This is a genomic window from Streptomyces sp. IBSBF 3136, assembly GCF_036815105.1.
Lineage (GTDB): Bacteria > Actinomycetota > Actinomycetes > Streptomycetales > Streptomycetaceae > Streptomyces.
In genome coordinates this window covers 1-46,650 of record NZ_JAJSZC010000009.1, presented here as the reverse complement: position 1 = coordinate 46,650, position 46,650 = coordinate 1, and the positions used below count along the sequence as shown (strand labels likewise).

Here is a 46,650-nt window from a genome sequence, read left to right as displayed (position 1 = left end):
CTGTCCAGCACCACCGCGTGCGGGCTTTTCAGCTGGGCTGAAGCCGCCGGACCGCCGTCTCCCTTGTACGCCCCCGTCCCGTTGCCGGCGACGGTGCTGATCGTGCCGTCGGGCGTGACCCTGCGGATCCGGTGACTGTTGGAGTCGGAGAAGTACAGGATGCCCGTACTGTCCACCGCCACGCCGAACGGGCCGTTCAACCGGGCGGCCGTGGCGGGGCCGCCGTCGCCGCCGAACGCCGCGGCGCCCGTGCCGGCGACTGTGGTGATCGTCCCGTCGGGCGTGATCTTCCGGACCCGGTGGTTGCCGGCATCAGTGATGTAGACGACGCCCGCGGCGTCCACCACGACTTCGCGCGGCGAGTTCAACTGGGCTGCGACGCCTGGACCGTTGTCGCCGCTGAACCCGGCACGACCGGTTCCCGCGACCGTACTGATCCTGCCATCGGTCGTGATCTTCCGGACCCGGTGGCCGGCGAACTCGCAGACGTAGACAGCGCCGGCGCTGTCCATCGCCATCCCGTACGGACGGTTCAACTGAGCCAAGGATGCACGCTCTTTGTCCCCTGCCGACCCCGCGGCCCCGGTTCCCGCAACGGTCTTGATGCGGGAGGTGGTTTCATCCTCGGCTGCGTCCGCCCCATGAGGAGTACTCATCGTCATCCCTTCGTCACACCCTCAACCGCCCCTACAGGCAGTCATCACTCGACTCCAGCAAGTCACAGGGGTGTGCGGGTTGGCAAGATCACTCAAGAGTGATTGCCACTGAGCGGTGACGAGACGCCAAACCGGCTCGGCGTTCGGTGTTCCCTGCCCTGGCCCCAACTGCGCGTTCGCGGCGCGCGAGGGGCGGCGCCCGGCGCACGTGGCGCCCTGACACGCCCCAAGAGACCGGGTATCCAGTCAGGTTCCGGCCGGCCAGCCCGACCGGCCCCCGTCAGGCCACCGGATCCCGGACACGGGCCACGGCCGCGACGGCCTCGTCGAGCACCGCGAGACCCCGCTCCAACTGCCCGTCCGTCACCGTGAGCGGCGGCAGCAGCTTGACCACCTCCCCCTTGAGGCCCGCTGTCTCCAGGAGCAGCCCCGCCCGGAAGGCGGCGTCGCACACTTCCTGAGCCGCACCCGGGCGCTCGTCGAGAGGAAGACCCCAGGCCAAACCCCGTCCACGCGGGGCAGCGAGCCCATGACGCCGGGCCGTCCCAGTGAAGGAACGGTGCACTCGTTCGCCAAGCTCGGCGGTCCTGGCCGGGAGCGCGCCGTCGGACCAGAAGACCTCCAGTGCCCGGGCAGCGGTGACGAACGCCGGGTTGTAGCCCCGGAAGGTGCCGTTGTGCTCGCCGGGACGCCACACGTCGTACTCGGGACGCATCAGGGTGAGGGCCATGGGCATCCCGTAACCGCTGAGCGACTTGGACAGGCAGACGATGTCGGGCACGATTCCGGACGTCTCGAAGGAGAAGAACGGGCCGGTGCGCCCGCAGCCCATCTGGATGTCGTCGGCCACCAGCAGCGTGCCGTGCGCCAGGGTCCAAGAGGCGAGCGCCTGCAGCCACGCCGGGCGGGCGGGGTTCACACCGCCCTCGCCCTGCACGGTCTCCACCACCACGGCCGCGAGTGGCCCGTCGGCGGTCGCGGACTCCAGTGCCCGGCTCAGCCGCGTGACGGCCCTCTCGTCGTCGTCGGCCGGGTCGTCGAAAGGCACCGGCACGGTGTGCGGCAACGGGACGCCGGCCCCGGCGCGCTTGGCCGGGCTGGCGGTCACGGCGAGCGCTCCGAGCGTCATCCCGTGGAAACCGCGCTCGAAGTAGCCGACAGTACGCCGCCCGGTGACCTTGCGGGCGAGCTTGAGCGCCGCCTCGACGGCGTTGGTGCCGCCAGGTCCGGGGAACTGGACACGGTAGTCCAGACCGCGCGGGGCGAGCACTAGATCGCGCAGGCGCTCCAGGAAGGCGCCCTTGGCGGTGGTGTGCATGTCGAGTCCGTGGATGACGCCGTCGCCGGTGAGGTACTCCACCAGAGCGGCCTTCAGCTCGGGCGGGTTGTGACCGTAATTGAGGGCGCCGGCGCCTGCGAAGAAGTCCAGGTAAGTGCGGCCGTCCACGTCACGCATCTCGGCGCCGCGGGCGGTGGTGAAGACGGTGGGCCAAGCCCGGCTGTAGCTGCGGACCTCGGATTCCATGGTGGCGAAGACGCTCATCGTCGTCCCTGTCTGAGGTGGAGCGAGGGTGATGACGGGCCCCGGGATGCGACGTCGGACAGTGCAGACGACGGGAGTGGTCGACTGCTCGGGGCAGGTCAAGCGTGCCCACGACAGTGGCCGACGCGCCTGGCTGCACAGGCAGCCGAGTGAAGGGTTCGCCCTCGTCGTGCCGGAGAGCGGCTGTCCGGCTCCCGGCCGGCGCCGGACTGCCGCCTCCCACTCCTGCGTGTGAGGTGATCAGCCGTCGGGAGCAATGGATCTTGTAGGAGCGGTCACGCGCCGATAGCCATGAGCGTGTCAGGCCGCCCGCCCCGCCCGAAGGAGCAGCCAGCAGCCATGAGCACCGCCCTCACCGGAACCCCGCCCGGCGCGCCCCACCAGCCCGGCACCGATCCGTTGCTCCACCCGGACCCTGCCGTCGCCGCCGGGCACGCCGGCGCGGAGAGCCTGCTGCGTTGCTGGGCACGCGAGACCGGCGCCACCCCCGGCCCCGACGGGGTCCTGCACGTGCCAGTGCTAGGCGGTGCGGCCCGGCTCACGGCGCCCGTGCGGTACTGGTCAGCGTGCGGCTGGCACCGCTTCGGGCCGGTCACCCTGAGCGGCACAGCCGGGGCCGACGGGGCGCCCACTCCCGTGGAGGCGGTCACCCTCGCGGCCCTGGTCGGCGCGACCATCGGGCCCGGCGACGGCGGCCATCTCGCAACCTTGGTCGCCCAGGTCGCCGACTCGGTCGCCCGCACGGCCGACATCCTGGCGTACCGCCGCAGCTCGGCCGACCCGGAGCAGCGCCTGTCGTTCCTCCGCGCCGAGCAGTCCCTGCTGCTCGGCCACCCGCAGCATCCGGCGCCCAAGGGCCGCGACGGTCTCGCCCCCGCCCAGAGCGCCGTCTACTCCCCCGAGACCCACGGCGCCTTCCGCCTTCACTGGTACGCCGTCGACCGGGAGCTCCTCGCCTCCGACTCCGCCGAACCGCTCACCGCCGAGCAGATCACCGCAAGGCTGTTCGGCGACCCGGCCGCCCTGCCACCGGGCACCGCCGCCCTGCCGGTGCACCCCTGGCAGGCCGGCGAACTCGCCCTGCGCCCGGCCGTCGCGGCACTGCTGGAGGAAGGCCGCCTGCACGACCTCGGCCCGCGCGGCGAGCCGTGGCATCCGACCTCCTCGGTCCGCACCGTGCTGCGCCCCGGCACCCCTTGGATGCTCAAGCTCTCGCTCGGCCTGCGCATCACCAACTCCCGTCGGGAAAACCTGCGCAAGGAGCTGCACCGCGGACTGGAGGTGCACCGTCTGCTGGAGGCGGGCCTCGCCGCCGACTGGCGGGCCGCGCACCCCGGCTTCGACATCGTCCGCGACCCCGCCTGGATCGGCCTGGACGCCCCCGGCCTGCCCGACCCCACCGGACTGGACACGGTGGTGCGCCGCCAGCCGTTCACACCGGAGGACCGGGTGCACTGCGTCGCCGGACTCGTCGCCGAACAGCCGCTGGGCGACACTCTCGACTCCGCCCTGGCGGGAGTGGTGCGGGGCCTGGCCGCCCGCACCGCCCAGCCGCTTGCCGCCGTGGCCGCCGAGTGGTTCCAGCGCTACCTGGACGCGGTGGTGCTGCCCGTCTTGTGGTTGGACGGCCAGGGCGGCATCGCCCTGGAAGCTCACCAGCAGAACACCCTGGTCCTGCTGGACGCCGACGGCTGGCCGGTCGGCGGCCGCTACCGGGACAACCAGGGCTACTACTTCCGCGAGTCGAAGGCCGGCGAACTGTCCGCCCGGCTGCCCGGTCTCGGGCAGGTCAGCGACACCTTCGTCCCCGACCAGGTCGCCGACGAACGGTTCTGCTACTACCTCGGCATCAACCACGTCCTCGGCCTGATCGGCGCGTTCGGCTCCCAGCGCCTGGCGGACGAGGAACAACTGCTGGCCCTGCTGCGCCGTTTCCTCGCCAAACCCGCCGCTACCGCGACCGGCTCCAGCCTGCCCGCCCACCTGCTCCACGCGCCGACCCTGCGCTGCAAGGCCAACCTCCGCACCCGCCTCGAGGGCCTCGACGAACTGGTCGGCCCGGTGTCCACCCAGTCGGTGTACGTCACCCTGCCCAACCCCGTGGCTCTCCCGTGACCGCAGCAGCCCTCCCCTGCACCCTGACCACCGCCGCCGGCGAGTTCCGGCTGCGCCCCGTCCGCCCCGCCGACCTGCCACTGATCACCGGCTGGATGAACGACCCGGGCATCGCGGCCTACTGGGCGCTCGACGGGCCGGCCGAACGCACCGAGCGGCACGTGGGCGCCCAGTTGGCCGGCGACGGCAGCAGCACCCCGTGCCTGGGCCTGCTCGACGGCACTCCGATGAGCTACTGGGAGGTGTACCGCGCCGACCTCGACCCGCTCGCCCGCCATTACCGGTCAGAGCCCAACGACACCGGGATCCACCTGCTGCTGGGGCCGCCCGAGGCACGAGGGAGGGGACTCGGCAGCATCCTGCTCACCGCCCTCGCCGACCACCTGCTGAAGTACGCCCCCCGACTGGTCGGCGAGCCCGATGTCCGCAACGCCCCGTCCATCCGGGCGTTCCACGCAGCAGGCTTCCAGCGTGCGGCCGAACTCGACCTGCCCGACAAGCGGGCCGTGCTGATGACCCGCCGACCGAACTCGTCCGCCAGGGAGACCTCCACAGCATGAACCAGCTATCGACCGCACCGTACGACCTGCTCGGCGTCGGCATCGGCCCGTTCAATCTCTCGCTCGCCGCGCTGTGCGACCAAATGCCGGATCTGAACGCCCTGTTCTGCGAAGCGCGAACGGAATTCCGCTGGCACCCCGGCCTGCTGGTCGACGGCGCCAGGATGCAGGTGCCGTTCCTGGCCGACCTGGTCTCCCTGGTCGATCCGACCAACCCCTGGTCGTTCCTCAACTACCTGCGGCACCAGCAGCGGCTCTTCCCGTTCTACTTCTCCGAGCGGTTCCACCTGCCGCGCCGCGAATACGAGCACTACTGCCGCTGGACAGCCGAACGCCTGCCCAACTGCCGCTTCGGCGTCCAGGTCAGCTCGGTGCACTGGGACACCGCCGAGCAGCTGTTCCGCGTCACCGCCGGAGACCGCGAGGTCGCCGCCCACAACGTCGTCCTCGGAGTCGGCACCGAGCCATACCGGCCGACCGCGTTCGCCGCCCTGGCCGACCACCCCCGGGTCTGGCACTGCGCCCGGTACCTTGACCACCGCTCCACCCTGGACGGCGCCAGGGACATCACCGTCCTCGGCTCCGGCCAGTCCGGCGCTGAGATCTTCCTCGACCTGCTGCGCACCCGCGTCGGCGACGGCACGCGGCTGCGCTGGCTCACCCGGACCCGCGCGTTCGCCCCGATGGAGTACTCCAAGCTCGGCCTCGAGCACTTCACCCCCGACTACACCCGCTACTTCCACGGCCTCCCCGCCCCCGTGCGCGACCGCCTGGTCGGCGAACAGTGGCAGCTCTACAAGGCGGCCAGCGCCGAGACCCTCGCCGAGATCCACGACCACCTCTACCAGACCACCGTCGGGCGTCCGATCGACGCCGATCCGGTCGAGATCGTCCCCGGCACGGCGGTGACCACCGCCACCGCGAACCCTGCTGGCACCATCGAACTACGCTGCCGGCACACCGACTCCGGCACCGAAACGGTGATCCGCACCGACGCGGTGGTCATCGCCACCGGCTACCGTGCCATCCGCCCCTCAGCCCTCGACCCCATCGCCCACCTGATCGACTGGGACGAGCAGGGCCGCTACCAGGTCGACCTCCACCACCGGGTCGCCACCCTGCCCGCCCTCACCGGCGGCCTGTACGTGCAGAACGCCGAACTGCACACCCACGGCGTCGGCACCCCCGACCTCGGCCTCGGAGCCCACCGGGCCGCCGTCATCCTCAACGCGATCGCCGGCCGCACCGTCCATCCGCTACCCGCTCGCACTGCCTGGACGAGTTTCACGGCGCCCACTCCCGCCGACTCGCGACCACAGCAGATCGACGGTGCGCCCGCACGCACTCGCTGATCACGATGGGCCCCGTGACGCTGGAAGACACATCTCACGAGTGCAATTGCAAAGTAAGCGCAATCCGGAAGCGTCACAGGGACACGGTCCGCGTAAGGGGCTGACCTCATTGTGCGCGCCAACCTGACCGATCTGACGACGAGGCCGCACCGGAGTACTCCGGTGCGGCCTCGTCGTCTCACGGCTCCGCACAGACGTCCCGTCGGGAGGGGCCCGGCGGGGTCTCGCCGTATCACGGACGCCCCTATAACGCAGGGGCGAGGGAGACCGGTCTGACCAGGTTGAATACATCGCGGGCGGCGTATCGCTTGAGGCATCGGATGATCTCGCGTCGGGTCTTGCCTTCCTGGGAGCGGCGTTCGGAGTACGCCTGGGTGCGCGGGTCGTGGCGCAGGCGGGTGAAGACAATGCGGTGCAGGGCGGCGTTGGCCTGGCGGTCGCCGCCGTGGTTGAGCCGGCGCGTGCTCCGACGGCCCGAGGAATATTCGACGGGGCTGACTCCGCAAAGGGCAGCAAAGGACGCTTCGGTGTTCAGTCGCTCGGGTTTGTCTCCCATGGTGATCAGGAGAGTGACGGCGCTGTCCGGGCCGATGCCCACGGGTTCGAGCAGCTGGGGGGCGTGGCGTTCGGCGAGCCGGGTCAGGCGCTGGTTCAGCTCATCGATCTGCCCGGTGAGCTGCTCGATTGTCGGCGTACTGAGAAAAGGGCGCAGGGGCGTACAGACGAACGTGCTCAGTTGTGGGACCGGGACGACGCCCCTGCGGCCGTGGCGGCGTCCGCGGGTGACCATGGCTCGCCGGCGGTCTGCACCTGGAGCACGCGAGCGTAGGCTCTCAGGGATGCGGATCGGCGAGTTGTCCAAGCGCACGGGCGTGAGTCAGCGCTCATTGCGGTACTACGAAGAGCAGGGCCTGCTGACCAGCTCACGCTCCGATGCGGGGCAGCGTCACTATTCGGTTGCGGCGGTCCAGCGCGTGTCACTCATCCGACAGCTGCTCGACGCGGGTATGTCCAGCCGGGTGATCGCGACCGTGCTGCCGTGTGTGGACGTCCCGGATGACCTGGGCGTCGCCGAGGAGACGTTCACGGCGATGATGCGCGAGCGCGACCGGATCGACGCCGACATCGCGCACCTGATCGAGACCCGGGATGCGCTCGACGTGCTGATCAGGGCCAACAGCCGGCACCGGGCGGAGCTGTCCACGTCGCCGGAGCCGACGGCGCGGTCGACCTGATGCTGTGACCTGCATCTCAGTCGGTTGCCCCTGACATCGATGTGAGAGGTGAGGATGGCTGCGGAGCCCGGAGTCACCGGGTCGGTCACACGGGAGGCGGCAAAAGATGGGGCAGGCGTGGGGTTTTGGCAGGTATGGCGGGCCCGAGGTGCAGGAGTTCTTCGATCGTCCCGATCCCGTCCCCGGTCGCGGCGAGGTGCTGATCCGGGTCGACGTGGCCGGCGTGAATCCCCTCGACCACATGCTGCGCTCGGGTCTGGTCGACGGGCTCGACTGCGGACGTCCGTTTCCCCGTGCGCTGGGCATGGAGGCAGCCGGAACCGTTCTCGCCCTGGGCGAGGACGTCGACGGGCTCGAGGTGGGTGACGCGGTCTTCGGCTTCGCACTCACCGGCGGCGGCACCTACGCCGAGACAACTGTGCTGTCCGCGCCGAACACCGCGCGCATCCCGGAGGGTCTGTCCGCGACCGTGGCGGCAACACTGCCCGTGACCGGGACGACCGCGGTGGACGTGCTCGACCAGCTCGGCGTCCCGGCCGGTGCCACGGTCCTGGTCAACGGAGTCGGGGGCGGGGTCGGCCTCGCCGTCGCGCGGCTGGCCATCGGGCGCGAGCTGCGTGTGATCGGCACCGGGAGTACCCCCAAGCGCGAGCTCGCCGAGGCCATCGGGGTGCGGTTCATCGACTACACCGCCGGGGACGTGGTCGCCACGGCACGCGAGCTGGTTCCGGACGGCTTCGACGGGATCGTCGACCTGGTCGGAGGCACCTCGCTGCGGACGGTCGCTCCGCTGGCCCGGGATCCCCGCAACGTCATCGCCGTGGGTGATATGTCTGTGCCCGATCTCGGTGGGCGTTTCGTCGAGCGGCGCCTCGACCGCGAGAACCTGGAGCGGTCTGCCCTGCTGGCCCTCGACGGACTCCTCGCACCCGTGATTACTGCGGTCCATCCGCTCTCCGACGCCCCGGCCGCCCTCGCCACCGTCGAGACCGGTCACACCTCGGGCAAGGTTGTCATCAAGGTGGCATGAGAAGTGCCGGGCCGCCCGGCACCGTCGACCGTCCACAGCGGACTGACGAGAGCCCGTGGCCAGCGCATCACCAACTGAGCACGTTCACCTGTACGGGGTTGAGCACGTTCAGGTGTACGTCGACACTCGATGCGCTCGGCGAGCATGCGCAACGTCATGTGGGTGGCCTGGCCACCGCGTTCTCGTCTCCCCCACCATCGGGTGGGCTGAGGGACGCGCAGGTGCGGAACAGCTCGGCATTGCCCAAGCTCGACAACCGTTCCCGCAGGGCGGGGTCGGCGATGACCAGGACGGCCTTGAGCTGGTTGATCGCCTGGGTACGAGCCTTGACCGCGGAGTCCTTGGCGAGCTTGAAGATCCGGGCGCTGTGCACCGGTCCATCGCCGGACTTTGCGCGGGCCCGGGCGCGACCGCTGAGCACGGCCCGCGCGGCGGCCTGTGCGTCGATCGGGTCCGACTTCCCCAGCAGACGGCGGGCCGAGCGGTCAGGACGGTTCACCTCATATACCTCGACCTGCTACGCCAGCAGGTAACGGGACAGGCCCGCTCCGAAGGGGCCGGTGCCCTCCACACCGGCCCGACGCACCGGTCCCTGCTTACGGGCCCACACCAGCAGTTGCCGGTAGCCGGCCGCCGTCGCCGGACAGGCCTTCTTGATCGCCTGGGTGTCGTCCAGCACCATCGTCGCGCTCGGATCCCCCAACTCCCGTGCCGCGTAAGCCTGCACCTCGGCCAGCAGTCCGTCCGCGCTCCAGGACGCCTCGCCCACTCTGGATCCGGTGTGGGGCGGTATGCCCGGCTCGCCCGGCCATCCGGGGCCTGCCTCTACGTCTAACCGCGCTCTCACTCCGCCATCACCGACTGTGCGGACTCCACCGGACCGAACGGCGCTGAGCTGGCATTATGTGCCCGGAGTGGACTGGTGCGGACGCACCTGGACACCTTCTACAACCTGTGCCACGTGGTACCCAGGGAGGGGCCCAGGATCAGGACAGGTGCGTCTTCTGGCCCGTCGAAGCGGTACTGCAGGGTGTTCGGTGGTGTCTCGCTCACCCGTCAGACCCTCTCATCTCCCACGGACGCCCCTGTGACGGGGGGGGGACGCCTGATGCCGACCCCGTCGGGAGAAGCGGAACGCACAGCCGGTGGATCACCCGGTCCGCTCTCCGGGTACCGTCAGGGTATGAGTCATCCGCACCCCGAGCTGAAGCCCGCCCCGCCCCTTGCCGAAGGAGGGCTGCGGGTCATCGCCCTGGGCGGCCTGGGTGAGATCGGCCGCAACATGACCGTCTTCGAGCACGCGGGCAAGCTGCTCATCGTCGACTGCGGCGTGCTGTTCCCCGAGGAGACACAGCCCGGCGTGGACGTGATCCTGCCGGACTTCACCTCGATCCGTGACCGGCTGGACGACGTCGTGGCCGTGGTCCTCACCCACGGCCACGAGGACCACATCGGCGGCGTGCCGTACCTGCTGCGGGAGCGGTCCGACATCCCGGTCGTCGGCTCCAAGCTGACGCTGGCGTTCCTGGAGGCCAAGCTCAAGGAACACGGCATCCGGCCGCGCACGGTGCGGGTCCGGGAGGGCGACCGGCGTGGTTTCGGGCCGTTCGACTGCGAGTTCGTCGCGGTCAACCACTCCATCCCCGACAGCCTGGCGGTCGCGATCCGCACCCGGGCCGGGATGGTGCTGCACACCGGCGACTTCAAGATGGACCAGTTCCCTCTCGACGACCGCATCACCGATCTGCGTGCCTTCGCACGCCTCGGCGAGGAGGGTGTGGACCTGTTCCTCACCGACTCCACCAACGCCGAGGTGCCCGGCTTCACCACCTCCGAGCGGGAGCTGAACCCGGCGATCGAGCAGGTGATGCGCACCGCGCCGCGCCGGGTCATCGTCTCCAGCTTCGCCAGCCACGTGCACCGCATCCAGCAGGTCCTGGACGCCGCCCACCAGCACGGCCGCAAGGTCGCCTTCGTCGGCCGGTCGATGGTCCGCAACATGGGCATCGCCCGGGACCTGGGCTATCTGAAGGTCCCCTCCGGTCTGGTCGTGAGCACGAAGGAGCTGGAGAAGCTCCCGGACCACAAGGTCACTCTGGTGTGCACCGGCTCCCAGGGCGAACCGATGGCCGCGCTGTCCCGGATGGCCAACCGCGACCACATGATCCGCATCGGCAAGGGCGACACCGTCCTGCTCGCCAGCTCCCTCATCCCCGGCAACGAGAACGCCATCTACCGGGTGATCAACGGACTCACCCGGTGGGGCGCCCACGTGGTCCACAAGGGCAACGCCAAGGTGCACGTCTCCGGGCACGCCAGCGCCGGCGAACTCGTCTACTGCTACAACATCGTCAAGCCCCGCAACGTCATGCCCGTGCACGGCGAGTGGCGCCATCTGCGGGCCAACGGCGACCTCGCCATCCGTACCGGTGTCGACCCCGAGCGGGTCGTCATCGCCGAGGACGGCGTCGTCGTCGACCTGGTCGACGGGCGCGCGTCCATCACCGGCAAGGTCCCCGCAGGCAACGTCTACGTGGACGGCATGGAGGTCGGCGGCGCCACCGAAGCGTCCCTCAAGGACCGCCTCACCCTCGCCGCCGAAGGCGTGGTCACGGTGGTGGCGATCGTCGACGCGGACACCGGCGCCCTCGCCGAAGCCCCCGACTTCCTGGCCCGGGGCTTCGTCCACGACGACACCACCTTCGAGTCGGTCGTCCCCGTCATCGAGAAGACCCTGGCCGCCGCCGCCGAGGAAGGCGTCGGGGACGCGCACCAACTCGAACAGCTCCTCGCCCGCGCCGTGGCGAACTGGGCGTTCCGCACCCACCGCCGCAAGCCCCTGATCATCCCCGTCATCATCGACGCCTGAGCCACGACCGGGCGGCACGGACCCCGGTGCCGCCGCCGTCCCGGCCGCTCCCGCCAGGGTGGCGGCCGACGGCTGCGCCTGTCCGGCCGACGAGGGCCTGATCAGCGTGGACCGGACATCGCACCGCACCGCCGCCACCGTCGCGCCGGCGCACGAGGGCGTCCGTCCGATGGAGGAACCGGAGGAGGAAGAGGAAGAACAGGAGCAGCGGGTGAAGGCGGAGGGGGTAGAGGCGAACGAATGACCCGCCCTCTCCCCCTCGTCCAGAGGTAACCTGACCGCACCGAGAGCTTTTCGCGCAGCGCGACCTGCGGTGCCGTTCCCGGCGAGTGACGAAACGGGCAGTCGTCCCACGGCTCCCGGGACGGGACCGCACGATGGAACCCGGCGGAACACCGGCCGAAGGCGCGTCCTCGGCCGACGCGCACACGTACCGCATGCCCACGCCTCGCCTGACCCTCACCCCGGACGTCAGCCACGGTCCGCTGGACGGGGCCTGGTGGCCGCGCTGCGACGCTCTGGAGCTCGAACTCCCCTCGCTCGTCGGATCGTTGGAGCCGGACCCGGACACGACGGTACGGGTCACCGTGGACCCCGCCGAATGGCCCGACACCCCGCGCACCGTCATGGCGCCCGGCCGGGTGATCGCCGTGGAGTCGACCGGCCCCGGAGGCGAGACACACGTCATCTCCCTGGACTGCGGCTCCGTGGGGCGCTGGGTGCTCCTGGTCGTCCCGCCGGAGGAGCCGGCCGGAACGGCCGCCCGGCTGCTGGCCGCCGCGGCCGACCCCGAGAACCCGCTGACCGCCGCGCGCATGCTGGCCCTCGCCGAGACCGGTCGGCTCGAAGGCACGACCGGAGAGGCGTAATGAGGCACTTGGGCCCTGGGGCGCCCACGGCCGACACCGTCGTCCCGCCCTGCCTCCATCCCTCGGCGAGCCGTTGACCACGCAAGGTGGAAGACCCGCGCTCTTCGGCGAGTGCCGCATCGTCCCCGCACACCGCGAACGGGACAGGCAGACCGTGGCGCCGCCGGCCCGCGTCCTGGCCGAGGCCGGCGCGGGCCGGCCGGGACGGCCAGGACCGACCTGACGAAACGCCCGCACCGGCGCGGCGGAGCCGCCCGGTGGCCCGTGTGACCGCACCGGCGAGCCGGGCGGGCGCTCCCGCCACCGAGAGACCTCGTCCTCCGCACAGGATGACGTACCGCCCCGAACCACTCGACAGGACGCCTTCATGACGACCGACCGCCTACGGCCTCCGCCGCCGGCTCCGCCCCTCCTCCGCCTGTACCTGGCGCCCGAGAGCACGCTGCCGCGCCGTATCGACGGAGCGTGGTGGCCGCGCACCTCCGATCTGCCCGCAGAACTCCCGCAGCTCCTCTCCGGCCTGCCCCGGGGCTGGGGCCGCATCCTCGGTGTCCGGGTGAACGGCACGGTGTGGACCGGAGCGCCGGCCCGCGTGCTCATCCGCGACCAGGTCGTCCGGGTGCGCGGGACCACCACGGCGCACGCGTCGAGCACCGTCGTTCTGATGGCACCCGGGCATGGGCGCAGGGACCTGCTGGTCGTGCCGCCGGAGGCGACCGAGCGGGCCGTCGCCTCGCTCGTGTCCGCCGCCGGTCTGACGGCGGCACCGGGCAGCTCCGCGTCCTGAGCGCGGCGCGCGGGCGGCGGGAGACCTGTCACGGCGCCGCACACCTCTGCGGGCCGGACGACGCCGTGTGTATGAACCGGGAAATACGCCGGAAGCCGGACGAGCACGGCGCGAATATCTGGTCCCGCCACTACAGAAATACACCCCGGCGCGGGAGCATGATTTCCGACGCCCCCCACACCGCGTCACGTTCTCCATCCAGCCTGTGTTAACGTGATACCAGTTGCAGTTTTGGTTACCAGAGATTTTTTCTTTGCAGAGCTTTCCGGATCTTTCCGGAGGGGTGATCATCGCGGCGACTCGGCTTCGCAGAGTGCGGAGACCGGCACTGCCCCCCAAGGGAGATTCAATATGGCATCTGGCACCGTGAAGTGGTTCAACGCGGAAAAGGGCTTCGGCTTCATCGAGCAGGAGGGCGGCGGCGCTGACGTGTTCGCCCACTACTCGAACATCATCAGCAACGGTGGCTTCCGCGAGCTTCAGGAAGGCCAGAAGGTCAGCTTCGACGTCACTCAGGGCCAGAAGGGCCCGCAGGCCGAGAACATCGTTCCCGCCTGACGCTGACGCGTATCTGACGCGAGCCGACGGTTCGCGCGCATCATGTGGCTGAGGCCCGTGCTCTAGGGGTACGGGCCCCAGTCATTTTTCCGTTTTCCCTTCCAGCGCCACGAGGCAGTCCCGGCTCTGCTTTTTGTTCGGCTCATTCTTGCGAATCCTCGTGCGGCCGTCGCCGCTGGACGGAATTCCTCGATACGCCGCATCGAGGAAGGTTCTTCCATGAACCGCACCCCGCTTCATACCGGAACCGCTTCCGGCAGCCGCTTGCGTACGCAGGGGACGGCCCGCCAGGGCCACCGCCCGGGCACCGGGCGAAGGACCGGCCAGGACGTACGCTCCGCCCCGCGCCGACAGGAGTTCGCCCTGCCGGTCACCCGCACCGAGGCGCTGCCGGCGGTCTGGACCGTCGCCGAACCGGAGGTGGGCGGCATGTCGCCAGGCCGCCAGGCGGGTCCGGACGCTGGACGTGTCCCCCGTGATCGATGAACACGGCTACGCCCTGGGCGTGCTCGCTCTCACGCCCTGACCGTCGTCCGGCCGCGTCGAGCTGCCGGCTTCCCCGATGTTCTCCCGCACCCCTGTGGAGGCAGCCATGCGCTGTGTCATCGCCAGATTCCCCTTCGACCTGATCAAGAGTGAGGTCGAACAGTCCATGAGCGGCATCACGCCCGATCCCGTCACCGGCGTGTCGGTGACCATCGGCCGCCGCGTGTACCCCTTGATGCAGGTCGGGGAAGTGATCACCAAGCAGAACCGCCGGGACTTCACCACGGGCGAGATCCGCCGGGCACTGACCCGACTCGGCTTCACCTGCCAGGAAGCCCGCCCGGTAACGGCGCCCTGGGACGTGCGAGCCGACGAGGACCCGCTCGGCTGGTGAACGCTCCCGGTCGAGCCGGGGACGTCCGGGCGGCCTCGGCTTCCGCCGTGTCCCGCGGCAGCTCGTCGTACGTGTGCTGGTGGCGGATCAGCAGCGCCGGCGCGCTGCGTACCTCGGGCTCCTCCCGGACCGGTCCGTCAAGCGGCGTGACCGGGCGATCCCCCGCGTCGGACGCCGCCGGCGGTCACGGATCGTCCGGCGTGCCCAGGCCCGTCAGGGCGCCGACCGGGTCCAGGTCCGGGGTGCCCCGGGGCCACCAGTCGTCCTGACCGGGCTCGGACTCGTAGGCGTACCAGAGGCCGTCGCGGCCCAGGCGGAGCTGGACGTGGCCGCGGGGGTGGGTCAGGCGGTTGCGCCAGGGACGGAACGCCGGGAGGTCGGCGGCGAGCAGCAGCGGGCGGGCCCGGTCGAAGCGGCCGGCCGGCGGGTCCCACGGCTCGTCGAGGACGGCCAGGCCCTCCAGGCCGCCCTGCCGCCAGGCGGCCACCGCACGGGCCAGGTCGGCCGTGGTACGGCCGGTGGCCTCCGCGAGCGTCGCGTACAGGGCCCGGCTGGTGGCCGTCAGACCGGACCCGGGCCGGGCGGCGGCGAGCCGTACGGCGTCCTCCCTGAGCGTCAGTTCACCGACCGGGTCACGGCCGGTGGCGAGCAGCGCGTGCGCGCGGGCGGCGGCGTCGGTCGCCAGCTGGTCCAGCGCGAAGGGGTCGGGACCGCCGGGGGCCGCCGGGTACACCGGCGGTTGCTCGGGGTGCGGCGGAACGGGCAACGGCACGGGCAGCGGCGGCCGTCCGCGCGGCGCGAGGACGTCGGTGGCGCGTACCCCGGGCAGGCTCCTCGGCGCTCCCTCCCGGGCGGCCCGGGCCGCCCGCGCGGCACTGCGGCGGGAGAGCGCGTCGAGCAGCTCCTTCTCCCCCCGGCCGCGCAGCAGGAGCAGCACGAAGGGGTCGGCGTCGAGCAGGCGTGCCGTCTGGTAGCAGAGGGCGGCCGCGTGCTTGCAGGGATGACCGGAATCGGGGCAGCTGCAGCGCGGGGCGAGGTCGCCGGGCCCGGGCAGCAGGGGCACACCGCAGTCGGCGAGGGACTGGGGCAACTCCTTGTCCAGCAGGGCCGCGATGTGCCCGGGCCGGTCGGCGGCCGCGTCCAGGAACCGCTCCCAGTCGTGGTCCTCCAGTGTGCGCAGCCGCACCTGGACCCGGTACGGGCGCGGTCTGCTCCCCCGTACGTACGCGAGTACCGTCCCCGGGGTCACGGTGATCGCGTCGACGTTCCCCTGCTCCGCGTAACCCCGGCCACGGGCGAGTCGCCCGGGGTCCAGCGCGCCCCGCTCCAGCGCGTCGATCCAGGCGTTGCCCCACCACGTCTCGGCGAACTCCGGAGCCCCTTCGACTGCCGTCCGGGGCGCCAACGCCGGGAAGGTGCGGCGCAGTTCGGTGTCCCGGTGCGGGGTGGCCATGGTGGTGGGGATCTGTGGTGGGGCCGCGCCCGCGGGGTCGGGATCGGCGAGGTGGGAGTGACCGCGTGGGGGCGCGGGGGCGACCATGCCGGTGTCGTGCGCTGCGGTGTGGTGCGTTCCGGTGTCGGGGGTGCCGCTGCCGTCCTCGGTGCCGGCGTCCTGTGTGCCGGCCTCGTCGGGGGAGGTGTCCTGCCAGGAGGGCATGCGGAAGGCGTTCGTGAGGAACTGCCGCATCTCGCGCGCGGCCTCGACCCGGGCCGTGCGGGGCTCGTCCCCGGGACGCTCGGGACCGGACGTGGTGCGCGCCGAGGAGGTGGCCGGGCGCGCCTTGGTGCGCCCTCCGCGCGGCATGCCCGGCGCGGTCCCGGCACGCAGCGCCTGCGAGCGAGCCGCGCGCAGCGCCTGCCGGGCGGCGTCGCCGGCGGCAGGTTCCGCGCCGGCTGCCCCGGCCGCGCCCTCCGCCGCAGCCGCCCCAGCCGCTTGCACCTCCCCGGCACCCTCGACTCCCCCGGCCGGGGGCCTCTCCTGCGCAGCGGTCGCCGCTTCGTCGTCCCGTCCCGTCGAGCGTGCCGCGGCGACGGCGGCTCGCAGCGCCGCTCTCGCGACGTCGCCGGGCCGCCGCTCATCCGCCGGCCCGTCCTCGCCCGGCGCCTCGTCCGAAGCCTCGTCCGGGTCAGGCGCCGGCCGGTGCGCCCGCGTCGGCACCTCGGCCGTTTCCGGCGCCGGCGGGTGCACCGGCGCCTCGGGGACCGGGGCGCCCTGCGCGCCGGACGGCGCAGGCGTCCGCGTGTCCGGGGTGCCCGGCACACCGCCGTCCCGCTCGGCGTCCGCACGCTCCCGTGCCGCTCGCAGGGCGCGGCGGGCGGCGTCCCCTGGGCGCTGGTCCCCGGTGGTCACGAGGTCCTCCGCAGCGAGACCAGGTCGGACAGTTCGCGGTCGGTCAGTTCGGTCAGGGCCGACTCGCCGGAGCCGAGGACGGCGTCGGCCAGGGCGCGCTTGGACTCCAGCATCTCGGCGATGCGGTCCTCGACCGTGCCCTCGGTGACCAGGCGGTGGACCTGGACGGGCTGGGTCTGGCCGATGCGGTAGGCCCGGTCGGTGGCCTGTTCCTCGACGGCCGGGTTCCACCAGCGGTCGAAGTGGACGACATGGCCGGCGCGGGTGAGGTTCAGGCCGGTGCCGGCCGCCTTCAGGGACAGCACCAGGACCGGGGTCTCGCCGTTCTGGAAGCGGTCGACCATGCGCTCGCGCTCCGGCACCGGGGTGCCGCCGTGCAGGAGGTCGACGGGGACCGCGCGGGCGGACAGGTGGGCGGTGATGAGGCGGGCCATGCCGACGTACTGCGTGAAGACGAGGGCAGAGCCGTCCTCGGCGAGCAGGGTGTCCAGCAGTTCGTCGAGCAGGGCGAGCTTTCCGGAGCGGGCCGCGAGCCGGTCGGCGGGCGGATCCTCCTTCAGGTACAGCGCCGGGTGGTCGCAGATCTGCTTCAGGGCGCCGAGCAGCTTCAGGACCAGGCCCCGGCGGCCGATGCCCTCCGCCGACTCGATGGCCAGCATCGACTCGCGCACCACCGCCTCGTACAGCGCGGCCTGTTCGCGGGTGAGCGGCACCGGGTGGTCCGTCTCGGTCTTGGGCGGCAGTTCGGGGACGATGCCGGGGTCGGACTTCCTGCGCCGCAGGAGGAAGGGGCGGACCAGGCGGGCCAGGCGCTCCACCGCCTCCGCGTCCTCGCCGTTCTCCACGGCGCGCGCGTGCCGGGCGCGGAAGGATTTCAAGGGGCCGAGGAGCCCGGGGGTGGTCCAGTCGAGCAGGGCCCACAGCTCGGAGAGGTTGTTCTCCACCGGGGTGCCGGTGAGGGCCACGCGCGCGGGTGCCGGGACGGTGCGCAGCGCCTTGGCGGTCGCCGAGTAGGGGTTCTTCACGTGCTGGGCCTCGTCGGCGACGATCATCCCCCAGGGCTGTTCGGCGAGCCGGGGCGCGGTGGAGCGCATCGTGCCGTACGTGGTGAGGACGAAGCCGCCGGCCAGGCCGTCGAGGGTGCGGTCGGGTCCGTGGAAGCGGCGGACCGGGACGCCGGGCGCGAACCGGGTGATCTCGCGCTGCCAGTTGCCCAGCAGGGAGGCGGGGCACACCACCAGGGTCGGTTCGGGGCGGGCGCGCTTGAGGTGCAGGGCGATGAGCGTGACGGTCTTGCCGAGTCCCATGTCGTCGGCGAGGCAGCCGCCGAGGCCGAGGGAGGTCATCTGGTCGAGCCAGGCCAGGCCGCGCCGCTGGTAGTCGCGCAGGGTGGCGGCGAGGCCGGCGGGCGGTTCGGCCGGGTGCAGTCCGGCCGTGAGGCGGTCGCGCAGCGCGGCCAGCGCGCCGACGGGGACGGCCTCGACGCTCTCGCCGTCGATCTCGGCGGTGCCGGTGAGGGCGACGGACAGCGCGTCGACCGGGTCGAGCAGGCCCAGTTCCCGCTTGCGGGCCTTGCGGACCAGGGCGGGGTCGACCAGCACCCAGCGGTCCCGGAGCCGTACGACGGGCCGGTGGGCCTCGGCGAGCGCGTCCATCTCGGCCTCGCTGAGCGGGTCCCCGCCGAGCGCCAGCTGCCAGCGGAACTGCAGCAGGTCCTCGCTCTCGAAGAACCCGGTGCCGTCGGTCGCCGAGCCGGGCGCGGGCCGGACCACCGCGGTGGCGGCCAGGTCGCGGGCGAGGTCGCGAGGCCAGTGCACGGCGACCCCGGCGGCGGCGAGCCGGCCGGCGGCCACGCCGAGCAGCTCCCCCAGTTCCTCCTCGGACAGGGCGAGGACGTCCGGGACGTCCTGTTCGGCGAGCCGGTCCAGGGGCGGCCAGACCCGGGCCGCTCGCCGGACGGCGAGCGCGGCGTCCACGCGCGCGCGGGGGCCGAAGGCGGTGTCCGCCTCCCCCGCCCACAGGGCCGCCGCGTCGGCCACCAGGGTCGGGTCGGCGAGGCTGTGCACCTGGACGAGCGCGGCTCCCGCGGCGCGCGCGCCGTCGGCGGTTCCGGCGTCGAAGACGTCGTACGCGGAGAGGTCGAGGCGGAGCGAGATCCGTACGCCCGCGTCCATGCCGGCGGCGACCTCGGCGGCCCAGTCGTGGGCGGCGGGCAGCGGCTGGGGCTCGCGGGCGGCGAACGGGCGTCCTGAGGTCAGGTGGGCGGCCGGGGTGCGGGGCAGGGTGTCGGCGACCGCGTCCAGGAAGGAGCGGACCAGTGCCTCCGGCTCGGGCAGCCGCAGCGGGCCCGGTTCCGGCAGCGGGACGGCGTGGCCCTCGGGGGGCAGGGCCGCGGCGACCGCGCGCAGGTGGGCGATGTCGGCGGGTTCGAGCGGGCCGGCCCGCCAGGCGTCGTGACCGCTCGGGGTGAGGCCGGGCAGCAGGCGGCCGCGGGCGACGAGCCGCAGCGCGTGCAGGGCGGCGGCGCCCCAGCAGGCCGTGGCGGGGTGGGCGGCCGGGTCGCGGCGGGCCCGGACCAGCAGCGGCAGCGCCTCGGCGAGCGGCAGGGTGAGCGCGGCGACCTGGCGCCGGCGCACGCCCGTGCCGTGCCGCCGTACGACGGTGAGGTCCTCGGTGCGGCCGTCGGGCAGGGGGCCGCCGTCGGGGTCCCAGAAGGCGACACGGCCCTCGCGCGGGAGGGGCGCGGGCAGGTAGACGGACGCGAGGCGCACCGGGACCGGGTCCCCGGCCCGCGGGGTGCCGCCCGTGCGCTCGGCCACCGCCGGCGTGCCGCCGCTCATACGTCCTGCCACCTCCCGCCCCTTCGTCGGATCAGACGTCTTCGACTCTACGGGCGGGGTCTGACAACCGGCTCCGGCGGCCGGCGCGGGCCCGGTTCACCGGGCGGCGCGGGAGACGGCGCGCGCCTGCGGGACGGCGCGCGGGGGCCACGGACGCCTACGGCACGGTGCGGGAGACGACGTACACCATCGGATAGTTCGGGTCGGAGGTGTTGACGACCACGTCCTGGGTGGGCGCCGGGTTCTTCTGCTGGTGGGTGAGGCCCGCCCAGGGGCCGGGGCCGGTGAAGTTCCAGCCGGAGACCTTGCGGTCGCGGGCGCCGACGGTGATGTCGCCCTGCTTCAGCTGCTCGCGGCGCGCGCCCATGGCGCCGAGGAAGCTGTCCAGGCCCGCGGGGGTGGTGCGGAACTGCGCGTACAGGCGGCTGGTCTTCCAGTTGTTGGTCTCGTAGTAGGCGACGTAGTCGGCGGGGTGCGGGATCGCCATCCGGTACAGGCGGCGCTGCACCTTGGACGGCCAGCCCGGGGTGAGGCCGGTCGCCGAGTACTTCGCCTCCTTGTCCTTGCCGCTGTTGCGGCTCTGGTTGGCGGAGATCACCAGGTAGCCCGCGGGGACGCCGATGAGCAGTCCGATGATCAGCAGGGTCAGCGCCCTGCGCCTGGCCTTGTGGCGCGGGTTCTCGGACGGCCGGCGCGGTTCGTCCGGGGGCGCGGCCTGGTGCGGCAGCGACGCGGTCATGCGGTGTCCCCGGAGCGGCGGGCCTGGGCGTACCGCTCGTAGCGGTCGTGGCGCTCCACCCGGCGCCGCTTGGCCCGCCGGAACCGGCGGGCGACCAGCCGGGCGAGGTCGGCGGCGCCGACCATGCCGGCCTCGGGGCCGAGCTGGGCGCGGGTGATGCGGGCCTCGGGGCGGTAGCCGCGGCCGGTGAGGTGGCGTTTGAAGGCGTCCCGGGCGGGGCCGATGAGCAGGTCGTCGGCGGCGCTGACGCCGCCGCCGATCACGAAGCAGGAGGGGTCGAGGGCGGCGGCGAGGTTGGCGATGCCGACGCCGAGCCACTGGCCGATGTCCTGGAGCAGTTCCACGCACATGGCGTCGCCCTCGCGGGCCAGCTCGGTGATCATCGGGCCGGTGATGTCGCCGATGTTGCCCTTGACGTGCTCGATGATCCCGTAGGCCACCGGGGAGTCGGCGGCGGCCAGCTCCCGGGCCTCGCGGACGAGGGCGTTCCCGGAGCTGTACTGCTCCCAGCAGCCGCGGTTGCCGCACGGGCAGCGGTGGCCGCCGGGGACGACCTGCATGTGGCCGAACTCGCCGGCGACGCCGTACTTGCCGCGCTTGACCTGGCCGTCCTCCAGGATCGCGCCGCCGATGCCGGTGCCGAGGGTGATCATGACCAGGTGGTCCTCGCCGCGGCCGGCGCCGAAGCGCCACTCGGCCCAGGCCGCGGTGTTGGCGTCGTTGTCCACGAGGACGGGCACCGACAGACGGCCGGCGAGGCGGTCGCGCAGCGGCTCGTTGCGCCAGGACAGGTGGGGCGCGAAGAGGACGCGGTTGCGGTCGGCGTCGACCCAGCCGGCGGCGCCGATGCCGACCGCGTGCACGTCGTGCCGGTCGGACAGGTCAAGCACCAGTTCGGCGATGGTGTCCTCGACGACCTTGGGGCTCTTGGACTTGTCCGGGGTCTCCGTGCGGAGCTTCTCCAGGATGTTGCCGTCCGCGTCCACCACGCCGGCCATGACCTTCGTGCCGCCGATGTCGATGCCGACGGTGGGGACGCGCGGGGCGGTCAGATGGGACCGGCGCTCCCTGGTACCGACCGTGCGCAGGACGGGGGCGCGGCGCGAGCCGATGGGGGCCGTGAGGTCGCGGTAGGTGCTCATCGCGGTCGATTGTGCCGCACGCGCACGCCCGGTGCGGCGCGGGGCGGGAGGAGGGAACGCGCGAGCGAGGCCGTCCGCGGGTGCGTCGTGGCCCGTCGCGCGGTTCCCCGGGGCCCGTCAGTCGCGCCGCAGTTCATGGCGCAGCGCGTCGAGGTCGGACCCGCCCGCCATCTGCCGGGTCAGTTCGTCCAGGGTGATGCCGTCCCGTGTGTGATTGCCCACCATCGTGCCGCGGCGCAGCAGGACGAACCGGTCGCCGACCAGGTACGCGTGGTGCGGGTTGTGGGTGATCAGCACGACGCCCAGGCCCTGGTCGCGGGCCGCCGCCACGTACTTCAGCACCACGCCGGACTGCTTCACGCCGAGCGCTGCCGTCGGCTCGTCCAGGATCAGGACCTTCGCGCCGAAGTGGACCGCCCTGGCGATCGCCACGCACTGGCGTTCGCCGCCGGAGAGGGTGCCGATGGGCTGGTCGACGTCCCTGAGGTCGATGCCCATGCGGAGCAGGGCCTCGCGGGTGGTGCGGCGCATGAGGCCGGTGTCGAGGCGCTTGAAGGGGCCCGCGCCGGTGCGGGGCTCGGAGCCGAGGAAGAAGTTGCGCCAGACCGGCATCAGCGGGACGACGGCGAGGTCCTGGTAGACGGTGGCGATCCCGCGGTCCAGGGCCTCGCGCGGGGAGGACAGGCGGGTCTCCTCGCCCTCGACGCGCAGGGTGCCGCCGTCGTGCGGGTGCAGGCCGGCGATCGTCTTGATCAGGGTCGACTTGCCCGCGCCGTTGTCACCGAGGACGCAGGTGATCTCCCCGGCGTGGACCTCCAGGGAGACGTCCTGAAGGGCGCGGACGTTGCCGTAGCGCTTGCTGACGCCGTCCAGCTCGACCAGCGGGACGCGTTCGGTGGTCCCGGCGGTGGTCCGGGTGGTCCCGGCGGTGGTCCCGGTCATTTCGTCGCCTCCGCGCGCTTGCGGACCCAGGCGTTGAGCAGGGTCGCGAGGAGCAGCATCGCTCCGAGGAAGAACTTGAACCAGTCGGGGTTCCACTCGGCGAAGACGATGCCCTTGCTGGTCATGCCGAACAGCAGGGCGCCGACCGCCGAGCCGACGGCGCTGCCGTAGCCGCCGGTGATCAGGCAGCCGCCGATGACGGCCGCGATGATGTAGATCAGCTCGTTGCCGACGCCCTCGCCGGACTGGACGGCGTCGAAGGAGAACAGCAGGTGCTGGCCGGAGATCCAGGCGCCGAACGCCACGCCCGTGTAGAGGGCGATCTTGGTCCTGGCGACCGGGACGCCCACCGCGCGGGCCGCGTCCTGGTTGCCGCCCACCGCGAAGATCCAGTTGCCGGCGCGGGTGCGCAGCAGGATCCAGGAGCCGAGGGCGACGAGGCCGAACCACCACAGGACGGTGACCCGGACGTCGACGCCGCCGAGGGTGAGGGTGGAGGCGAAGACGGCGTGGGCGCTGGGGAAGCCCTCCATGTCGGCGATGGTCTTGGTGGAGACCGTGCCGTCGACGAGCTTGGTGAAGCCGAGGTTCATGCCGGTCAGCATGAGGAAGGTGCCGAGCGTGACGATGAAGCTGGGCAGCCGGGTGCGGGTGAGCACGAAGCCGTTGAAGGCGCCGATCGCCAGGGTGACCAGCAGGGACACGCCCACGCCGACCCAGGTGTTCGCCGTCATCTGGTAGCTGAACATGGAGGAGACCAGCGCCGAGGACGTCACGAGGACGCCGGCGGACAGGTCGAACTCGCCGCCGATCATCAGCAGCGCGACCGGTACGGCCATGATCCCGATGGTCGAGGAGGCGTACAGGACCGTGCTCAGGCTCGCGGCGCGCAGGAAGCCGTCGGCGGTCACGGCGAAGAAGAGGAGGACGGCGAGGGCGCCGACCACCGAGCCGAGCTCGGGCCGGGCCAGCAGCTTGCGCAGCGGCGAGGTCCGCAGAATCCTTTCGTCCGGCAGGTTCCCGTCGGTGGCCGCGCTCATCGGGTGCCCCGCTGGGTGTACTCCGCGAGGGCGGCCGCCTGGTCCTTGGTGATGATCTGCGGGCCGGTGAGGACCGGCTTGCCGCCGCCGAGGACGTCGCCGTTGTACTTGTACAGCCACAGCAGGTCGACGGCCTGGTAGCCCTGGAGGTAGGGCTGCTGGTCCACGGCGAAGCCGAGGGTGCCGTCCTTCAGCTCGGCGGCGACCTTGGCGTTGAGGTCGAAGGTGTCGACCTCCGCCCCGCTGCCCGCGTCCCCCTTGGCCTTGACGGCGGTGTCGGCGTAGGGGGCGCCGAGCGTGACGACGGCGTCGACGGACTTGTCCGCCTGGAGCTTGGCCTCGATCGCGGACTGCACGTCGGGCATGTTGGTGCCGTTGACGTACAGCTTCTGCACCGAGCCGTGGAAGGTCTTGGCGACGCCGTCGCAGCGCTGTTCGTGCCCGACGTTGCCCTGCTCGTGCAGGACGCACAGGGCCTTCTTGCGGCCGCGCCGGTTCAGCTCGTCGCCGACGGCCTCACCGGCGATGCTCTCGTCCTGGCCGATGTGGGTGAGGGCGCCGAACGCCTTGGACTCCTCGGAGCCGGAGTTCACCGTGACCACCGGGATGCCGGCCTTCTCGGCGCGGGCCACGGCCGCCTTGAGCGCGTCGGGCTTGGCGAGGGTGACGATGATCCCGTCGACCTTCTTGTCCACCGCCGCGTCCACCAGCTGCGCCTGCTGCTGCGCCTCGTCGTCGTGCGAGTAGACGAAGTTGATGTTGTCCTTGACGGCGGCCTGCTTGGCGCCACTCTGCACGATGTCCCAGAAGGTGTCGCCGTCTCCCGAGTGGGTGATCATCGCGAACGTCCAGCGGGGCGTGTTCACCGCCGCCCTCCCCTGGGCCGCCGCCGCCCGGCGGGCGTCCTCCGCCCGCTTGCCGCCGGTGCTGCTGCAGGCGGCGAGGGAGACGCTCAGCGCCCCCGCCACCGCGATGCCTACCCAGGTCCGAAACCGTGCCACGAGGCCGTGCCCCTTCTTGCTGTGCTCTTGCTCTGCTCCGACGTGCGCGAGGGGCGGGCGGGGACGCCGTCGGCATGATCCGGCGGCGACCTCACCAGCCCCAAACACTTCAGTATCGAACACGGGGAGCGCCCCTGACATGCCCGGGGCGCGGTAGGGCGTCACCTTGTCCGGACATTGAGACACATCGCCGGGATTCCCGGCCGGCTCCTCAGGGGCGTACGAGGAGCTGGAACTCGAAGGAGTAGCGGCCCGGGCGGTAGGTGTGGTCGCCCAGCTCGACCGCGCGGCCGGTGTCGTCGTACGTGGTGCGCCGCATGGTCAGCAGCGGGGCACCCTCCGCCTCCGTCAGCCGCTCCGCCTCGGTGCCGGTGGCGCCGCGGGCGCCGATGGACTGGCGGGCGCTGTGCAGGGTGATCCCGGCGGAGCGCATCAAGCGGTACAGGCCCGTGGCCTCCAGCCGGCCGGTGTCCAGGTCCATCAGGCCGAGCGGCAGGTGGTTGATCAGGTAGGCCATCGGCTCGCCGTGCGCGAGGCGCAGCCGCTCGATCCGGTGGACGTCGCCACCCTCGGCGACCCCGAGCGCGGCGGCGACCTCGGCGGACGCGGGGACGACGGTGTTGACGAGGACCTTCGTCGCGGGCCGCAGGCCGGCCGCCTCGAGGTCGTCGTAGAGGCTGCTCAGCTCCAGGGGGCGCTTGACCTGGCTGTGCACGACCTGGGTGCCCACGCCCCGGCGGCGGACGAGGAGCCCCTTGTCGACCAGGGACTGGATGGCCTGGCGGACGGTGGGCCGGGACAGGCCGAGCCGGGCGGCCAGCTCGATCTCGTTGCCCAGCAGGCTGCCGGGCGTGAGACCGCCGTGCTCGATGGCCGCTTCGAGCTGCTGGGAGAGCTGGAAGTACAGCGGTACCGGGGAACCGCGGTCCACGCGGAGGTCGAGCGACACGGTCGGGTCCACATCTGGTTTCGGCACGGGCCGAGCGTAGCCCCGTGCCCGGTTGACGGGAAGTTGCGTAGGCATATTGTCCAGTTGTTCAGACATCAGCATTGACAGGGTGCGGGGTCCGCCCTCACTTTGATTCCATGCGCATCGGGGTCATCGGTACGGGTCGCATCGGCACCATTCATGCGAACACGCTGAGTCGCCATCGTGAGGTCGGATCGCTGATCCTCACGGACGCGGATCCGGCGCGGGCCCAGGCGCTGGCGCACCGGCTGGGCGAGACGGCCGCGCCCGGGGTGGACGAGATCTTCAGGTGGGGCGTGGACGCGGTGGTGATCACCACCGCGACGGCGGCGCACGCCGAGCTGATCGGCCGGGCGGCGCGCTCGGGCCTGCCGGTCTTCTGCGAGAAGCCGATCGCCCTCGACCTGCCGGGCACGCTGCAGGCGCTCGCCGAGGTGGACGCAGCCGGAACGATTCTCCAGATGGGTTTCCAGCGGCGCTTCGACGCGGGGTACGCCGGCGCCCGGGACGCGGTGCGCTCGGGACGGCTCGGGCGGCTGCACACCGTGCGCGCGACGACCGCGGACCAGTCCCCTCCGCCGCCCGAGTGGCTGCCGCTGTCCGGCGGCCTGTTCCGGGACACGCTGATCCACGACTTCGACGCGCTGCGCTGGGTGACCGGGCGCGAGGTGGTGGACGTGTACGCGACCGGCTCGGACGCCGGGCCCGCCATGTTCCGCGAGGCCGGCGACGTGGACACCGCCGCGGTGCTGCTCACGCTGGACGACGGCACGCTCGCCACGGCGACCGCGGCCCGGCTGAACGGGGCGGGCTACGACGTCCGCATGGAGCTGGCCGGTGAGCGGGACACCGTCGTGGTGGGCCTGGACGACCGCACACCCGTCGCGTCCACCGAGCCGAGCGGGCCGCCGGCCGCCGACAAGCCCTGGACCGGCTTCCTGGAGCGGTTCGGGCCCGCCTACGAGGCGGAGCTGTGCGCCTTCGTCGAGGTGCTGCGCGGTGCCCGGCCCAACCCCTGCGACGGCCGCGAGGCCCTGCAGGCGCTGCGGATCGCCGAGGCGTGCGAGGTGTCCCGGCGTGAGCGGCGTCCGGTACGAACGGCGGAGATCGAGGGCCGGGTCCAGCCGACGGACGGCTGAACCCGGGCCGGTCACCAGCGCACCGGGAGCGTGCGCATGCCTCTCATCAGCAGGCCCGGCAGGTACTCGCCGGGAGGGCCGTCGAGAGCGAGGCCGGGGGCGCGTTCCAGCAGGGTGCCGATCGCGATCCGGCCCTCGAGCCGCGCCAGGGGCGCGCCCAGGCAGAAGTGGATGCCGTGGCCGAAGGCGAGGTGGCCGCGGGTGTCGCGGCGGATGTCGAACCGGTGCGGGTCGGGGTAGCGGCCGGCGTCGCGCTGGGCGGCGGTGAGGCCGATCATCACGTGCTCACCGGGCTCGATACGGGTGCCGGCGATCTCCAGGGGCTCGGCCGCGTACCGGAACGTGGCGCTCTGCACCGGGCCCTCGTAGCGCAGCGTCTCCTCCACGGCGCCGTCCAGCAGGCCCGTGTCGGCCCGCAGGGCGGCCAGTTGGTCGGGGTGGGTGAGCAGGGCGTGGACACCGTTGCCGATCAGGTTGACGGTGGTCTCGTGGCCGGCGATGAGCAGCAGGAAGGCCATGCCGCGCAGCTCCACCGGGGAGAGCCGGTCGCCGTCCTCGGCGGTGGTGCGCACCAGGTCGCCGAGCAGGTCGTCGCCCGGGCCGCCGGCCCGCTTGTCCTCGATCAGCTCGGTCAGGTACTCGGCGAGGCGGGTCATCGCCGTGTACTCCGCCTCCCCGCCGGAGGGGGCGACCACCTCGGTGGACATCTTGCGGAACTCCGCGCGGTCCATGTCGGGGACGCCGAGGAGTTCGCAGATGACGGTGATGGGCAGCGGGTAGGCGAGCGCGTCGATGAGGTCGGCGCGGCCGCGCGGCAGCATCTCGTCCAGCAGTTCGTCGGTGATCTGCTGGATGCGCGGGCGCAGCAGCTCCACCCGGCGGGCCGTGAACGCGCGGGTGACCAGCGAGCGCAGGCGGGTGTGCTGGGGCGGGTCGGTGGCCAGCAGGTGCTTGCCGATCAGGTTCTCGTCCAGGAAGCTCCCGCCGATCTTGCCGAAGTCCTTGGCCAGCCGGGGGTCGGCGAGCGCGGCGCGCGCCTCCTCGTACCCCACGACCAGCCAGGTCTCGTGGTCCGGGTCCGCGCCCGGCGGCCGGACCCGGTGCACGGGGCCGCGCTCGCGCAGCCGCGCGTACACCGGGTGCGGATCGCTGCGGAACGCGTCCCCGAACTCACCCAGGTCGACCACGTGTTGCCTGTCCATCGTTCCCCTTCCGGACTCCCCCGAGGCGCACCGGGCAGGTCCCGGTACCCGGACAACGCGCGGGCCGCGCGCTCAGTGCCCGTCCTCGTCGAGGAGGCCCGCGTCGTGGGCGAGCAGGGCGATCTGGACCCGGTTGTTCAGGCCGAGCCTGGCGAGGATGCGGGAGACATGTGTCTTGACGGTGGCCACGCTCATGAAGAGCTCGGCGGCGATCGAGGCGTTGGCCAACCCGCGGGCGACGGCGACGGCGACCTCCCGCTCACGGTCGTTCAGCAGGGCGAGCCGCTCCCGCGCGCGTGCCTGCCGGGGGCCCGCGGCGGTGCCGGCCGCGTGCCGCATCACCTGGCGGGTGACGGCGGGCGACAGGACCGGTTCCCCGGCGGCCACCCGGCGCACCGCGTCGACGATCTCGGCGGGCGGCGTGTCCTTCAGCACGAACCCGGCGGCGCCCGCGCGCAGGGCGTGCAGCACCTGCTCGTCGGCGTGGAAGGTGGTGAGCACCACGACCTGCGGCGCGTCCGGGCGCGCCCGCAGCCGCTCGGTGGCCGTCAGCCCGTCCACCGACGGCATCCGGATGTCCATCAGCACGACGTCCGGGCGGGTCCGTTCGACCGCGTCGTCCACCTCGCCCCCGTCGGCGGCCTCCCCGACGATCTCGATGTCCGCGGCCCCGCCCAGCATCAGCGCGAGCCCGGCGCGCACCAGGGGATCGTCGTCGACGAGCAGCAGCCTGATCGCAGTCGCAGTCATGGGGGTCACGTAATCACGGGAGCCGGGCGGCGGGTACCGCCTCAGCCGCCGTTCCACGGCAGCCACCCCCGCACCTCGAAGCCGCCGTCAGCGGTGGGCCCGTGCGCCAGCCGGCCGCCCGCCAGGGTCGCGCGCTCGGCGAGGCCGATCAGGCCCTGTCCGGAGCCGGGGACGGGCGCGGCCGGGGTCCGCGGGGCGGAGTTGACGACGGTGATGTCCAGGCCGCCGTCCGGGGCGCCGGCGACACGGACCGCCGCCTCGCTGCCGGGGGCGTGCTTGCGGGCGTTGGTGAGCGCCTCCTGGGCGATGCGGTAGGCGGTGCGTCCGACGGAGGCGGGCACGGCGGCCGGATCGGCGACGCGGTGGTCGAGGGTGACCTGCATGCCCGCCTCCCGGCACTCGGCGACGAGCGCGTCCAGCGCCGCCAGCGTCGGCTGGGGACGGCCCCCGCAGGCGTCGTCGCGCTCGCCGGTCCGCAGCACGCCGATGATCTCGCGCAGGTCCTGCAGCGCCTCGTGGGCGCTCTCCCGGATGACCCCGGCCGCCCGCGCGACCTCCTCCCGGGGTGCGTCCGGCCGGAACTCCAGGGCGCCGGCGTGCACACTCAGCAGGGTGAGCCGGTGGGCCAGTACGTCGTGCATCTCGCGGGCGATGGCCTCACGGGCGAGCCGCTGCGCCTGCCCGGCGCGCAGTCGCGCCTCGGTCTCGGCCCGCCGGGCGCGGTCGCGCAGGCTCAGCATGAGCTGCCGCTTGGAGCGGACGAACATGCCCCAGCCGATGAGGGTGAGCAAGAGCAGCGCCGTGAAGGCGACCACTGCCGGGTACGGCAGTTCGGGGTCGGGCCGCAGCCAGTAGAAGAGCGGGAGCAGGGCGAGGTCGATGCCGCCGATCCAGGCGACGTGACGGAAGGGCCGGTGCACCGCGAGGGTGAAGACGACGGCCATGCCCGCCCCGCCCGCGGTGTTGGACAGGAGCCCGACCGGGATCATCGCCACGGCGAGCCCGGCCGGCCACCGGCGGCGCAGCCACAGCGCACCGCAGGACAGGGCGCCCAGCACCAGGTCGAGCAGGACGACGGACTGCGGCAGCCCGGCCTCGTCGGGCAGGGACCGCGCGGCCGCCAGGCCGATGAGGACGGCCAGCAGGAAGCACGAGACGTCGACGGCCCAGTCGCGCGCGGTGCGCCGTGGCCGCGCGCCCGGGGACCCGGTGTCCGGGTCGAGTTCGTGCATCAGGGCGGACGGGAACAGCCATCGGCGGCCCGCGAACTCCCGGGCCGCCGGGGCGGGTTGGTCACTGCTCACGGTCGGCCAATCTACGCGCGACCGGCTCGGCCGGCCGCTCGGCGCCGTGCATCGCCGACCGAAGTCGCGGCTTCGTCGACTTTCGGTGGTCGGCCCGGACGGTTCAGCAGCCGAAGTCGATCAGGTCGAACGTGGCGTAGTGGTCGGAGGTGTAGTAGTCCTCCTGCTGCTCATCGCCGGTGACGATGCGCCGGGCACCGCGCGTGGAGGAGCCGGGGGTCTTCACCGTGTACTCGTGGTAGTAGCCGGACCGCTGGCTCGGCAGCACGCCCTCACGGTTGGAGAAGACGATGCCGTCCTGGTCGTAGGGGAAGGGGCCGCCCTGGTCGATCAGCTCCAGGGTGTCGTCGGCCTGGGACGGCAGGGCGCTGTGGCAGATGCTGCCGACGGAGGCGGCCGCGGTGGTGGCGGAGACGGTGCCGCCGACGAGGAGGGTGCAGAGCAGGGCGCCGACCGTGCCGACGCGGGTCAGGTGTGGGGGGAGATTCATGACTTCATGATGACGCGCGTAGACGTTGGCATGTCAACGACAAGGTTGAAGAGTTTCCGTTCAAGTCCCGTGAAGCTTCCGGAAGTTAACGAGCCGCTCGGCGTCCCCACGCCGTCCCCACAAGTACCAGCGCCCCGCCCGCGAACCCCACGGCGCCGAGCCGGTCCCCGCCCAGGGCGATACCGGCCGCGGCGGCCCACAGCGGCTCGGTGCCCAGCAGCAGGCCCACCCGGGACGGGGAGGTGCGGCGCACCGCCCACATCTGCACGAAGAAGGCGACCAGCGTGCACAGCACCGCGAGGAAGATCAGCCCCGCCCACTCGCGGGCGCCGAAGTCCGCCGCCGTCGCCCACGGCGCCTGCCCGGTGCCGGTCGACAGCACAGCGAAGACGGCCACCGCCGTGCCGAGCTGGACCGTGGTGAGGGGCAGCGCGCCCGCGCCCCGGACCGCGCGGAGCCGGGACATGACGAGGACGTGCAGGGTGCGGGCGAGGGCGGCGAGCAGCATCAGCAGGTCGCCGAGGGAGGGCCGGGTGAAGCCGGCGCCCTGGGTGAGCAGGACGACGCCGAGCACCGACAGGGCGGCCGCGCCGAGGAAGGGCGGGGTGGGCCGGGTGCGCTCGGCCGCCGCCTCGGCGAGCGGCGTGAAGATCATGGTGAGGCTGATGACGAGGCCCGCGTTCGTCGCCGAGGTGTGCACCACCCCGTAGGTCTCCAGCAGGAAGACGCCGCTCAGGATCAGCCCGAGCAGGGCGGCGCCGCGCCACTGGGCGCCGGTCAGGGCGCGCAGGGATCGCCACCCGGCGACGGCCAGCACGGGCAGCGCGAGCGCGAACCGGAGTACCAGGACGGCGAGCACCGTGCGGGCCGTGGTGACGTCCTTCGCCGCGAGATAGCTGGCGCCCCAGAACGCGGCGACGAGCAGGACGGGCAGGTCCGTGTGCCAGGCCCGGCGGGGCGCGACCCGGGCGGCCGGTACGGCGATCGACGACATGGGCGGCTCTCCGGGACTTCGGCACGGGTGCGCAGACGTCGGCGGCTCGCACGGGGCGCGATCACCGTACCGGCGGCGACGGTCCCTGACCAGGCCTTTTCCCCGGGCCGCCCGGGGTGCCGGGCGTCCTCGGGGAGCGTGCCCCGCCCCTCGTCGGTTCAGCCGGTGTGGGTCGAGAACAGTCCGCCGGTCGGGCCCTGCTTGTCGCCGCCCTGGGCCTTCTTCAGGGCGTTGGCCAGGCTCTCGATGGTGAGGGACTGCAGGATGACGCGGCCGTTGCCCTCCAGGGTGGCCAGGGACAGGCCCTCGCCGCCGAAGACGGCGTTCATGATCCCCTGCCGGTTGAGGCCGCCGACGCGCTGGACGCCGTACTGGATGCCCTCCTCGAAGGCGACGACGCAGCCGGTGTCCACCTCGATGCGGCCCCCGAAGTCCGCCGGGTTCAGGTCGATGAAGTTGCCCGCGCCCGCGATGATCACCGTGCCGCGGCCGGTGAACTTCTCCAGCACGAAGCCCTCGCCGCCGCTCATGCCGGTCCGCCCGCCCTGGAAGGCGATGCCGAACTCGACGCTGGACTCGGCGGCGACGAAGGCGTCCTTCTCCGCGAACCACGCGCGCGTGCCGTCCAGCTCAAGGGCGCGCATCTCGCCGGGCAGCACGCCCGCGAAGCCGACGGTGCCCTGGCCGCCCTGGGCGGTGAAGTACTGGAAGGCCAGCGACTCGCCGGCCAGCATGCGCTGGCCGACCTGCATGGCGGTGCCCATGGCCTGGCGCAGCATGCCGCCCATGCCGCCGCCCCCGCCGCCGGACTGGCCTCCGTTGCCGTTGCCCGACGGGCCGGACAGGCGCGTCTCCATGGTCACGTTCGTCGTCTTGAACAGGAATTTCCCCGCCTCGCAGTAGACGGTCTGGCCGGGGTGCAGGTTGACGATCGCCATCTGCATGGCGTTGCCGACGATTTCTTGCTGAAGAGTCACGGCGGGAGAACGCGGACGGGGGAGGGAAAGGTTCCGGTCCCGCGCTCACGTCCGCGTCCGTTCGCCGCCGGCGGACGCGCCGCGGGGGCGCGGGGATGGAGCCATGACGACGAACGGGTCTCTCGAAGGCAGGACGACGGCCCTGGTCACCGGCGATCGGGTCTCTCGAAGGCAGGACGGCCCTGGTCACCGGCGGCAGCCGGGGCATCGGCGCCGCCACGGCGCCGCGGCTCGCGCGACCGCCACCGGTCCGGCACGCGCGGGCGGACCGCGGCTTCACCACCCGCCACGGTCCGGCACGCCCGGGTCGACGGCGGCTTCACCACCCGGCACCGGTCAAGCACGCGCGCGGGGTGCACCGGTGCTGTCCGGCCGGCGCCCCGCGCGCGTGGGAGTGGGTCGAGCGGGTTCAGCCGCCCAGTTCCTGGTGGCGGGCGGCGAGCCGCTGGGCGCCGTCCTCGGTGAGGGAGCCGAACAGGCGCAGGCGGGAGATGCCGCCGTCGGGGTAGATGTCCACGCGCGCGTGGGTGCCGACGGCGGGTCGCGGCAGCACGAAGCGGTGGTTGGTGTCGGGCTGCAGGCGGGTGCGCGGGAGGGCCTCGGTCCACTCGCCGCTCTCGCCGTCGCGCACGGAGACCGAGGCCCAGCCGGCGCTGTTGCCCTTCAGGTACGCGGTGTCGATCTCGATCGCGCGGATCTCGGACCGGCCGACCAGCCGGTAGCTGATCCAGTCGTTGCCCAGGTCGCGCCTTCGGCGCGTCTCCCAGCCGTCGTCCATCTTGCGGGAGCGGCCCGGCTGGATGGTGTTGGTGGCCGGGGAGTAGAAGAGGTTGGAGGCGTCCTCGGCCTGGCCGCCGTTCTCCAGGGCGACCACGTCGAAGGTGCCGAGCGCCTCGAGCCACCGCGGGTCGGGGACGACCTCGCCGAACACGCGCAGCCGGGCGATGCCGCCGTCGGGGTGCTGGTTGAGGCGCAGGTGCGTGAAGCGCTGTTCGGCGGTGACGTCGAAGCCGTTCGCGGCGTGGCCGCCGACCGCGGTGCGCGGCACCAGCGTCGTCCACTTCACGTCGTCGCCCAGCAGCTGCTGCGGGGACGGGGAGCCCGGCACCGAGGTGGCCTCGACCGAGACCGCCTGCGGGTAGTTGCCGCGGAAGTGGGCGGTGTCGACGACGATCCCGCGGATCACCCCCGGCGCACCGAGCCGGACCAGCGCCCAGTCGTGGTCGTCGGCGGTCGGCCAGGGGTGCTCGGCGGAGACGCCGCGCCTGCGGCGGGTCTCCCAGCCGTCCATGACCTTGCCCTTGTGCCCGAAGTGTTCGGGGTCGAACTCGGCCCGCTCGGGCACCAGCAGGTTCTCCCGCTCGGCGAAGAACTCGTCGTTGGCGGCGATCACGCCGGCACCGAGCCGCCGGTCGGCCAGGTTGGCGTACCGGGTGAAGGGGAAGTCGGCGGTCCGGTAGTCCGCGTAGGGGTCGCCGCCTCCGTAGGGGTTCGCGTCGCCGGTGAAACGGGCTCGACTCGGGTCTTGCTGCGCCGTCACGGTGATCAGGGATCCTTTCGGAAGTCGCGGGTGCGGGAAGCGGGGGGTGCGGGAAAGCGGGGGAACCGAGGAGGGCGAGGGGCCTACCGGGGGCGCGTGAGGAGGGTGCCCTGCGGGGCGGTGAACTCGCCGTCGGCGACGATGCGCCGGCCGCGCAGCCAGGTGGACTTCACCACGCCGTACAGGGTCCGGCCGGCGTACGCGGTGACCCGGTTGCGGTGCTGGAGCCCTGCCGGGTCGACGGTGAAGGTCTCGTCGGGGGCGAGAACGGCGAAGTCGGCGTCGCGGCCGGGCGCGATGGCGCCCTTGCGGGCTTCGAGGCCGACCAGCGCGGCCGTGCGGGTGGACATCCAGCGGACGACGTCCTCCAGGCCGTGGCCGCGCCGGCGGGCCTCGGTCCACACGGCGGGCAGGCTGAGCTGGAGACCGGAGATGCCGCCCCAGGCGGTGGCGAAGTCGTCGGTCTTCAGGTCGGCGGTGGAGGGCGAATGGTCGGTGACGACGCAGTCGATGGTGCCGTCGGCCAGCGCCTGCCACAACACGTCCTGGTTGGCGGCCTCACGGATCGGTGGGCAGCACTTGAACTCGCTGGCGCCGTCGGGGACCTCCTCGGCGGTCAGGGTCAGGTAGTGCGGGCAGGTCTCCACGGTGAGGCGGACGCCCTCGGCGCGGGCCGCGGCGATGAGCGGCAGCGCGTCGCCGGAGGACAGGTGCAGCACGTGGACGCGCGCGTCGTGCTCCCTGGCCCGTGCGATCAGGTGCGCGATGGCCGTGTCCTCGGCGTCGCGCGGCCGGGAGGCGAGGAAGTCGGCGTACCGGGGGCCGCCGTGCTGGGGCGCCGCCGCGAGGTGGTGCGGGTCCTCGGCGTGCGCGATCAACAGCCCGCCGAAGCCGGCGATCTCCGCCAGGGACCGGCCCAGCTGCTCCTGGTCGAGGTGCGGGAACTCGTCCACGCCCGACGGCGACAGGAACGCCTTGAAGCCGAAGACGCCGGCGTCGTGCAGCGGGCGCAGGTCCTTGACGTTGTCGGGCAGGGCGCCGCCCCAGAAGCCGACGTCGATGTGCGCCTTGTCGGCGGCGACCTGCTGCTTCACCCGCAGGTTGGCGACCGTGGTGGTCGGCGGCAGGGAGTTGAGCGGCATGTCGACGAGGGTGGTGATGCCGCCGGCCGCCGCCGCGCGGGTGGCGGTCCAGAAGCCCTCCCACTCGGTGCGGCCCGGGTCGTTGACGTGCACATGGGTGTCGACGAGGCCGGGCAGCAGGACGTGGTCGCCGAAGTCCTCGACGCGTGCGGTGGCCGGCACCTCGGCGCCGTACGGCAGGACGGCCGTGATCGTGCCGCGGGACACGGTGACCGCGGCGGCCCGGGTCCCCTCCGGAGTGATGACGCGCGTCGAGCGCAGCACCAGTTCAGCGTCGGACACGCGAACCCCTCTCTCTGCCGCCGGCCTGCTGCCAGGAAACGGGGTGTACACCCACGTAACGGATTTCAACGTTCTGTTGAAGGAGTCTTCACTCCCGCTTCCCCGCCGTCAAGGGGCACACTTCGAGGCGGGACGGCACGGTCGGCCGGCCTGGACGTTTCCACAACGCGGAATTAGAATTCCGGTAAGCAGAACGTAGCTACGTACAAGCGGGCGGTCAACCGGCCGCCGGGTAGGCTTCTGACCTTCCTGTCCGCCCCGAAAGGAACGCGCCGTGCCGACGTCCAGCGCCAGCACCACCGACTCCGCCAAGTCCTCCGCCGGCGGCGGAGTCCAGTCACTGGAGCGTGCCTTCGATCTGCTCGAGCGGATGGCGGACGCGGGCGGCGAGGTGGGCCTGAGTGAGCTGTCCGCCACCAGCGGGCTCCCGCTGCCCACCATCCACCGGCTGATGCGCACGCTGGTGGCCTGCGGCTACGTGCGCCAGCAGCCGAACCGCCGGTACGCGCTCGGGCCGCGGCTGATCCGGCTCGGGGAGTCCGCGTCCCGGTTGCTCGGCACCTGGGCCCGGCCCTACCTCGCCCGGCTGGTCGAGGAGACCGGCGAGACGGCGAACATGGCACTGCTCGACGGGGACGAGATCGTCTACGTGGCGCAGGTGCCGTCCAAGCACTCCATGCGCATGTTCACCGAGGTCGGCCGGCGGGTGCTGCCGCACTCCACGGGGGTGGGCAAGGCGCTGCTGGCGGGTGTGCCCGACGAGGAGGTGCGCGCGCTGCTGTCCCGCACGGGCATGCCGGCCGCGACGGAGAAGACCATCACCACGCCCGAGGGCTTCCTGGCCGCACTGGCCGACGTCCGGCAGGCGGGTTACGCGGTGGACGACAACGAGCAGGAGATCGGGGTGCGCTGCCTGGCGGTGTCCGTCCCCGACTCCCCCACGGCCGCCGCGATCTCCATCTCGGGCCCGGCGGGACGGGTCACGGAGGCGGCCACCGACAAGATCGTGCCGGTGCTCCAGCAGGTGGCCCTGGAACTCTCCCAGGCCCTGGCCAGCACGGGGGCGTGAGCAGCCCTCCGCCCCTCCCCGGCGCCGGCCGGCTCGGCAGCGTCAGCAGCGGGCCTGCCGGCCACCGGCCGGTTCGCGGGCGTGGGCTCCCGCCCAGCCCCCACCGCCCCGGTCAAAGGGGGCGTCACCAGCCCACTCGGCCTCCCAGCCCCGGCCGGCTCGGCGGCGTGAGCACCCAGCCTGGCCTGCCGCCGGCCAGCTCCGGGGGCCCGACCAGCTCGCCCGGCCTCCCCGGCCCAGGCCGGCTGGGGGCGTGACCAGCCCGGCCGGCCGGCCCCCGACCGGTTCGGGGACTTGAACAGCCCGCCCGGCCACCGATAGCCGGTGGCCGGCGTCGATGCTGTCGGGCGCGCGCGGAACGGCGATCCGCGGGCCGGGCCGCCAGGTGCGGGCGCAACCGGCGCCGAGCGGGTCGTGGCGGGCCGTCGGCCGACGCGCCCGCTCGTCGTCGCAGCCGGCCGCGGGGCCGGCCCTCCCCCACCGGGCCGTTGCGGGCCGAGCGGTCAGCGCCCGCGCCGCTCGCCGCAACGAGCCACGGCCATCAGCACACCCACGCCATGCGCCGCCACAAGCCACGGCCATCAGCACACCCACGCCATGCGCCGCGACGAGCCAGGGCCATCGGCGCGCCCCCGACACGCCCCGTTGGGCACGGCGGTCAGCCCTCCTGCCGCTGGGCGAACAGGTCCACCGCCTCGCGGACCTCCGTCAGGCCCCGGGACAGGGCGCTGACCGAGCCGATGGCTCCGGCGATCAGTAACAGGGACCTGCGCAGCCGGGAGGTCTCGGGCGGGCCGCCGGCGGCCATCGCGGCCAGGGCGGCCAGTTCGTCCTCGGCTATGCCGCGGTCGGGGAACTCCACCGGGTGCGCGGCGAGTTCGCGGCGCAGGCGGGCCACCGCGGTGCGCAGTCCCGCCACTCTCGGGTCCTCGTCGCTGTCGGCCACCGGCCTCTGCCCCAAGCTCCGCAACACAGCCCTCCCCCTCGCACGCCCTCGTGCGCGGGTCAGTTAACGCCACCCGATGCCTGAGCGCCACCGCGCGGACCGAAATTCAGCCCAAGGGAACCGGCCGGGGCCGCCCGCGTCAGGTATGCAGGACACATGGACACCCAAGACCACGACCCTCGCGCGGAGATCACCGGTCTGCTGCTCGCCGCGGGCGGCGGCAGACGGCTCGGCGGGCGCCCCAAGGCGCTGCTGGAACACCGGGGGCGCCCCCTGGTCGAACACGCGGTGGGCGTGCTGCGCGCGGCGGGATGCACGCGGATCCACGTCGTGCTGGGCGCGCGGGCGGACGACGTCCGCGAGCGCGCCGACCTGGCGGGGTGCGTGCTGGTCGACAACCCCGGCTGGGCCGACGGCATGGGCTCCTCGCTGCGCGCCGGACTCGGCTCGCTGGCCGGCACCGGCGCGCGGGCGGCCCTGGTGAGCCTGGTCGACCAGCCCGGCATCGGGTCGCGGGCGGTGGCCCGGGTCATGGCCGGGTACGCGGACGAGACCTCGCTGGTCTCGGCGGCCTACGCCGGGGTGCGCGGGCACCCGGTCCTGTTCGGCGCGGCGCACTGGTCGGGCATCGCGGCGGCCGCCACCGGGGACCGGGGAGCGCGCGCCTACCTCGAGGAACACGCGGAACGGGTCAGGCTCGTGGAGTGCGCGGACGTGGCGGAGCCCTACGACATCGACACCGAGGCCGACCTGGTCCACCTTGAGTGAGCGGGGTGGCACGGGGCGCCACCTTGCCTCGATTCAGAGAATCTCGACATCAACAAACCATTGAAGTTCCACGATGAGAAAACTACTATCCACTGTTCAGAACCGTCCGACCGCACAACGGACGCCGTTCGCCCTATTCGTGCCACCTGGCACCCGGTGCCACCGCTGAAGGAAGTGACAGCTCATGTCCGCACCAGCGCCGTCCCCGCTGGCCATCGTCGACGCCGAGCCCCTGCCCCGGCAGGAGGAGGTCCTCACCGAAGCGGCGCTCGCCTTCGTGGCGGAGCTGCACCGGCGGTTCACCCCGCGCCGTGACGAACTCCTCGCCCGCCGCGCCGAGCGCCGCGCCGAGATCGCCCGCACCTCCACGCTCGACTTCCTCCCGGAGACGGCCGCCGTCCGCGCGGACGACTCCTGGAGGGTCGCCCCGGCCCCGGCCGCGCTGAACGACCGGCGCGTCGAGATCACCGGCCCCACCGACCGCAAGATGACCATCAACGCGCTCAACTCCGGCGCGAAGGTCTGGCTCGCCGACTTCGAGGACGCCTCCGCGCCCACCTGGGAGAACGTCGTCCTCGGCCAGGTCAACCTGAGCGACGCCTACACCCGGAACATCGACTTCACCGACGAGCGCACCGGCAAGTCGTACGCCCTGCGCCCCGCCGAGGAACTGGCGACCGTCGTCATGCGCCCGCGCGGCTGGCACCTGAACGAGCGCCATCTCACCGACGCCGACGGCACCCCCGTCCCCGGCGCACTGGTCGACTTCGGCCTGTACTTCTTCCACAACGCCCAGCGGCTGCTGGACCTCGGCAAGGGCCCGTACTTCTACCTGCCGAAGACCGAGTCGCACCTCGAGGCCCGCCTGTGGAACGACGTGTTCGTCTTCGCCCAGGACTACGTCGGCATCCCGCAGGGCACCGTACGCGCCACCGTCCTGATCGAGACGATCACGGCCGCGTACGAGATGGAGGAGATCCTCTACGAACTGCGCGACCACGCCGCCGGGCTGAACGCGGGCCGCTGGGACTACCTGTTCTCCATCGTGAAGAACTTCCGTGACGGCGGCGCCAAGTTCGTCCTCCCGGACCGCAACGCGGTGACGATGACCGCCCCGTTCATGCGGGCGTACACCGAACTCCTCGTGCGCACCTGCCACAAGCGCGGCGCGCACGCCATCGGCGGCATGGCGGCCTTCATCCCCTCGCGGCGCGACGCCGAGGTGAACAAGGTGGCCTTCGAGAAGGTCCGCGCCGACAAGGACCGCGAGGCCGGCGACGGCTTCGACGGCTCCTGGGTCGCCCACCCCGACCTGGTGCCGATCGCCATGGAGTCCTTCGACCGGGTCCTCGGCGACAAGCCCAACCAGAAGGACCGGCTGCGCGAGGACGTGCACGTCGAGGCGGCCGACCTGATCGCCGTCGACTCGCTCGACGCGAAGCCGACGTACGCGGGACTCGTCAACGCCGTGCAGGTCGGCATCCGTTACATCGAGGCGTGGCTGCGCGGGCTCGGCGCGGTCGCCATCTTCAACCTGATGGAGGACGCGGCCACCGCCGAGATCTCCCGCTCGCAGATCTGGCAGTGGATCAACGCGGGCGTCGAGTTCGAGAACGGCGAGCGGGCCACCCCGGAGCTGGCCCGCAAGGTGGCGGCCGAGGAACTGGACGCGATCCGCAAGGAGATCGGCGAGGACGCCTTCGCGGCCGGCCACTGGCAGCAGGCCCACGACCTGCTGCTCCAGGTCTCCCTCGACGAGGACTACGCCGACTTCCTGACGCTGCCGGCGTACGAGCAGCTCAAGGGCTGAGCCCCGGCGGTACGGGCGGCTCCGGGACACCTCCCGGGGCCGCCCGTGCGCGTTCAGCCCAGATGCGCCGACCAGTCCTGTTCCGCGGCCGGCTTGCCGTGCAGGTCGGGGACCCTCTTGAGCCAGGCCGGGCGGGCCGCTTGGGTCTTCGCCGCGCGGGCGGCCTCCTCGGCCGCTAGCTCGGCGCCGGTCGGGAAGTCGGTGGGCAGCCACTGCGGCGAGAGCCGGACACGGGCCAGCAGATAGGCGACGTAGGCGTCCCGGACGTCGTCGGGGCTCGCGAACCCGGCGTCCTCGGCCAGCCAGGCGTCCGGGACCTCGGCGACGATCCCGCGCAGCAGTTCCCGGGTCACCCGGGGAGCGAGCTCGGCGTCGGCGGCGCGCACGTCGGGGCCGTAGCGGCCGAGGGCGTGGTGCCGGAAGTCGTAGCGCTTGCCCGGAGTGGTGGTGTCCCAGCGGTGGTGGAAGACGAGGGCGGCGCCGTGGTCGATCAGCCACAGCCGCGGGGGCACGGTGCCGAGCGTGGGCCAGACCATCAGATTGGAGCTGTGCACCGTGCGGTCCACGTTGACCGTGAGCGCGTCCAGCCACACGATCCGGCCCGCCTCCACGGGGTCGACGGCGAACGACCGCGCGATCTCCGGGGTGAAGTCCGCGGCTCCCGGCAGGTGGTCCATGCCGAGGTTCACCCCGGCGCTCGCGCCGTGCAGTTCCCGGACCTCCTGGTGCGGCTCGGCGTCGGCGATCCGCGGGTCGAAGTGGACCAGCACCAGTTCGGGGAAGCGCAGACCGAGCGCGCGGGCCAGTTCCCCGACGATGATCTCGGCGACCAGCGCCTTGTGCCCCTGCGCCGAGCCGGTGAACTTGACGACGTACGTGCCGAGGTCGTCGGCCTCGACGACGCCGGGCACGGAGCCGCCGGAGTGCAGGGGCGCGACGTACCGGGTGGCGGTGACCTCTCTCAGCATGTCCCAGGTTCCATCGCTTCCGGTTCCGGCAGGGAGACAAGCATAGTAACCCAGCGTAATCATCTTTTCGTATCGAGGATGACGGGCAGACGCTCCCGGACGCAGTCCCCCGGTCGAGCAGCGAAGGTGAGAGCATCCGCCCCATGGACAAGACGGACGGTGGCACGGCTCGATGGTGGGCGGCGTTGCGCCGGACTCCCGTGGCCGTCTGGAACGACGACGTCACGGACTGGGCCGCCGCCCTGACGTACTACGCGGTACTGGCCCTGTTCCCGGTGCTGCTGGTGATCCTCTCGATCATCGGTCTGACCGTCCCCACGGCGAAGCCCGAGGTCATCGACCGCCTGTCGCAGGCCGCCCCGGTGGCGTCCCGTGCGCTGCTGCGCGGCGCCCTGCGGCAGACGGCCGGGCAGTCGTCGACGGCGTGGACGCTGGTCTTCCTCGGTGCGGCGGGTGCCCTGTGGTCGGGCTCCAGCTATCTGAGCGTCTTCCGCCGGGCGCTGCACTCCATGCACCGGATCAGCGCGCACCGGCCGGTCTGGCGCACCGCTCCACGCATCCTGGCGACGGCGCTCGTGCTGATCGGCCTGCTGCTCACGACCATCCTCGCGCTGTTCCTCACGGGCGCCCTGACCCGGCGGCTGAGCCGGGTCCTGCACCTGGGCGCCGGTCCGCAGGCCGCCTGGGACGCCCTGCGGTGGCCCGTCATGGCCGCGGTCGCCGTCGTCCTGGTGCTGGTCCTGTACCGCTCGGGCCCGGCGTCCTCCCGCCCCGTGCGGAGGATGGCACCGGGCGGCGCGCTGGCGGTGGTCCTGCTGCTGGCCGTCTCGCTCGGGTTCACCGTCTACACCTCGCGTGTCGGCGCGTACGACCGGCTGTACGGCTCGCTGGCGGGCGTGGTCGTCTTCCTGATCTGGCTGTGGCTGTCCAACCTGGCCCTGCTGGTCGGCGCGCAGTTCAACGCGGAACTGGCCGGAGGCGGCACGACGGGCGCCGCGCGGGACGCCGACGGCGGGGCGCCGGTCCCCGGCCCGTGCCGCCGGTGACGGTGGGCCGGTGCGGCGGCTGTCCGCCCGCGTCCTTCGGGGACGGCGGGCGCGGGCCGGTTCAGGGCCGCGGCGCGGTGTGCCCGGCGGTCGCGGGACGGCCGGACGCCTGCGTCCGCCAGTCCAGGCGCAGTACGGCGAGGTCGTCGGTGTGACGTTCCGCGTTGAGCGCGCGGGTGCGGGCGATGAGCTGGTCGAGGTGGGTGCCGGGGTCGGGCGCGTGCAGGGTGTCGATGATGCGCAGCAGGCCGTCCACGCCGAGCCGGGTGCCCGTGGCGTCCACGAAACCCTCGACGAGGCCGTCGGTGTAGGCGGTGAGCGCGCCCTCGGCGGGCAGGGCCAGGGTGGTGGCGGGCCAGTCGCCCAGTCCGGGCGCTATGCCGAGGGCGATGCCGTGGGCGGCGGTGACCTGCCGGGTGCCGTCCGGGGTGGTGATCAGGGGTTCGTGATGGCCGGCCAGATGCAGGGTGAGGGTGGCGGCCTCGGCGTCCAGGGTGATCAGGGTGCAGGTGGTGAACAGGTCGCTGCCGGCGCGTTCGGCGATGTGGATCTGTTCCAGGAGGCGCAGCAGATGCTGGTCGCGGTGGCCGCCGAGGGTCAGCGCGCGCCAGGCGATGCGCAGGCAGACGCCGAGTGCCGCGGCGTCGGGACCGTGGCCGCTGACGTCGCCGATGACGGCGTGGACCTGGCCGTCGTCGGTCTGGACGACGTCGAGGAAGTCGCCGCCCAGCAGGGCCTGGGCCCGTCCGGGGTAGTAGCGGCTGGAGGCGGTGACGGCGGCGGACGACAGGAGGGGTTCGGGCAGCAGCCCGCGCTCCAGGCGTGCGTTCTCCTCCGCGCGCAGGCGGCCGAGCTGCAGGGCGGCGTTGGCGCGTTCGGCCTGCTTGCGCTGGACCGCGTAGCGGACGGCCCGCTGGATCAGTTCCGGTTCGACCTTGCCCTTGACGAGGTAGTCCTGGGCGCCGGCGGCGAGTGCGTCGACCCCGGCGCGGGGTTCGTCCAGTCCGGTCAGCACGATGATGGCGGCGTGCGTGTCCCCCTGGATCGCCTGCACCGTCTCCACGCCCGACGCGTCGGGCAGGTGGAGATCGAGCAGGACGCAGTCGACGGGGGCCGCCTCCAGTGCGCGGCGCGCCTCGGCCGCCGTGCGGCACCGTTTCAGGGTGTGCGGCAGGTCGGTGTCGAGGAGGAGTTCCTCGACCAGGAGCGCGTCCCCGTCGTCGTCCTCCACGAGGAGCACGTCGTACCGCTCGGCCTGGCCCGCGGCCGGCGCGGTCACGGCTGTGCCTCTCTGTCCGGGTCCGTGCTCGCGGCCGCCAGGGCGGGAAGGGTGACGACGACGCGGGTGCCGGGCTGGTAGCCGGGGTCGATCCCGATCGTGCCGCCGTGGAACTCCACGACCTTCTTGCACATCGCGAGGCCGATGCCGGTGCCCGGGTAGGCGTCCTTGGTGTGCAGCCGCTGGAAGAGGACGAAGACCTTCTCCTGGAACTCCGGCGCGATCCCGATGCCGTTGTCGGTGACCGTGAACCGCCATGCGTCCCCGTCGCGCTCGGCGCCGATGTGGATGCGCGGCGGCCGGTCGGGGCTGCGGAACTTGATCGCGTTGGACAGCAGGTTCTGCCACAGCATGCCGAGCTGGGTCGGGTCCCCGACGACGGTGGGCAGGGCGTCGTGGGTGATGTCGGCGCCGGTCTCCTCGACGCTGACGCTGAGGTCGCCCAGCGTCCTGGTCAGCACCTGCTCCAGGTCCACGGTCTGCTGCTCGTTGTGGACGCGGCCGACCCGGGAGAACGCCAGCAGGTCGTTGATGAGGTTCTGCATGCGGTTGGCGCCGTCGACGGCGAAGGCGATGTACTGGTCGGCCTTGGCGTCCAGCTGTCCTCCGTAGCGCCGTTGCAGCAGCTGGGTGAAGCTGGACACCTTGCGCAGCGGCTCCTGGAGGTCGTGCGAGGCGACGTAGGCGAACTGCTCCAGTTCGGCGTTCGACCGCTTCAGCTCCTCGGCCTGCTCGTCGAGCAGCCTGCGGGCCCCCTCGGTGAAGCGCAGCTCCTCCACCAGTCGCAGGCGCATGGAGTCCACGTCGGCGGCCAGCCGGCGCAGGTCGGCCGGGCCGGTGCCGTCGAGGGAACGGTCGAAACGGCCCTGCGCGACCTCGCGGGCGGCCGCGCCGAGCAGGCCGAGCGGGCCGGTGACACCGCGGCGCAGTGCCTCGAAGACGAGCACGGCCACCAGGACGATGACGACCGCGATGACGGCGAACACCCAGTCGCGCAGGGTCGTCGCCCGCCGCAGCTCATGGGCCGCCGCGGCCCGTTCGTCCCGCAGGTGGGCCTGCTGGCGTGCCATCGCGCGCCGCAGTGAGTCGAAATCCGTCTTGCCCTCGTCGGCCCGCTTCCCGGCGATCTTCGCGGCCTCGTCGGGGGCGGCCGCGGAGACCGGCCCGGCCATGTGCCGCTGCCAGGCACCGGCGTGCTTCTCGACATCGGCCAGGTCGGCGAGCGCCCGGTCGTCCTCGCGGAGCAGGGGCCGCAGACGCCCGATCGCCGTCCTCTCGTCGGCCACGCCCCGGGCGTAGGGCTGGAGGAAGTCCGGCCGGCCCGACACGCCGTAGCCGCGGATGCCGGTCTCCTGGTTGATCAGGGCCGCTTCGAGCCGGATCGACTCGATCAGGGCCGGGGAGCGCCGGTCGACCAGTGAGGCCGTGATCTGCGTGGTGCGCCACATCGCCCAGCCGCCCAGCGAGCCCAGCACCGCGAGGACGACGAGCGCCCCGGTCACGCCCGCGCGCAGCCAGCGACGGGTCGTCCAGCCGGCGAAGGAGCGCGAGGTCTGCGACGGACCGCTCGTCATCGTTGTGGCGCCTCTCCCTCGACCCGGCCGTCCTTGCCATGCTTGTCATAGGACAAGCACACTGTACCTGTTATCCCGACAACGCTTGTTGTCCAGTGTCGCGCGGGGGCAGTAGAGTGGCGGCCATGCCAGGTCCGTCTCCCACTCCCCGCCCGACGAGCGAGGATACGGCCGTGCTGGTGGCCCGTCTGGTGGACGAGGTCGCCCGGAACCTCGCGCCGGAGAACCCCCGCCCGCCCACGGAGGCCGCCGACACAACCCCCGATCCCCACGGATACGCTCTGTTGCGCCTGCGGGTCCTCACCGACGTCAAGCGGGCCGTCCGGCACCTGGAGGACCAGGCCGCCCGGTCCGCCGTCGAGTCGGGAGCCGGATACCCCGAGATCGGCCAGGCAGTCGGCATGAGCCGGCAGGGAGCAAGGCGCCGCTGGCCCGGTCTGATCACCAACGGCACACACCGTCCGACCCACCGCCCCCCATACCGGAGCACCTGAGATCATGGCTGCCGCCACCACCCGCCCCTACGACGTGCTGCTGGTCGAGGACGACGTCGCCGACGCGATGCTCATCCAGGACGCCCTGACCGAGCGCGGTACCCGCAACCTCACCCGGGTCTGCGACGGCGTCGAGGCGCTGGAGTACCTGCGCGACCCGCGCAACGCGCGCCCCGACCTCATCGTGCTCGATCTGAACATGCCGCGGATGAACGGGCGGGAGTTCCTCGCCGTCGTCAAGGAGGACGCCGCGCTGCGCACCATCCCGGTCGTCGTGCTGACCACCTCCGCCGCCCCCGACGACGTCGCGGGCGCCTACCAGCACCACGCCAACGCCTACGTCACCAAGCCGGTCAACCTGGAGGAGTTCGAGGCGGCCGTCCGCAGCATCGACGCCTTCTACCTCGACGTCGCCGTCAAGCCCCCCAAGGAGTAGCAGGGCCGGCAACGGCCCGGGCGGGACGCCCCCTGCCCGCGGCCGGGCCGGTCAGGCACCGGCCAGCGGGTTCGGCAGGGGGCGGTAGCGGGCGGCGGCGCCGTCGGCGCCGGTCCAGCGCAGCAGGAGGTTGGTCTTGCCGGGCAGGGTGGGCGAGGAGAGCAGCGCGGGGATCTCGGGGAGGTCGTGCCGGGCGAGCTCCCGGCGGACGGCGGGCCAGGGGTCGAACCCCGGGTGGCCCTCGGCCAGGGCGCCGGCGATCTCGCCGAGGTGGTTGACGACCAGGCAGTACACCAGCCGCTCCCAGCCCGCCGCGCGGGAGACGTCCGCGAGCAGCTTGGCGCCCTCGGCGTCCCGGAACAGCGCCTGCACGGGCGTGCCGGCCGCGTCGACGGCGACCAGGGTGTTCTGCAGGTGTGCCTCCAGTACGACCCCGTGCTCGTCGAACGCCCTCAGGGCGGGCGGGACGACCTGCCGCAGGTACGCCTCCCACCAGGTTCCGGGAGCGGCCGTGGCGGCCAGGGGGCTGCCCTCGAAGCCCTCCGCGAGCCCGGCCGCCAGCAGCGCGGTGGCGCCCGGCAGGAGGTGGCCGCGCAGTCCGTCGCGGACGAGTACGGCCAGTTCCTCGAAGGCGAAGGCGGCGGTGCGGTAGCCGCGGTCCGCCAGCCAGGCCGCCGGCGGGCCGAGGGCGGCCAACGCCGCGCGGGCGGCCGTGTCGGTGCGGCGCAGCCTCAGCAGGTCGTGGCGCCACAGCCGGCGGATGTCGTTGGTGATGCGCACGTCGAGGCTGAACTTCAGGAACAGGTCGCGCCGGGGCTCGTACACCGTGCGGACCGCCGCCGTCGGCCAGGTGTCGAAGCCGGTGGTGCCGAGCCGGACGAGCCGGCCGTCGGCGAGGGCCGCGTCGAGGGCGCGGCCGAGGAGGCCGAGCTGCCAGGGGTGGGCGGGCAGCAGCCGGTAGC

At 72.9% G+C, this 46,650-nt stretch carries 43 protein-coding genes and 1 pseudogene; 18 read left to right on the top strand and 26 right to left on the bottom strand.

Translation table 11 applies throughout. From position 1 onward, the window contains the following. The coding region (locus V7E45_RS03605; protein ID WP_443055927.1) for an NHL domain-containing protein at positions 1 to 662 on the bottom strand (662 nt) is incomplete at its 3' end. Between the two features lie 274 nt (positions 663 to 936). Continuing rightward, on the bottom strand, positions 937 to 2,199 hold the full coding sequence (locus V7E45_RS03600; RefSeq protein ID WP_333772578.1) for an aspartate aminotransferase family protein: 1,263 nt from the start codon (positions 2,197 to 2,199) through the stop codon (positions 937 to 939). Positions 2,200 to 2,490: 291 nt separating this feature from the next. Between V7E45_RS03600 and V7E45_RS03595 the strand changes: the two genes are divergently transcribed. The 3 genes from V7E45_RS03595 to V7E45_RS03585 are packed head-to-tail and all read left to right on the top strand — an operon-like array spanning position 2,491 to position 6,226. Beyond that, positions 2,491 to 4,314: an IucA/IucC family protein gene (locus tag V7E45_RS03595; RefSeq protein WP_443055926.1), complete on the top strand. Its 1,824-nt coding sequence runs from the start codon at positions 2,491 to 2,493 to the stop codon at positions 4,312 to 4,314. Then, entirely contained in the window at positions 4,311 to 4,874 is a 564-nt protein-coding gene (locus V7E45_RS03590) for a GNAT family N-acetyltransferase (RefSeq protein WP_443055925.1), read from the top strand. The genes V7E45_RS03595 and V7E45_RS03590 overlap by 4 nt, the downstream gene beginning before the upstream one ends. Next, positions 4,871 to 6,226 carry a lysine N(6)-hydroxylase/L-ornithine N(5)-oxygenase family protein gene (locus V7E45_RS03585; RefSeq protein WP_333772576.1) on the top strand — a complete coding sequence of 452 codons (1,356 nt, stop codon included), beginning with the start codon at positions 4,871 to 4,873 and terminating at the stop codon, positions 6,224 to 6,226. Before V7E45_RS03590 ends, V7E45_RS03585 begins: the two co-directional genes overlap by 4 nt. A gap of 244 nt (positions 6,227 to 6,470) precedes the next feature. Here the strand turns inward: V7E45_RS03585 and V7E45_RS03580 are convergent. Further along, positions 6,471 to 6,911: pseudogene (locus V7E45_RS03580) on the bottom strand (transposase); the annotation flags it as partial. Between the two features lie 154 nt (positions 6,912 to 7,065). Here V7E45_RS03580 and V7E45_RS03575 point away from each other — a divergent pair. Next, the gene (locus V7E45_RS03575) at positions 7,066 to 7,461 is read left to right on the top strand and encodes a MerR family transcriptional regulator (protein ID WP_333772574.1); all 396 of its coding nucleotides are present in this window, start codon (positions 7,066 to 7,068) and stop codon (positions 7,459 to 7,461) included. 148 nt (positions 7,462 to 7,609) lie between these two features. Beyond that, complete coding sequence (locus V7E45_RS03570) at positions 7,610 to 8,491, top strand: NADP-dependent oxidoreductase (RefSeq protein ID WP_333772573.1); 882 nt, start codon at positions 7,610 to 7,612, stop codon at positions 8,489 to 8,491. Between the two features lie 154 nt (positions 8,492 to 8,645). On the opposite strand, the gene V7E45_RS03565 is transcribed toward V7E45_RS03570, so the two are convergent. Together V7E45_RS03565 and V7E45_RS03560 are read right to left on the bottom strand one after the other, a co-directional pair. After that, entirely contained in the window at positions 8,646 to 8,990 is a 345-nt protein-coding gene (locus V7E45_RS03565) for a hypothetical protein (protein ID WP_333772572.1), read from the bottom strand. A gap of 18 nt (positions 8,991 to 9,008) precedes the next feature. Then, positions 9,009 to 9,260: a hypothetical protein gene (locus tag V7E45_RS03560; RefSeq protein ID WP_333772571.1), complete on the bottom strand. Its 252-nt coding sequence runs from the start codon at positions 9,258 to 9,260 to the stop codon at positions 9,009 to 9,011. A 414-nt stretch (positions 9,261 to 9,674) separates the two neighbouring features. On the opposite strand from V7E45_RS03560, the gene V7E45_RS03555 reads away from it, so the two are divergent. The 6 genes from V7E45_RS03555 to V7E45_RS03530 all read left to right on the top strand — a co-directional run bounded on the left by V7E45_RS03555 (position 9,675) and on the right by V7E45_RS03530 (position 14,454). Further along, a complete protein-coding gene (locus tag V7E45_RS03555) occupies positions 9,675 to 11,360 on the top strand; it encodes a ribonuclease J (RefSeq protein WP_333772570.1) in 1,686 nt (561 codons plus the stop codon). 58 nt (positions 11,361 to 11,418) lie between these two features. After that, positions 11,419 to 11,604, top strand: coding sequence for a hypothetical protein (locus V7E45_RS03550; protein ID WP_333772569.1), 186 nt, complete (start codon positions 11,419 to 11,421; stop codon positions 11,602 to 11,604). A gap of 193 nt (positions 11,605 to 11,797) precedes the next feature. Further along, entirely contained in the window at positions 11,798 to 12,229 is a 432-nt protein-coding gene (locus V7E45_RS03545; RefSeq protein WP_333772568.1) for a DUF5994 family protein, read from the top strand. Between the two features lie 367 nt (positions 12,230 to 12,596). Next, entirely contained in the window at positions 12,597 to 13,016 is a 420-nt protein-coding gene (locus V7E45_RS03540; protein WP_333772567.1) for a DUF5994 family protein, read from the top strand. A gap of 351 nt (positions 13,017 to 13,367) precedes the next feature. Next, positions 13,368 to 13,574 (top strand): cold-shock protein, encoded by a 207-nt coding sequence (locus tag V7E45_RS03535; protein WP_020943091.1) that lies wholly within the window; start codon positions 13,368 to 13,370, stop codon positions 13,572 to 13,574. 592 nt (positions 13,575 to 14,166) lie between these two features. Beyond that, positions 14,167 to 14,454: an SCO5918 family protein gene (locus V7E45_RS03530; RefSeq protein WP_333772566.1), complete on the top strand. Its 288-nt coding sequence runs from the start codon at positions 14,167 to 14,169 to the stop codon at positions 14,452 to 14,454. A 184-nt stretch (positions 14,455 to 14,638) separates the two neighbouring features. Here the strand turns inward: V7E45_RS03530 and V7E45_RS03525 are convergent, their stop codons facing one another. The 8 genes from V7E45_RS03525 to V7E45_RS03490 form a co-directional block, all read right to left on the bottom strand. After that, positions 14,639 to 16,804, bottom strand: coding sequence for an SWIM zinc finger family protein (locus V7E45_RS03525; RefSeq protein ID WP_333772565.1), 2,166 nt, complete (start codon positions 16,802 to 16,804; stop codon positions 14,639 to 14,641). After that, entirely contained in the window at positions 16,801 to 19,644 is a 2,844-nt protein-coding gene (locus V7E45_RS03520) for a DEAD/DEAH box helicase (RefSeq protein ID WP_333772564.1), read from the bottom strand. The genes V7E45_RS03525 and V7E45_RS03520 overlap by 4 nt, the downstream gene beginning before the upstream one ends. A 157-nt stretch (positions 19,645 to 19,801) precedes the next feature. Next, positions 19,802 to 20,383: a sugar kinase gene (locus V7E45_RS03515; RefSeq protein ID WP_333772563.1), complete on the bottom strand. Its 582-nt coding sequence runs from the start codon at positions 20,381 to 20,383 to the stop codon at positions 19,802 to 19,804. Continuing rightward, complete coding sequence (locus tag V7E45_RS03510) at positions 20,380 to 21,525, bottom strand: ROK family glucokinase (RefSeq protein ID WP_333772562.1); 1,146 nt, start codon at positions 21,523 to 21,525, stop codon at positions 20,380 to 20,382. The genes V7E45_RS03515 and V7E45_RS03510 overlap by 4 nt, the downstream gene beginning before the upstream one ends. A gap of 117 nt (positions 21,526 to 21,642) precedes the next feature. Further along, positions 21,643 to 22,467, bottom strand: coding sequence for an ATP-binding cassette domain-containing protein (locus V7E45_RS03505; protein ID WP_333772561.1), 825 nt, complete (start codon positions 22,465 to 22,467; stop codon positions 21,643 to 21,645). Beyond that, positions 22,464 to 23,507 (bottom strand): ABC transporter permease, encoded by a 1,044-nt coding sequence (locus V7E45_RS03500; protein WP_333772560.1) that lies wholly within the window; start codon positions 23,505 to 23,507, stop codon positions 22,464 to 22,466. Before V7E45_RS03500 ends, V7E45_RS03505 begins: the two co-directional genes overlap by 4 nt. Continuing rightward, a complete protein-coding gene (locus tag V7E45_RS03495) occupies positions 23,504 to 24,508 on the bottom strand; it encodes a sugar ABC transporter substrate-binding protein (RefSeq protein WP_333772559.1) in 1,005 nt (334 codons plus the stop codon). The genes V7E45_RS03500 and V7E45_RS03495 overlap by 4 nt, the downstream gene beginning before the upstream one ends. A 211-nt stretch (positions 24,509 to 24,719) precedes the next feature. Continuing rightward, a complete protein-coding gene (locus V7E45_RS03490; RefSeq protein WP_333772597.1) occupies positions 24,720 to 25,457 on the bottom strand; it encodes a GntR family transcriptional regulator in 738 nt (245 codons plus the stop codon). Positions 25,458 to 25,594: 137 nt separating this feature from the next. Here V7E45_RS03490 and V7E45_RS03485 point away from each other — a divergent pair, with 137 nt between their 5' ends. After that, a complete protein-coding gene (locus V7E45_RS03485) occupies positions 25,595 to 26,617 on the top strand; it encodes a Gfo/Idh/MocA family protein (RefSeq protein ID WP_333772558.1) in 1,023 nt (340 codons plus the stop codon). A gap of 11 nt (positions 26,618 to 26,628) precedes the next feature. Here V7E45_RS03485 and V7E45_RS03480 read toward each other — a convergent pair whose 3' ends face one another. From V7E45_RS03480 to allB, 8 genes are all read right to left on the bottom strand, one after another. Continuing rightward, positions 26,629 to 27,819: a cytochrome P450 family protein gene (locus V7E45_RS03480; RefSeq protein WP_333772557.1), complete on the bottom strand. Its 1,191-nt coding sequence runs from the start codon at positions 27,817 to 27,819 to the stop codon at positions 26,629 to 26,631. 72 nt (positions 27,820 to 27,891) lie between these two features. Further along, positions 27,892 to 28,569: a response regulator transcription factor gene (locus tag V7E45_RS03475; protein WP_333772556.1), complete on the bottom strand. Its 678-nt coding sequence runs from the start codon at positions 28,567 to 28,569 to the stop codon at positions 27,892 to 27,894. Positions 28,570 to 28,610: 41 nt separating this feature from the next. Further along, positions 28,611 to 29,873 (bottom strand): sensor histidine kinase, encoded by a 1,263-nt coding sequence (locus V7E45_RS03470; protein ID WP_333772555.1) that lies wholly within the window; start codon positions 29,871 to 29,873, stop codon positions 28,611 to 28,613. Positions 29,874 to 29,976: 103 nt separating this feature from the next. Beyond that, entirely contained in the window at positions 29,977 to 30,363 is a 387-nt protein-coding gene (locus V7E45_RS03465; RefSeq protein WP_333772554.1) for a ribonuclease, read from the bottom strand. An 85-nt stretch (positions 30,364 to 30,448) separates the two neighbouring features. Beyond that, positions 30,449 to 31,357, bottom strand: a complete 909-nt coding sequence (locus V7E45_RS03460; RefSeq protein ID WP_333772553.1) for a DMT family transporter — start codon at positions 31,355 to 31,357, stop codon at positions 30,449 to 30,451. Positions 31,358 to 31,515: 158 nt separating this feature from the next. Beyond that, positions 31,516 to 32,334 carry an AIM24 family protein gene (locus tag V7E45_RS03455; protein WP_333772552.1) on the bottom strand — a complete coding sequence of 273 codons (819 nt, stop codon included), beginning with the start codon at positions 32,332 to 32,334 and terminating at the stop codon, positions 31,516 to 31,518. Between the two features lie 409 nt (positions 32,335 to 32,743). After that, positions 32,744 to 33,874, bottom strand: a complete 1,131-nt coding sequence (alc, locus tag V7E45_RS03450; protein ID WP_333772551.1) for an allantoicase — start codon at positions 33,872 to 33,874, stop codon at positions 32,744 to 32,746. 83 nt (positions 33,875 to 33,957) lie between these two features. Next, complete coding sequence (gene allB, locus V7E45_RS03445) at positions 33,958 to 35,298, bottom strand: allantoinase AllB (protein WP_333772550.1); 1,341 nt, start codon at positions 35,296 to 35,298, stop codon at positions 33,958 to 33,960. Positions 35,299 to 35,572: 274 nt separating this feature from the next. Here allB and V7E45_RS03440 point away from each other — a divergent pair, with 274 nt between their 5' ends. After that, positions 35,573 to 36,367, top strand: a complete 795-nt coding sequence (locus tag V7E45_RS03440) for an IclR family transcriptional regulator (RefSeq protein WP_333772549.1) — start codon at positions 35,573 to 35,575, stop codon at positions 36,365 to 36,367. Between the two features lie 658 nt (positions 36,368 to 37,025). Here the strand turns inward: V7E45_RS03440 and V7E45_RS03435 are convergent. Continuing rightward, positions 37,026 to 37,313: a DUF5955 family protein gene (locus V7E45_RS03435; protein ID WP_333772548.1), complete on the bottom strand. Its 288-nt coding sequence runs from the start codon at positions 37,311 to 37,313 to the stop codon at positions 37,026 to 37,028. 156 nt (positions 37,314 to 37,469) lie between these two features. Between V7E45_RS03435 and V7E45_RS03430 the strand changes: the two genes are divergently transcribed. Together V7E45_RS03430 and aceB are read left to right on the top strand one after the other, a co-directional pair. Continuing rightward, complete coding sequence (locus tag V7E45_RS03430; RefSeq protein ID WP_333772547.1) at positions 37,470 to 38,081, top strand: nucleotidyltransferase family protein; 612 nt, start codon at positions 37,470 to 37,472, stop codon at positions 38,079 to 38,081. Positions 38,082 to 38,265: 184 nt separating this feature from the next. Next, positions 38,266 to 39,891 carry a malate synthase A gene (aceB, locus tag V7E45_RS03425; protein WP_333772546.1) on the top strand — a complete coding sequence of 542 codons (1,626 nt, stop codon included), beginning with the start codon at positions 38,266 to 38,268 and terminating at the stop codon, positions 39,889 to 39,891. A 53-nt stretch (positions 39,892 to 39,944) separates the two neighbouring features. Here the strand turns inward: aceB and V7E45_RS03420 are convergent, their stop codons facing one another. Beyond that, on the bottom strand, positions 39,945 to 40,859 hold the full coding sequence (locus V7E45_RS03420; RefSeq protein WP_333772545.1) for a HipA family kinase: 915 nt from the start codon (positions 40,857 to 40,859) through the stop codon (positions 39,945 to 39,947). A 143-nt stretch (positions 40,860 to 41,002) separates the two neighbouring features. Between V7E45_RS03420 and V7E45_RS03415 the strand changes: the two genes are divergently transcribed. After that, complete coding sequence (locus V7E45_RS03415; RefSeq protein WP_333772544.1) at positions 41,003 to 41,905, top strand: YihY/virulence factor BrkB family protein; 903 nt, start codon at positions 41,003 to 41,005, stop codon at positions 41,903 to 41,905. Positions 41,906 to 41,966: 61 nt separating this feature from the next. On the opposite strand, the gene V7E45_RS03410 is transcribed toward V7E45_RS03415, so the two are convergent. Together V7E45_RS03410 and V7E45_RS03405 are read right to left on the bottom strand one after the other, a co-directional pair. After that, complete coding sequence (locus tag V7E45_RS03410) at positions 41,967 to 43,184, bottom strand: PP2C family protein-serine/threonine phosphatase (protein ID WP_333772543.1); 1,218 nt, start codon at positions 43,182 to 43,184, stop codon at positions 41,967 to 41,969. After that, a complete protein-coding gene (locus V7E45_RS03405; protein ID WP_333772542.1) occupies positions 43,181 to 44,758 on the bottom strand; it encodes a sensor histidine kinase in 1,578 nt (525 codons plus the stop codon). The genes V7E45_RS03410 and V7E45_RS03405 overlap by 4 nt, the downstream gene beginning before the upstream one ends. 173 nt (positions 44,759 to 44,931) lie before the next feature. Here V7E45_RS03405 and V7E45_RS03400 point away from each other — a divergent pair, with 173 nt between their 5' ends. After that, complete coding sequence (locus V7E45_RS03400; protein ID WP_333772541.1) at positions 44,932 to 45,252, top strand: hypothetical protein; 321 nt, start codon at positions 44,932 to 44,934, stop codon at positions 45,250 to 45,252. A gap of 4 nt (positions 45,253 to 45,256) precedes the next feature. Beyond that, on the top strand, positions 45,257 to 45,688 hold the full coding sequence (locus V7E45_RS03395) for a response regulator (protein ID WP_333772540.1): 432 nt from the start codon (positions 45,257 to 45,259) through the stop codon (positions 45,686 to 45,688). Between the two features lie 51 nt (positions 45,689 to 45,739). Here the strand turns inward: V7E45_RS03395 and V7E45_RS03390 are convergent. Then, a partial coding sequence (locus tag V7E45_RS03390) for an IucA/IucC family C-terminal-domain containing protein (protein WP_333772539.1) occupies positions 45,740 to 46,650 on the bottom strand: 911 nt, incomplete at its 5' end.

Coding starts and splice junctions, on each gene's coding strand:
- V7E45_RS03600 (WP_333772578.1), bottom strand. CDS start 2,199: ATGAGCGTCTTCGCCACCATGGAATCCGAGGTCCGCAGCTACAGCCGG.
- V7E45_RS03595 (WP_443055926.1), top strand. CDS start 2,491: ATGAGCGTGTCAGGCCGCCCGCCCCGCCCGAAGGAGCAGCCAGCAGCC.
- V7E45_RS03585 (WP_333772576.1), top strand. CDS start 4,871: ATGAACCAGCTATCGACCGCACCGTACGACCTGCTCGGCGTCGGCATC.
- V7E45_RS03575 (WP_333772574.1), top strand. CDS start 7,066: ATGCGGATCGGCGAGTTGTCCAAGCGCACGGGCGTGAGTCAGCGCTCA.
- V7E45_RS03555 (WP_333772570.1), top strand. CDS start 9,675: ATGAGTCATCCGCACCCCGAGCTGAAGCCCGCCCCGCCCCTTGCCGAA.
- V7E45_RS03545 (WP_333772568.1), top strand. CDS start 11,798: ATGCCCACGCCTCGCCTGACCCTCACCCCGGACGTCAGCCACGGTCCG.
- V7E45_RS03540 (WP_333772567.1), top strand. CDS start 12,597: ATGACGACCGACCGCCTACGGCCTCCGCCGCCGGCTCCGCCCCTCCTC.
- V7E45_RS03535 (WP_020943091.1), top strand. CDS start 13,368: ATGGCATCTGGCACCGTGAAGTGGTTCAACGCGGAAAAGGGCTTCGGC.
- V7E45_RS03530 (WP_333772566.1), top strand. CDS start 14,167: ATGCGCTGTGTCATCGCCAGATTCCCCTTCGACCTGATCAAGAGTGAG.
- V7E45_RS03520 (WP_333772564.1), bottom strand. CDS start 19,644: ATGAGCGGCGGCACGCCGGCGGTGGCCGAGCGCACGGGCGGCACCCCG.
- V7E45_RS03515 (WP_333772563.1), bottom strand. CDS start 20,383: ATGACCGCGTCGCTGCCGCACCAGGCCGCGCCCCCGGACGAACCGCGC.
- V7E45_RS03510 (WP_333772562.1), bottom strand. CDS start 21,525: ATGAGCACCTACCGCGACCTCACGGCCCCCATCGGCTCGCGCCGCGCC.
- V7E45_RS03505 (WP_333772561.1), bottom strand. CDS start 22,467: ATGACCGGGACCACCGCCGGGACCACCCGGACCACCGCCGGGACCACC.
- V7E45_RS03500 (WP_333772560.1), bottom strand. CDS start 23,507: ATGAGCGCGGCCACCGACGGGAACCTGCCGGACGAAAGGATTCTGCGG.
- V7E45_RS03485 (WP_333772558.1), top strand. CDS start 25,595: ATGCGCATCGGGGTCATCGGTACGGGTCGCATCGGCACCATTCATGCG.
- V7E45_RS03480 (WP_333772557.1), bottom strand. CDS start 27,819: ATGGACAGGCAACACGTGGTCGACCTGGGTGAGTTCGGGGACGCGTTC.
- V7E45_RS03475 (WP_333772556.1), bottom strand. CDS start 28,569: ATGACTGCGACTGCGATCAGGCTGCTGCTCGTCGACGACGATCCCCTG.
- V7E45_RS03465 (WP_333772554.1), bottom strand. CDS start 30,363: ATGAATCTCCCCCCACACCTGACCCGCGTCGGCACGGTCGGCGCCCTG.
- V7E45_RS03460 (WP_333772553.1), bottom strand. CDS start 31,357: ATGTCGTCGATCGCCGTACCGGCCGCCCGGGTCGCGCCCCGCCGGGCC.
- V7E45_RS03430 (WP_333772547.1), top strand. CDS start 37,470: ATGGACACCCAAGACCACGACCCTCGCGCGGAGATCACCGGTCTGCTG.
- aceB (WP_333772546.1), top strand. CDS start 38,266: ATGTCCGCACCAGCGCCGTCCCCGCTGGCCATCGTCGACGCCGAGCCC.
- V7E45_RS03420 (WP_333772545.1), bottom strand. CDS start 40,859: ATGCTGAGAGAGGTCACCGCCACCCGGTACGTCGCGCCCCTGCACTCC.
- V7E45_RS03415 (WP_333772544.1), top strand. CDS start 41,003: ATGGACAAGACGGACGGTGGCACGGCTCGATGGTGGGCGGCGTTGCGC.
- V7E45_RS03405 (WP_333772542.1), bottom strand. CDS start 44,758: ATGACGAGCGGTCCGTCGCAGACCTCGCGCTCCTTCGCCGGCTGGACG.
- V7E45_RS03395 (WP_333772540.1), top strand. CDS start 45,257: ATGGCTGCCGCCACCACCCGCCCCTACGACGTGCTGCTGGTCGAGGAC.